General features: G+C 70.7%; 56 protein-coding genes, 1 tRNA gene and 2 rRNA genes (1 of these 59 only partly in view). 16 read left to right on the top strand and 43 right to left on the bottom strand.

Annotation, left to right across the window (positions count from 1 at the left end; all coding sequences use genetic code 11):
- Window positions 1-25: the beginning of a sigma-70 family RNA polymerase sigma factor gene (locus GT755_RS06025; RefSeq protein WP_161478748.1), read on the bottom strand. The gene continues 848 nt to the left of window position 1, outside the view; the window shows 25 of its 873 coding nt (coding positions 1-25); the start codon lies at window positions 23-25; its stop codon lies beyond the left edge, outside the window.
- 83 nt (window positions 26-108) lie between these two features.
- On the opposite strand from GT755_RS06025, the gene GT755_RS06020 reads away from it, so the two are divergent.
- From GT755_RS06020 to GT755_RS06010, 3 genes are all read left to right on the top strand, one after another.
- Window positions 109-558, top strand: a complete 450-nt coding sequence (locus GT755_RS06020; RefSeq protein ID WP_161478747.1) for a carboxymuconolactone decarboxylase family protein — start codon at window positions 109-111, stop codon at window positions 556-558.
- A 446-nt stretch (window positions 559-1,004) separates the two neighbouring features.
- Window positions 1,005-1,358, top strand: a complete 354-nt coding sequence (locus GT755_RS06015; protein ID WP_161478746.1) for a hypothetical protein — start codon at window positions 1,005-1,007, stop codon at window positions 1,356-1,358.
- 355 nt (window positions 1,359-1,713) lie between these two features.
- The gene (locus GT755_RS06010) at window positions 1,714-2,472 is read left to right on the top strand and encodes a neutral zinc metallopeptidase (protein ID WP_161478745.1); all 759 of its coding nucleotides are present in this window, start codon (window positions 1,714-1,716) and stop codon (window positions 2,470-2,472) included.
- A gap of 192 nt (window positions 2,473-2,664) precedes the next feature.
- Here the strand turns inward: GT755_RS06010 and GT755_RS06005 are convergent, their stop codons facing one another.
- Together GT755_RS06005 and GT755_RS06000 are read right to left on the bottom strand one after the other, a co-directional pair.
- Window positions 2,665-3,198, bottom strand: a complete 534-nt coding sequence (locus GT755_RS06005; protein ID WP_161478744.1) for a MerR family transcriptional regulator — start codon at window positions 3,196-3,198, stop codon at window positions 2,665-2,667.
- Window positions 3,199-3,208: 10 nt separating this feature from the next.
- The gene (locus GT755_RS06000) at window positions 3,209-4,069 is read right to left on the bottom strand and encodes an SDR family NAD(P)-dependent oxidoreductase (protein WP_161478743.1); all 861 of its coding nucleotides are present in this window, start codon (window positions 4,067-4,069) and stop codon (window positions 3,209-3,211) included.
- 255 nt (window positions 4,070-4,324) lie between these two features.
- Between GT755_RS06000 and GT755_RS05995 the strand changes: the two genes are divergently transcribed.
- From GT755_RS05995 to GT755_RS05975, 5 genes are all read left to right on the top strand, one after another.
- On the top strand, window positions 4,325-5,113 hold the full coding sequence (locus GT755_RS05995) for a hypothetical protein (protein WP_161478742.1): 789 nt from the start codon (window positions 4,325-4,327) through the stop codon (window positions 5,111-5,113).
- An 8-nt stretch (window positions 5,114-5,121) separates the two neighbouring features.
- Window positions 5,122-6,285, top strand: a complete 1,164-nt coding sequence (locus GT755_RS05990) for a sensor histidine kinase (RefSeq protein ID WP_161478741.1) — start codon at window positions 5,122-5,124, stop codon at window positions 6,283-6,285.
- Window positions 6,285-6,950 (top strand): LuxR C-terminal-related transcriptional regulator, encoded by a 666-nt coding sequence (locus GT755_RS05985; RefSeq protein WP_161478740.1) that lies wholly within the window; start codon window positions 6,285-6,287, stop codon window positions 6,948-6,950. Before GT755_RS05990 ends, GT755_RS05985 begins: the two co-directional genes overlap by 1 nt.
- 143 nt (window positions 6,951-7,093) lie before the next feature.
- Window positions 7,094-8,062 carry a DUF1996 domain-containing protein gene (locus GT755_RS05980; protein ID WP_161478739.1) on the top strand — a complete coding sequence of 323 codons (969 nt, stop codon included), beginning with the start codon at window positions 7,094-7,096 and terminating at the stop codon, window positions 8,060-8,062.
- Window positions 8,063-8,680: 618 nt separating this feature from the next.
- Window positions 8,681-8,884, top strand: coding sequence for a hypothetical protein (locus GT755_RS05975; RefSeq protein ID WP_161478738.1), 204 nt, complete (start codon window positions 8,681-8,683; stop codon window positions 8,882-8,884).
- Between the two features lie 449 nt (window positions 8,885-9,333).
- Here GT755_RS05975 and GT755_RS05970 read toward each other — a convergent pair whose 3' ends face one another.
- Entirely contained in the window at window positions 9,334-10,041 is a 708-nt protein-coding gene (locus GT755_RS05970) for a hypothetical protein (RefSeq protein WP_161478737.1), read from the bottom strand.
- A 331-nt stretch (window positions 10,042-10,372) separates the two neighbouring features.
- A tRNA-Ala gene (locus GT755_RS05965) sits at window positions 10,373-10,445 on the bottom strand.
- 379 nt (window positions 10,446-10,824) lie between these two features.
- Here GT755_RS05965 and GT755_RS05960 point away from each other — a divergent pair.
- Window positions 10,825-11,484, top strand: coding sequence for a slipin family protein (locus GT755_RS05960; protein ID WP_161478736.1), 660 nt, complete (start codon window positions 10,825-10,827; stop codon window positions 11,482-11,484).
- Here GT755_RS05960 and GT755_RS05955 read toward each other — a convergent pair.
- A complete protein-coding gene (locus tag GT755_RS05955) occupies window positions 11,470-11,928 on the bottom strand; it encodes a DnaJ family domain-containing protein (RefSeq protein ID WP_161478735.1) in 459 nt (152 codons plus the stop codon). The two genes, GT755_RS05960 and GT755_RS05955, sit on opposite strands and share 15 nt — an antisense overlap.
- Window positions 11,925-12,707, bottom strand: a complete 783-nt coding sequence (locus GT755_RS05950; protein WP_202609722.1) for a MarR family winged helix-turn-helix transcriptional regulator — start codon at window positions 12,705-12,707, stop codon at window positions 11,925-11,927. The genes GT755_RS05955 and GT755_RS05950 overlap by 4 nt, the downstream gene beginning before the upstream one ends.
- Window positions 12,708-12,769: 62 nt before the next feature.
- Between GT755_RS05950 and GT755_RS05945 the strand changes: the two genes are divergently transcribed.
- Genes GT755_RS05945 through GT755_RS05935 form a run of 3 tightly spaced genes read left to right on the top strand, consistent with a single transcriptional unit; the run spans window position 12,770 to window position 15,424 of the window.
- A complete protein-coding gene (locus GT755_RS05945) occupies window positions 12,770-13,381 on the top strand; it encodes a hemerythrin domain-containing protein (protein ID WP_161478733.1) in 612 nt (203 codons plus the stop codon).
- Complete coding sequence (gene sigJ / locus GT755_RS05940; protein WP_161478732.1) at window positions 13,378-14,241, top strand: RNA polymerase sigma factor SigJ; 864 nt, start codon at window positions 13,378-13,380, stop codon at window positions 14,239-14,241. The genes GT755_RS05945 and sigJ overlap by 4 nt, the downstream gene beginning before the upstream one ends.
- Window positions 14,242-14,263: 22 nt before the next feature.
- Window positions 14,264-15,424 carry an FAD-dependent oxidoreductase gene (locus GT755_RS05935; RefSeq protein WP_161478731.1) on the top strand — a complete coding sequence of 387 codons (1,161 nt, stop codon included), beginning with the start codon at window positions 14,264-14,266 and terminating at the stop codon, window positions 15,422-15,424.
- Window positions 15,425-15,540: 116 nt separating this feature from the next.
- On the opposite strand, the gene GT755_RS05930 is transcribed toward GT755_RS05935, so the two are convergent.
- The 11 genes from GT755_RS05930 to nadD all read right to left on the bottom strand — a co-directional run bounded on the left by GT755_RS05930 (window position 15,541) and on the right by nadD (window position 25,512).
- Window positions 15,541-16,263, bottom strand: a complete 723-nt coding sequence (locus tag GT755_RS05930; protein WP_161478730.1) for an alanyl-tRNA editing protein — start codon at window positions 16,261-16,263, stop codon at window positions 15,541-15,543.
- The gene (locus tag GT755_RS05925; RefSeq protein WP_161478729.1) at window positions 16,154-17,572 is read right to left on the bottom strand and encodes a CynX/NimT family MFS transporter; all 1,419 of its coding nucleotides are present in this window, start codon (window positions 17,570-17,572) and stop codon (window positions 16,154-16,156) included. The genes GT755_RS05930 and GT755_RS05925 overlap by 110 nt, the downstream gene beginning before the upstream one ends.
- 123 nt (window positions 17,573-17,695) lie before the next feature.
- Entirely contained in the window at window positions 17,696-18,268 is a 573-nt protein-coding gene (locus GT755_RS05920; protein ID WP_161478728.1) for an SRPBCC family protein, read from the bottom strand.
- A gap of 31 nt (window positions 18,269-18,299) precedes the next feature.
- Window positions 18,300-18,692: a hypothetical protein gene (locus GT755_RS05915; protein ID WP_161478727.1), complete on the bottom strand. Its 393-nt coding sequence runs from the start codon at window positions 18,690-18,692 to the stop codon at window positions 18,300-18,302.
- Window positions 18,689-19,039 carry a hypothetical protein gene (locus GT755_RS05910; protein ID WP_161478726.1) on the bottom strand — a complete coding sequence of 117 codons (351 nt, stop codon included), beginning with the start codon at window positions 19,037-19,039 and terminating at the stop codon, window positions 18,689-18,691. The genes GT755_RS05915 and GT755_RS05910 overlap by 4 nt, the downstream gene beginning before the upstream one ends.
- 71 nt (window positions 19,040-19,110) lie before the next feature.
- On the bottom strand, window positions 19,111-20,205 hold the full coding sequence (locus GT755_RS05905; protein ID WP_235966161.1) for a carboxylate-amine ligase: 1,095 nt from the start codon (window positions 20,203-20,205) through the stop codon (window positions 19,111-19,113).
- A 39-nt stretch (window positions 20,206-20,244) separates the two neighbouring features.
- On the bottom strand, window positions 20,245-22,029 hold the full coding sequence (locus GT755_RS05900; protein WP_161478724.1) for an ABC transporter ATP-binding protein: 1,785 nt from the start codon (window positions 22,027-22,029) through the stop codon (window positions 20,245-20,247).
- Window positions 22,026-23,741, bottom strand: a complete 1,716-nt coding sequence (locus GT755_RS05895; RefSeq protein WP_235966159.1) for an ABC transporter ATP-binding protein — start codon at window positions 23,739-23,741, stop codon at window positions 22,026-22,028. Before GT755_RS05895 ends, GT755_RS05900 begins: the two co-directional genes overlap by 4 nt.
- A 51-nt stretch (window positions 23,742-23,792) precedes the next feature.
- The gene (locus GT755_RS05890; RefSeq protein WP_161478722.1) at window positions 23,793-24,434 is read right to left on the bottom strand and encodes a histidine phosphatase family protein; all 642 of its coding nucleotides are present in this window, start codon (window positions 24,432-24,434) and stop codon (window positions 23,793-23,795) included.
- Window positions 24,431-24,832, bottom strand: a complete 402-nt coding sequence (gene rsfS / locus GT755_RS05885; protein WP_030454810.1) for a ribosome silencing factor — start codon at window positions 24,830-24,832, stop codon at window positions 24,431-24,433. The genes GT755_RS05890 and rsfS overlap by 4 nt, the downstream gene beginning before the upstream one ends.
- 80 nt (window positions 24,833-24,912) lie before the next feature.
- Entirely contained in the window at window positions 24,913-25,512 is a 600-nt protein-coding gene (nadD, locus tag GT755_RS05880) for a nicotinate-nucleotide adenylyltransferase (protein WP_161478721.1), read from the bottom strand.
- A 65-nt stretch (window positions 25,513-25,577) separates the two neighbouring features.
- Between nadD and GT755_RS05875 the strand changes: the two genes are divergently transcribed.
- Entirely contained in the window at window positions 25,578-26,597 is a 1,020-nt protein-coding gene (locus GT755_RS05875; RefSeq protein WP_161478720.1) for a M48 family metallopeptidase, read from the top strand.
- Here the strand turns inward: GT755_RS05875 and GT755_RS05870 are convergent.
- The 3 genes from GT755_RS05870 to GT755_RS05860 are packed head-to-tail and all read right to left on the bottom strand — an operon-like array spanning window position 26,594 to window position 29,350.
- Window positions 26,594-28,762 carry a serine/threonine protein kinase gene (locus GT755_RS05870; protein ID WP_161478719.1) on the bottom strand — a complete coding sequence of 723 codons (2,169 nt, stop codon included), beginning with the start codon at window positions 28,760-28,762 and terminating at the stop codon, window positions 26,594-26,596. The two genes, GT755_RS05875 and GT755_RS05870, sit on opposite strands and share 4 nt — an antisense overlap.
- A 52-nt stretch (window positions 28,763-28,814) precedes the next feature.
- Window positions 28,815-29,198: a DoxX family protein gene (locus GT755_RS05865; RefSeq protein WP_161478718.1), complete on the bottom strand. Its 384-nt coding sequence runs from the start codon at window positions 29,196-29,198 to the stop codon at window positions 28,815-28,817.
- On the bottom strand, window positions 29,195-29,350 hold the full coding sequence (locus GT755_RS05860; RefSeq protein ID WP_156045936.1) for a hypothetical protein: 156 nt from the start codon (window positions 29,348-29,350) through the stop codon (window positions 29,195-29,197). The genes GT755_RS05865 and GT755_RS05860 overlap by 4 nt, the downstream gene beginning before the upstream one ends.
- 86 nt (window positions 29,351-29,436) lie before the next feature.
- Between GT755_RS05860 and GT755_RS05855 the strand changes: the two genes are divergently transcribed.
- The gene (locus GT755_RS05855; protein WP_161478717.1) at window positions 29,437-30,081 is read left to right on the top strand and encodes a LuxR C-terminal-related transcriptional regulator; all 645 of its coding nucleotides are present in this window, start codon (window positions 29,437-29,439) and stop codon (window positions 30,079-30,081) included.
- 86 nt (window positions 30,082-30,167) lie between these two features.
- On the top strand, window positions 30,168-31,931 hold the full coding sequence (locus GT755_RS05850; protein WP_161478716.1) for a hypothetical protein: 1,764 nt from the start codon (window positions 30,168-30,170) through the stop codon (window positions 31,929-31,931).
- 16 nt (window positions 31,932-31,947) lie between these two features.
- On the opposite strand, the gene GT755_RS05845 is transcribed toward GT755_RS05850, so the two are convergent.
- The 20 genes from GT755_RS05845 to GT755_RS05750 all read right to left on the bottom strand — a co-directional run bounded on the left by GT755_RS05845 (window position 31,948) and on the right by GT755_RS05750 (window position 54,776).
- Window positions 31,948-33,198 carry a glutamate-5-semialdehyde dehydrogenase gene (locus tag GT755_RS05845; RefSeq protein WP_161478715.1) on the bottom strand — a complete coding sequence of 417 codons (1,251 nt, stop codon included), beginning with the start codon at window positions 33,196-33,198 and terminating at the stop codon, window positions 31,948-31,950.
- Between the two features lie 9 nt (window positions 33,199-33,207).
- The gene (gene proB, locus GT755_RS05840; protein ID WP_202609720.1) at window positions 33,208-34,317 is read right to left on the bottom strand and encodes a glutamate 5-kinase; all 1,110 of its coding nucleotides are present in this window, start codon (window positions 34,315-34,317) and stop codon (window positions 33,208-33,210) included.
- 13 nt (window positions 34,318-34,330) lie between these two features.
- Window positions 34,331-35,677 (bottom strand): GTPase ObgE, encoded by a 1,347-nt coding sequence (gene obgE / locus GT755_RS05835; RefSeq protein WP_161478714.1) that lies wholly within the window; start codon window positions 35,675-35,677, stop codon window positions 34,331-34,333.
- 77 nt (window positions 35,678-35,754) lie between these two features.
- The gene (gene rpmA / locus GT755_RS05830) at window positions 35,755-36,012 is read right to left on the bottom strand and encodes a 50S ribosomal protein L27 (protein WP_030454820.1); all 258 of its coding nucleotides are present in this window, start codon (window positions 36,010-36,012) and stop codon (window positions 35,755-35,757) included.
- 6 nt (window positions 36,013-36,018) lie between these two features.
- Complete coding sequence (gene rplU / locus GT755_RS05825) at window positions 36,019-36,333, bottom strand: 50S ribosomal protein L21 (protein WP_030454821.1); 315 nt, start codon at window positions 36,331-36,333, stop codon at window positions 36,019-36,021.
- A gap of 172 nt (window positions 36,334-36,505) precedes the next feature.
- Window positions 36,506-39,421: an Rne/Rng family ribonuclease gene (locus tag GT755_RS05820; protein ID WP_161478713.1), complete on the bottom strand. Its 2,916-nt coding sequence runs from the start codon at window positions 39,419-39,421 to the stop codon at window positions 36,506-36,508.
- Between the two features lie 106 nt (window positions 39,422-39,527).
- The gene (locus tag GT755_RS05815) at window positions 39,528-40,238 is read right to left on the bottom strand and encodes a TIGR03936 family radical SAM-associated protein (protein ID WP_328794198.1); all 711 of its coding nucleotides are present in this window, start codon (window positions 40,236-40,238) and stop codon (window positions 39,528-39,530) included.
- 120 nt (window positions 40,239-40,358) lie between these two features.
- Window positions 40,359-42,284 carry a TIGR03960 family B12-binding radical SAM protein gene (locus GT755_RS05810; RefSeq protein ID WP_161478711.1) on the bottom strand — a complete coding sequence of 642 codons (1,926 nt, stop codon included), beginning with the start codon at window positions 42,282-42,284 and terminating at the stop codon, window positions 40,359-40,361.
- Between the two features lie 19 nt (window positions 42,285-42,303).
- The gene (locus GT755_RS05805; RefSeq protein ID WP_161478710.1) at window positions 42,304-43,188 is read right to left on the bottom strand and encodes a phosphotransferase family protein; all 885 of its coding nucleotides are present in this window, start codon (window positions 43,186-43,188) and stop codon (window positions 42,304-42,306) included.
- Entirely contained in the window at window positions 43,185-44,600 is a 1,416-nt protein-coding gene (locus tag GT755_RS05800) for a tetratricopeptide repeat protein (protein ID WP_161478709.1), read from the bottom strand. Before GT755_RS05800 ends, GT755_RS05805 begins: the two co-directional genes overlap by 4 nt.
- 54 nt (window positions 44,601-44,654) lie before the next feature.
- Window positions 44,655-44,906, bottom strand: a complete 252-nt coding sequence (locus GT755_RS05795) for a hypothetical protein (RefSeq protein WP_062335186.1) — start codon at window positions 44,904-44,906, stop codon at window positions 44,655-44,657.
- A 108-nt stretch (window positions 44,907-45,014) separates the two neighbouring features.
- A complete protein-coding gene (gene rodA, locus GT755_RS05790; RefSeq protein ID WP_161478708.1) occupies window positions 45,015-46,178 on the bottom strand; it encodes a rod shape-determining protein RodA in 1,164 nt (387 codons plus the stop codon).
- Window positions 46,178-48,223, bottom strand: a complete 2,046-nt coding sequence (gene mrdA, locus GT755_RS05785) for a penicillin-binding protein 2 (protein WP_161478707.1) — start codon at window positions 48,221-48,223, stop codon at window positions 46,178-46,180. The genes rodA and mrdA overlap by 1 nt, the downstream gene beginning before the upstream one ends.
- The gene (gene mreD / locus GT755_RS05780; protein WP_161478706.1) at window positions 48,220-48,729 is read right to left on the bottom strand and encodes a rod shape-determining protein MreD; all 510 of its coding nucleotides are present in this window, start codon (window positions 48,727-48,729) and stop codon (window positions 48,220-48,222) included. Before mreD ends, mrdA begins: the two co-directional genes overlap by 4 nt.
- Before the next feature lie 5 nt (window positions 48,730-48,734).
- Window positions 48,735-49,904, bottom strand: coding sequence for a rod shape-determining protein MreC (gene mreC / locus GT755_RS05775; protein ID WP_161478705.1), 1,170 nt, complete (start codon window positions 49,902-49,904; stop codon window positions 48,735-48,737).
- A gap of 5 nt (window positions 49,905-49,909) precedes the next feature.
- Window positions 49,910-50,941 (bottom strand): rod shape-determining protein, encoded by a 1,032-nt coding sequence (locus GT755_RS05770; RefSeq protein ID WP_030454832.1) that lies wholly within the window; start codon window positions 50,939-50,941, stop codon window positions 49,910-49,912.
- A gap of 184 nt (window positions 50,942-51,125) precedes the next feature.
- A complete protein-coding gene (ndk, locus tag GT755_RS05765; protein WP_030454833.1) occupies window positions 51,126-51,536 on the bottom strand; it encodes a nucleoside-diphosphate kinase in 411 nt (136 codons plus the stop codon).
- Window positions 51,537-51,580: 44 nt separating this feature from the next.
- Window positions 51,581-53,113, bottom strand: coding sequence for a lysophospholipid acyltransferase family protein (locus GT755_RS05760; protein WP_161478704.1), 1,533 nt, complete (start codon window positions 53,111-53,113; stop codon window positions 51,581-51,583).
- Between the two features lie 11 nt (window positions 53,114-53,124).
- On the bottom strand, window positions 53,125-53,466 hold the full coding sequence (locus GT755_RS05755) for a DUF4233 domain-containing protein (protein WP_235966157.1): 342 nt from the start codon (window positions 53,464-53,466) through the stop codon (window positions 53,125-53,127).
- A complete protein-coding gene (locus tag GT755_RS05750) occupies window positions 53,466-54,776 on the bottom strand; it encodes a bifunctional folylpolyglutamate synthase/dihydrofolate synthase (protein WP_328794194.1) in 1,311 nt (436 codons plus the stop codon). Before GT755_RS05750 ends, GT755_RS05755 begins: the two co-directional genes overlap by 1 nt.
- Window positions 54,777-54,812: 36 nt before the next feature.
- Between GT755_RS05750 and GT755_RS05745 the strand changes: the two genes are divergently transcribed.
- On the top strand, window positions 54,813-55,943 hold the full coding sequence (locus GT755_RS05745; protein WP_161478702.1) for a folylpolyglutamate synthase/dihydrofolate synthase family protein: 1,131 nt from the start codon (window positions 54,813-54,815) through the stop codon (window positions 55,941-55,943).
- A gap of 92 nt (window positions 55,944-56,035) precedes the next feature.
- Here GT755_RS05745 and rrf read toward each other — a convergent pair.
- Both rrf and GT755_RS05735 read right to left on the bottom strand, forming a co-directional pair.
- Window positions 56,036-56,152, bottom strand: a 5S ribosomal RNA gene (gene rrf, locus GT755_RS05740).
- Between the two features lie 53 nt (window positions 56,153-56,205).
- Window positions 56,206-56,304: ribosomal RNA gene (locus tag GT755_RS05735) — 23S ribosomal RNA — on the bottom strand; the annotation flags it as partial.

Here is a 56,304-nt window from a genome sequence, read left to right as displayed (position 1 = left end):
AGTCCGTCGGGCTCGTTTCGGACATGTTGTTACCTTCCTCGGACCTGCTCCGTCATAGGTCATGACGTGCCCGAACGGGCAAAGGTAACCGAAATAGGAGCAGCACCGATGGAAGCACGCATGAAGAGCCGGCCGAACGCCGACGTGACGACGGCCGTCCAGCACCTCTACAAGGCGATCCACGCCGGTGGCGTCGAGCCGCGCCTGCTCGGACTGGTGCATCTGCGCGCGAGCCAGATCAACGGGTGCAGCCCGTGCGTCTTCGCCGGGGTCGTGTCAGCCAAGAAACACGGGGAGACCGACGAGCGGCTGCACAACGTCGCCGCCTGGCGCGAGACGCCGTTCTTCACCGAGGCGGAACGGGCGGCGCTCGCGCTGACGGAGGCCGCCACCCGGATCCAGGACGGCGCGCCAGGCGTGACCGACGAGATCTGGGACGCCGCCGCCGCCCACTTCGACGACACGCAGTTGTCCGCCCTCACGCTGGAGATCGCGCTGACCAACTTCTTCAACCGGATCAACCGCACCGTGCGGGAGCAGGCCGGCAAGAGCTGGTGAGCCAGGCCTTGGTGTCAGGGGAAGTCGATCTGGGTGTGGGCCAGGACGGGGTCCTGCTCGGCGATGCGAGGGCTCCGCACTCAGCCACTGTCGGGCCGGCGGATGACCGCAAAGGACGCCGCGGTAACCCAGCCAGTGGCAGATACGCCGTTACCCGCGTCGGCCCCTCGACCATCTCGAACGAGTAATACGCAGCTCCGTCCTTTTGTTCAGAGCTCTTGAGAAACCCACCAGCGCCCTGACCGAACGACTGAGCCACAGCGAGAATCAGCAGGTCACGGGCAGGGGACGGAGAGGCCACACGCAGACCTATATGACGAATGTAGGAAAAATATAGCCCTCAACGGCAGGCTCGGCCGAGATCCGCAGCAATTCCGAACCGGAAAGTCCGGAGCCGAATCTGACCCCGTCAGAAATCACGGCGAACAATTCACAAGGAGATCCCGTTGAGAGCGGTAACCTCTGCCCTGGCCGCCGTCAGCGCCATCGGCGTGCTGGCGCTCGCCGCGCCCGCGTCCGCCCATGTGACGGTCGCCACCGTCTACGACAACCGGAACATCAAGGCCGGATCGGCCTCGGTCAACTCCATCCACACGGTGTTCTACGCCTGCGACATGCTGGCCGACAACGTGGGTGTGTACGGCCGCATGAGGCTCTCCAACGGCCAGATCAAGGACGTCGCCGACGGAAACGGCAGTGCGGACGGGTGCGGCGTCGGGAACGCGCCCGCCGGCACGACGATCGTGGCGATCGAGGCCGTCTGGCGTGGGGGCAAGAGTTCCGGCTGGAAGAACACCTGACAGATAGCGGCCCCTCCCGCGGCTCAGACCCCGTGATCCGAACGAAGCGTGGCCTCGGCGGGGCGGAGCCCTCCGCAAGGAACGCAGCGACGCCGGGACGCGTAAGCGGCCAAGGGTAGTCCTGTCGTATCGGGGGATTTGAGGGCCGTCCCCCATGTGCACAAACGAGAACGGCCCGTGGACTGCGCCCCCGAAAGGGCAACGACCACGGGCCGTTCCGAGCGATAGGACCCAACAGTCGCTTACCCACGCCGCGTTCCGGACTTCGGCCGCCGTCGATATCCGCCCGGCGACCGTCCGATCCCATCTCCCACAATCTCGTGATCGGAACGTCTGATCGCTAAGATCCGCCGATATGACCTTGATCCTCAATGTCGCGATGGCCGTCTCGCTAATGGCGTCGGCGCCGACCGGTCCTGGGGCGCTCACCAAGAATCCGATCTACAAAGCCGGCGCACTGCCCGCGGTCACCTGCACCGAAGAAACACACTTCGCCGACTTCGGCACCGCGCAACGACAGGCCGAGAACGTCATGACCTGCCTGGAACAGGCCTGGCGGCCCTTACTCGCCAAGGCCAAGATCCCCTTCAAGCGCCCCACACTCGTGCTCAAGGACGGCGACCGAGTGAAGGCGTGCGGGGTTTCCGGCACGACATACGAGACGACGAGCGTGTACTGCCCGAAAAGCAAGACGATCTACGTCTGGTCCCCGGTGAGGTCACGGAAAGACGAACTCGACCGGCCCACTCTCCTGCTGAGCGTGGCGCGTGGCTACGCCTATCACATCCAGCAGCTCACCGGCATATTTCCCGCCGCACAGAAAGCATTCGACAAAGCGCCGAAGCGCGGCAAGAAAGACGTGAGCCTCCGGCTGGAGATGCAGACCACCTGCCTCACGGCCGCCTTCCTCGGCAGCGTCTGGGATTCCCTCGGGCACACCGCCGAAGACCACAACCCCGACTACGTGCGGTACGTGCTGGTCAACATGCACCACGCCCTGGGCTTTTACAACGGCAAGCCCGACAACGCCGAATACTGGGCCGAACGAGGGTTCAACACTCGCTCGCCCGGAGCCTGCAAGACGTTCTCGGCCCCGGCGAAGCGCGTCAGCTAGCCGCACCGCCACGGTCGAAGCCGACGAAACGCCGATCACATTCAGCCCCGGCGACCTCGTTCGCGCCACACTCGTCGAGACTGGACGCGATCACCGGAGTCGGCCTCTGCAGATCGTTTCCAACACGGGCTGGGCCCGTGAATCGGAGCGAGGCCGGACCATCGCCAGCAGCCCGGCAGGCGTCGGCGTCCCTCACTCTGCCGGCAGTGCCCGTCGCGGCGGCGTGCGGTCGGTAGCGGTGGTGGTGCCGAGGTCCTGGACGTCCGGCCCGGTCGAGCCCCCGTACGTGGCGATCTTGTATTCGACCGCCGTGAGGGAAAGGGTCAGCTCACGGATCCGGCGGCGGATGGTGTCGCGATGTTCGACCAGCACGTCGAGCCGCTGCGGCACCGTGTGCCCTCCGGCGTCGACGAGCGAGATGTAGTGCCGCAGGTCCCGCATCGGCATACCGGACAGGCGCATCCGGGTGAGGAACACCAGGCGCCGAACCGCCGCGGCGTCGTAGACGCGATGACCACTACCGTCACGGGCCACCTCGACCAGCCCGGCCCGCTCGTAATAGCGCAGCGTGTGGGGCGAGATGTCGAGGAGGTCGGCGACCTCGGCGATCGTCATCGCCTCGGGCAGGTCGCCCAGGTCGGCGAGCCGGTGAATCGCCTCGACCGACAGCGGACCGTCGTCTCCAAGCGCTTCGAGCGCCCTGGTCATCAGATCGTCGGTCGCCATGACCACGAGCCTAGATGGGCCGTACCGATGCGGAGACACCCTCGAAATCGGCGCTGCGGGCGGTCTCGGCCCACCGCTCGACCTCGTCCAGGCCGCGCCGGTAGGCACGCGAGACACGCTCGACCGCCTCGCGCCCGAGCGGCAGCCGCAGCGGCACCTCGTCGCTGTGCACGAGGGACACGATGATCTCGGCCGCCCGCGCCGGGTCGCCTTCCTGGCGGCCGTCGGCCCCGGCCATGTCCGCACGGACGTCGGCGAGCAGGTCACGATAGGTGGCGGACGGCTCGGCGAACTCAAGCACGTCGCCCCCGTTGAAGCCAGTCCTGAACCGGCTGGGCTCGACGACCATCACCCGGATCCCGAACGGCGCGACCTCCCCGGCCAGCGCCTCGGACCAGCCTTCAAGGGCGAACTTCGACGCGGAGTACGCCGACACGCCGGGAAACGACGTCCGCCCACCTTGGCTGCTCATCTGCACGATCGTCCCGCTGCCCCGCTCACGCATCGCGGGCAGCGCCGCCCGCACGAGCGCGGCGGGCCCGAACAGGTGCAGATCCATCAACTCGCGCAACTGCGCGTCGCTGACCTCCTCGACCGCTCCGACCACGGCGCGCCCCGCGTTGTTGACCAGCACATCGAGCTGACCGAAGCGGTCGAGGGTGTCGCACACGAGGCCCGCGGCAGCGGTGATGTCCCGGGCGTCGAACTTCGCGATCAGGCAGTTGCCCGGGTACTCGGCCGCCAGATCGGCCACACTCCCGGGCCGGCGCACCGCGGCCACCACATGGTCACCCGCCGCGAGCGCCGACTCCGCCAGCGCGCGTCCGAACCCACGGGACGCGCCAGTGATGATCCAGGTCTGTGTCGTCATGGCGGGGACGCTATGTCTTCGAGCGCGCTCGAACACAAGCCGACGTGACGGGTGGCAGAGGGATGCGGGCTGGGCCGAAAGTCCCAAAAGTCGGGAGCGGGTGGGCCCAGTTTCCGGGACGGGCGCGCTCACCTGCCGAATCGGGACGGATGTCGGCACACGATGACCAGATTGTGGCCGAAGATGTCATTACTCTGATTTGCGCAGCAAGGACATGGATGTGACTCCTGGTGATGTCGGGGCAGGAGGTCGGCGATGAGCGCCGGTCGACGGCCGATCAGCGGCCCTCCGCGCCGTCTCGGCCAGCGGACACGGTACGCCTTGCTCGTCACCGTGGTGATCTGTGTCGCCGTCGCCGTCCCGCCCTTGCTGATTCCCCGGCAGGACGACCAGGCCGAGGCGTCGGGCGCGCGGGAAAGCCCGGTGTCCAGCCGGATCCCGACCACCGCACCCCCTGCACCGACACCCAAGGCCGGCAAGAGCGCGGGCACCCCGCGTCCGACCCCGATGCGTCCGACCGCCACGCCCGGACGCCCGCGCGTACCCTCCTGCACCGCCCCCGGAAGCTCGGGGGTCGTGGAGGTCACGCCCGTCCCGGCCTGCTCGATCTACGCGTCGGCGCTCGGGACGGGCTGGCAGGCGTCCGGAAGCGGGACGAACGTCGACCCCGGCCGCCCGGTGCCCGACGGTGAAGAAGCGGCCATCAGGATCCAGCGCCGGGTGAAGACCCGCGATCAGCCCGCGACCGTGACACTGCTGGCGGGCTCGCCCGTGCTGATCGGCGCGAACACGCGGCTGCGCCTGCGTGTCTACGGCGGCCGGCAGTACGGCACCATCCTCCGGTTGTCCGCCTCACCCTCGGCCGGACGCGCGGGCGCCACGACCGTGACGCTCCACGCACCCCCGGAGCGCTGGACTTCCTTCGTGGTGCACGTGGGCACCCTGTCGCCCGGCCGCCTGCGCCGGATCGACCTCGCCATCGCCAGCGAGCAGCTCCCGCAGGCGTACGAGTTCTACCTCGACGACATCGCGCTGGGGAGGTGAGATGGGGCGTGGATCCGCTGGTCGCGCCGGCCGCCATCTGCCGTGCGGTGATGCTGGGAAGGGCCGCGGTCGTGCTCACCTCCGCGGGGGCCGGGCTGCTGCTGGTGGCCGACCTCTGGCGGGTGTTGTCGGTGATCGCCGTGACCGTGCTCGCCACGGTCGCCGAGGTGACGGTGCTCACCCGGCATCCGGCCGTGGTCCGTCGCGCGCTGCCCGTCATCGGCGTGGACTGGCTGGCGGCCACGGGCATCCTGCTGCTGAGCAAAGGCGGCATGGCGTACTTCTGCTTCGCGGCCGGGTCCGCGGCGCTGGCCGGGGCGCTGCTCGGCATGCGCGCCCTGGGAATCTGGGCCGTCCAGGCCGCCTTCGGGTTCGCCGCCGCGGCCTGGGCTCTGCGGGCGGCGCCGTACTCGCCGGACGTCGCCGCGTTCGTGATGGCGTTTCCGATGCTCAGCGTGCTCGCGGGCATGGGCGGGGCGGTGGCCGCCTCCGCGCTGGTGCGCTACGTCGATCTGACGGTGGAGGTGACGGCCTCCGCGCAGCGGTCCGCGGCGGCCGACGAACGGGCCCGTCTCGCCCGCGAACTGCACGACTCCGTCAGCAAGACCCTGCGCGGGGTGTCGTTCGCCGCGTTGGCGCTCCCGTCGTCCCTGCGCCGTCACCCCGCCCTGGCCGAACAGCTCGCCGAGACCGTCTCCCGGGGCGCCGAGGTGGCCGCGAGGGAGGCCAGGCAACTGCTGGAGGGACTGCGCGGGGACGTACCGGACCGATCCTTCGAGGACACCATCCACGAGGTCTCGCGATCCTGGCAGCACGACGCGGGCGTCGCCACGCGGGTGACGGTGGCGTGCGCCGAGCCCGGGGTCGCCGTCCGGTACGAGATCGTCCGCGTGCTCCAGGAGGCGCTGACCAACGTGCAGCGGCACGCTTTCGCCTCCCACGTCACCATCCGCCTGATCCAGTCCGGTGGCCTCCTGGAGCTGATCGTCGCCGACGACGGCATCGGCTTCGTCGTTCCCGAGGAGCTCGGACGGTTACAGTCGCAGGGACATTTCGGCCTTGTCGGCATGGCGGAACGGGCCCGGGCCGTCGGCGGCCACCTGCGGGTGAAGTCCTACCCCGGGGCGGGCACCGTGGTCACGGTCTGCGTGCCGCTCGATCCACTGGAGTGATGGACGTGATCGACGTACTGATCGTCGACGACAACCCGATCGTCCGCGCCGCCATGTCCGCGTTCCTGGACGCCGACGACCGGGTCCGGATGGTCGGCGAGGCGAGCAACGGGCACGAGGGGCTCGCGGCCGCACGCCGGCTGCGCCCCACGGTGACCTTGCTGGACCATCGCATGCCCATCGCCGACGGGCTCTCGGTCGTGAGCGAGATGGGCCTGTACACGAAGGTGCTGGCGCTGACCAGCGACTACACCGAAGACGTGATCGCCTCGATGCTGCGCGGCGGCGTGCGCGGCTATCTCGTGCACGGCCAGTTCGATCCGCCGGAACTGCTGCGCGCCGTGCTGGCCGTCGCCGAGGGCCGGGGCTGGCTCTCGCCGGTGGCCGCGTCGGTCGCGACCTCGCTGGTACGGGGGCAGGCCGAGCGGGACCAGGAGCAACGCGAACGGGCCGAGCGACGGCACACCGTGCAGACGAGGTTCGGGATCACCAGGCGCGAGCGCGAGGTGCTGAATCTCCTGGCCCAAGGGCTGAGCAACGCGTCCATCGCCATCCGTCTGGGCCTGACGGAGAAGACCGTGAAGAACCACCTCAACAGCGTCTTCGGCAAGCTCAACGTGAGCAGCAGGACCGAGGCCGTCCTGGTCTGGACCGGGAGCGCCTGACCCGGGAATTGGGCCATGACGCTCAGCCCGTACGGGACTTTCTGCCTAAATCCGCAGGCGGCCGGATGACTAGCGTTCGACCCGCCGCCGCGCGATTCGCATCCGCCGGCAGCGCCCAAGTGTTCCAGCGTGAAGGGAAATCGATGTCAGACCACACCCGGCGGCGCCGATGGAGCCGGGCAGCGGGGACGACTCTGCTCGCCGCGGGCCTGCTGCTGGCCGCGCGCCCGTTCCTGATTCCGGCCTCGGCCGCCACCGCGAGCCCGCACGCCTCGCACCAGTCGGCCCCGGCGGCGGTGGCTTCGCCGTTCCCCACCGCGAAGCCGCTCCCGGTCCCGACGTTCTCCGGGCCGCCGCCGTTCGCCCAGTACCGCGAGATCCACGCGAACTGCAAGGTCACCCACCACCTGTCCGACGACCCGATCGTCTATCCGGGCCTACCGGGCGCGGCCCACAACCACACCTTCGCGGGGAACCCGACCACGAACGCCAAGTCGACCAGGGCCTCCCTACTGGCAGGCGGCTCAAGCTGCCAGGACACCCTGGACAAGTCCGCCTACTGGATCCCCACGCTGTACCAGAACGGCAAGGTGGTGGACCCGACGATCGTGACGACGTACTACAAGTCGGGCGTCAAGGACTACCGCACGGTCCAGCCCTTCCCGGCCGGTTTCCGGCTGATCGTGGGCGACATGCGCACGGCTTCCGCCGCGGACTTCCAGGGCACGTGGACCTGCGGCGGCGGCACCTTCACCACCTTCCCGAAGTCCTGCCCGTCAGGCAGTTCGCTGATCGTCCGCCTGAAGGCCCCGAGCTGCTGGAACGGCCGCGACCTGGACTCGTCCGACCACAAGAGCCACATGGCCTACCCGGTGAAGGGTGTCTGCCCGGCGGCGTTCCCGGTTCCGTTGCCGATGCTGGAGATCAAGGTCCCCTACAAGCTTCCCGGCGGGAAGACCGACGGCCTCGCCTACTCCTCCGGCGCGAGCTACTCCTTCCACTACGACTTCATGGAGGCGTGGGCGGGTAACCGGCAGGCTGAGCTGGTGAAACACTGCATCAACGGCGGGCGGCAGTGCAACGGTTACGGAATCGACCAGCACAAGCCCTGACGAAAACCGCGGCGCTCCCGCGCTCGATTTCTTCGGAACGGCGTATCCCCTCGGGGGTACGCCGTTCGTGCGTAGGGGCCGAAAGCCCAGGTCTGCGTGAAGTGGCTCCCCGTTTTGGCTCCCCCGCGACCTCACGAATCGGCTTCGGAAGATTGAGGGCCCAAACATGCCAGCCGCCAAAGGCGACCAGGGGGAGGTCCACCCGCCACCTGTGAAAATAGCGGGAGCCCGAAAGGCGGATCAAATCGGCGCACCACCCGGTTTCTGGCCCGATTGAATCCATGATTCGAGCGAAGCGAGGCCATCCCAGGTAGCGCGAGAGGACCAAGCCCTCTCGTATCGGGGGGTTCGGGGTCGTCCCCGTATGCACGAACGAGAGAGGCCCGTGGCTGGTACCCCGAAGGGGCAACATCCACGGGCCGTGCTCCGGCTACACCCCGAAGAGATCACCCATCCCCTGCGCAAAGTCGGCAATCGATCACCCAGCGGATCTGAACCCTCCGGACCTGATTCATCGCGGCGACTGGTCGCGAGAACAGCGGCGGACCCGTAACGGGTAGCGGCTGCGCTACCGAGGGCCTCGTAATCGAGGTTCGGCAGGGGCAATACCATTCTGCAATGGCCAATGAACGTCTTTACGGCGGAGAGAGCTCCGCCTTCCTCACAGCGCTGGTGGCTCTGCAACGCGCCCAGGGCGTGCCGCTCGACCAGGCATACCAGTTCGCCGAAGCCACCTATCGGGAGACGACGTCCAGGAAAGGCAGGAACTCCTTCGGCAACGACGAGCTACTGGAATTCTTGAGGTTGTTCGAACAGCGCTGAGCCCCGCGAAGTCAGCAGCCGGACCGCCGTAGGGTGTGCAGGTCGCACGGGCAGATGTCCCAGGTCAGAGCTACTTGTGCGGAGATGCGCGGCCTCCCCACATGAGGGCCACACTCCTCCTGCGGGCCGCGCGACCTACCTCAGATGGGGGAATGTCGCGCGGGCGGACGCCGCATCAACCTGCTCACGAAGGGCCAGGAGGATAAGCGACGGCTACGCCGTAATGCCAGGCGCTCCCGCACTCGCCGGCCGCCGTATCGATCGGCCAGCCCTTTGGAGATCTCCAGACGGGCTGGCTCTCCGCCGGCGAACCGGCGGGCGATCTGCGCGGCGGCGATCTCTGGAAACATCGCGCCGGCGCCGACCGTCAGGGCCAGGCCGGCGGCGGATCGCAAGAACAAGCGGCGTGTGGTGGCATGCCAAGGCTCCGTTCTACCTGATGATTGAAGTCAGAGCAGTGCCGTAAAGGCGTCGGGGAAGTTCATGAAGAAAACGAAGGGGAGCAGCGAGACGATCGCGCTGGCCCACCAGTAGCTCCGGTGGGGCAGTCGCGTGATCCTGCGGATCACCTCGTTGATGACCGCCCAAATGACGAAGAACGGACTGACTCCCACGAGCGCAACCAGCGAGATGAGGATGCCGTCATTTTCCGTGGGTTCGCGTTCGGTGAGGCCGAGAGCGGCTAGCGGATATTGAGTGAGAAAATACGTGATGTATATCAGCGGAAATATGCCGACGCCGCCGAGCACCACGTGACGGAAACCGGGGCGAGCCACACTAACCTGGCGGCATTGGCCATGGCAGGCGCCCTTCACGACATTACGGATTGCAGAAAGGGTCTGCCGGGTGTGATCCTCACTGGTAGTGAGACCCGGCCGCGGCACATTAACTTGCCCGGCGCCCCAGATGTGGACGTATCCCACAATGGAGATGTTGTAGATCGCGCCCTGGAGTTGCTGCCATACCGACCAGAAATTGGGCTCGTTAGCTGGGTCCAGGGTCGTACCGCCGATGACGCCCTGCTGAATGACGTAGACCTCGGTATCTAGGTGAAGGCTCTCCTCCGTTGTGGCTTCCCCTGAGTGGGTGTAAGCGAGAGCCTTTGTTTGGTTGCGGCTGGGATGCCCGCCAAGGTCCGGCGGGGTGTACCCAGCCACATGTCGGCGGCCTGGCCGCCAGACCTGTCGACTGACGGGTTGGCGTGAAGGCAGCGTCCAAAGATCGAGCGAAGCGAGTGCTTTCCGAGCGAAGCGAGTGCTTTCCGAGCGAAGCGAGGCCTTTCCAAGGAGCGCGAGGGGCGGAGCCCTTCGCAAGGAAGCGATAGCGACCCCGGAGCGAAGCGACGCGAGGACGCGAAGCGGCCAGGGGGAGCGCGAGGGGGCGACAGCCCTCTCGTATCGGGGGTCCGGGGGTCGCCCCCCGGGGTAAACGAAGAAAGGCCCGTGAAAGCCGCCCCGAAGGGGCGTCGACCACGGGCCGTTCCGAGAGTGGAGCTATGGGGATTCGAACCCCAGACCCCTTCCATGCCATGGAAGTGCGCTACCAGCTGCGCTATAGCCCCGCCGCACTCGTTGGCGCCTGAGTGCTGTGCCAGCATAGCGGATTCCGGAACGAGGGGTGAACGCGAGCGCGTCCCCCGAAATCCCTTCGCATACCCGACATCCCACCCCCTACCGTTGATCGTGGTGCCGGCAGGTCAGGGGCGCCCCGGGTATCGCCGGGTCGCGTTCCCCGCATCGCGTCGCACCTCCTTCTCTGGCAGGTCGTCAAGGCCTTGGGTTCGATTCCCTATGACGACCTCCGGCGGGTCGTGTTCGATGCGGTCGCCTGGGCTCTGCGGGCTCCCGTCCTGGACGGGGACGCCCCCGCCCGTGGCTCCGTGACGCCCCGCCGGAGGCCGTCCTCACGAACAGACGTCTCGAAAAGGGGTGAGCGGACAGATGGCGAAGATCACGGTGATGGAGTGGCAGCGCGTGCTGGCCTTCCACGACGGGCGGTTCGAGCGGCTCCTGGGGCCGGGCCGTCACCGCTACAACCCCCGCCGGACGACCCACGTCACGGTCGACGTCAGGCCGCAGCTCCTGCAGGTCCCCGGTCAGGAGGTTCTGACGCGGGACGGCGTCTCGGTCCGGGTTTCGGCGACGGCGTCGTGGCTGGTGAGCGACCCGGTCGCGTTCACGAACGGGGTGGCGAAGCCGGTTCCGGTCCTTTACGCGGCGCTCCAGGAGGGCCTGCGGGCGAAAGTCGGCCAGGTGGAGCTGGAGTCGCTGATCAGCGACCGGGCGACGCTCGACGTCGAGGCGGTACGCGCGGAGGTCGCCCCCCTGGGCATCGAGGTCACCGACTTCCGGATGCGGGACCTGATGCTGCCGGGTGAGCTGCGGCGGGCGGCGATGGACGCGGTCGTGGCGCGGGAGCGCGGCAAGGCGGTGCTGGAGGAGGCCCGTGCGGAGGCGGCGGCGCTGCGTTCGCTGGCGAACACGGCCCGGCTGCTCGAAGAGCACCCGGCGCTGCTGCAGCTCCGGACGCTGCAGGTGGCGGCGGAGCGGTCGACGACGCTGGTCATCGACCCCCGCGTGCAGCGGTCAGCGGCCGAGTAGGCGGCGCCACCGGGAACGTGGCGGTGGCGGCGGCGCAGAAGGCGTCGCGGGCGGGTGGGCGGCCCGCCAGGCGGCGATCACTTCCCCCTCGTCGATGAGGGGGACGACGACGGGCGGTCCGGCCATGGGGTGGCGTACCGCGTCTCTGATGCGGTCGTTCATCTCGGCGACCAGGGTGCGGGCCTGGTCTTCGGACCGGGCCGCCACGGCGGCCTCCCTGACCTTCTCGGCCTCGCGGCGCAGGCCCAGGCCGCCGGGCAGCGGAAACTCCAGGCCTTCTTCGTCGAGCTTGCGTTTGATCCAGCCCATTTCGTCGTCGCGGCGGCGGGGCAGCGGTTTGCCCGTGCCGGGCAGGTCGTCGAACTCGCCGCGCTCGGTCGCCTCGCGGATCTGCCGGTCGATCCAGGTCTCGAAATTCATCCCGACGGGCTTGCGGTCGGTCACACCAGCCTCCGGAGCAGCTCCCTGAACTCCTCGCCCTCGGCGGGGCCCCCGAGGGCGGCGATCACCTCTCCTTGCAGCGTATCCGCCGAGGCCTGGGCCGTTTCGAGCCGCTCCATGCCGAGCGGGGTGAGTTCGAGGGCGTATCGCCGCCGGTCGAGCGGGTCCTGCCCGCGGGCCACGAGGCCGGCTTCGGCGAGTTCGTCGACGACCTGGGCGGCGGCGGCCTCGGTGTAGCCCATCGCCTCGGCCAGGCGCTGCTGCGGGCAGGGGCCGAGCCGCCCGATGGTCATGAGGGGGCCGACGAAGCGCATCTTCATCCCGGTGTGGGCGAGCAGGGCGTCGCCCCGGCGGCGCAGTTCGAAGTGGGCCCGGGAGATCAGGTGTTCGGTGCTGCCGGCGGAGCCGGCGAGCCGGCCGAGCAGTTCGGTGAAGCGCTCACGTTCGGCGGGGGTGAGGGCGGCGGTGAGTTCGCCGTCGCGGGCGGCCATGGTGGCGCGCAGCCCTTCGAGCGTCTCGCGGCCCTTGGGGGTGACCGAGATCACGTGGGAGCGCCGGTTGGCGGGGTTCACCGTCCGGACGACGAGGCCCTCCTCCGACAGCCGGTCGATCAGCTTCACCATGATCGTCCGGTTGATGCCGAGGCGTTCGGCCAGCTCCTGCTGCGACCCGGCGGCCTGGTCGGCGAGCGTGTCGAGGATCACGTGGTCGCGAGGGCCCGAGCCGTCGGACGCGAGGCGGGCGTACAGGCTCCGCAGCAGATAACCGATGTACTCCCGCACCTCGACAGCATAAGACACTTAAATCATTGACGGTTAAGCATGTTGATAATAAAGTCCGCGACATGAGCATCGACATGACGATGATGTACGCCTTCCACGCCGCTCTCAGACGCGAGCTCGACCGCGTCGCCCGCCTCACCGAGACCCCCGACGGCCTGCTCAAGGCCACCGTGACCTGGGAACTGTTCACCACCTACCTGCACATCCACCACACGTCCGAGGACGACGCCCTGTGGCCCGCCCTGCGCAAGGTGGTCCCCGAGACCGACCTGGCCCTCCTCGACGCCATGGAGGCCGAACACTCCGTCATCGACCCCGCCCTGGCCGCCGTCGAGTCGAGCGGCCCCGGCGACCTGGCCGAGAACGTGGCCGTCCTGCGCGACCGGCTCACCGCCCACCTGCGGCACGAGGAGCACGAGACCCTGCCGCTGATCGCCGCCACCCTCCCCGAGGAGGAGTGGGCCCGCTTCGGCGCGCTCCACCGCCGGCGGGTGGGCGACGACACCGCCCGGTACCTGCCCTGGCTGCTCGACTCCGCCGCCGACGACCTCGCCGACCGCGTCCTGAACTCCCTGCCCGGCCCGATCAGGACGGCCTACCGCGACGACTGGCTCCCGGGATACCGCACGATGCGTGTCACATCCGGTCCAGGTGATACGTCTACGGGGTCATGACTTTCACTGAGCACCGGAAGGTCCTGCTCGGGGTCGCCTATCGCATCCTGGGCAGCGTCACCGACGCCGAAGACGTCGTCCAGGAGGCCTGGCTGCGCTGGTCACAGGTCCCCGAGGGCCACGCCGACGACGAGCGCGCCTATCTCGTCCGGGTCACCACGAACCTGGCCGTCGACCGGCTCCGGCACGTCAAGACCCGCCGCGAGTCCTACGTCGGCCCGTGGCTGCCGGAGCTCGTCAGCACCCCCGACGTCGCCGACGAGGCCGAGCTGGCCGACACGGTCGAACTGGCGCTCCTGGTCGTCCTGGAGACGCTCTCGCCGCTGGAGAGGGCGGTCTTCGTCCTCAGGGAGGCCTTCGGCTACAGCCACGCCGAGATCGGCGCCGTCCTGGGCCGCGACGAGGCGGCGGTCCGGCAGCTCGCCAAACGTGCCCGCGAGCACGTCAGGGAGCGGCGGCCCCGCTACGACGTCGACCGGGGCGAGCGCCGCGAGATCACCGAGAGGTTCGTCAGCGCCGCCGTCGGGGGCGACCTCGACGGGCTGACCGCCCTGCTGGCCAGAGACGTCACGCTGGTCGGCGACGGCGGCGGCAAGGCCAAGGCGCCGCGGAACATCCTCGCCGGGGCCGCGAACGTGGCCAGGTTCCTGATCGCCATCGCCTCCGAGCGCGGCGTCAGCCGTTTCCTCGACGGCGTGGCCGCCGAGCTCAGCATCGAGATCGCCGACGTGAACGGGGGCCCGGCGGTCGTCGTCCACGCCGACGGGCGGACGGCGGCGGTCTTCTCCCTGCTCGTCGCCGACGGGATGGTCCAGACGGTCTACGTCATCGCCAACCCGGAGAAGATGTCACATCTGTGAGGTCGTGCCCGTCCACGGGTGCATGACGCAGATCACCATCATCGGCGGCGGACTCGCCGGGCTGACGGCCGCCATCGCCTGCGCGGAGGAGGGCGCGGACGTCCTCCTGCACGAGGCCCACCGGACCCTCGGCGGCCGGGCCCGCTCGACCGCCGCGCCCTACGTCGCCAACGACGGCACCCACGTCCTCTACTCCGACGGCGCGCCGTTCCGCTGGCTCGACCGGCGCGGCCTGGCCGGGCCCTGCCGATCGCTGGGCCTGAAGGAGTTCCGGGGATTCCGGGTCCGGTACGACTCCCGTCTGCTCGCCCGCCCGCCCCGCCCCCTGGTCAGGGCCCTCCTGAAACGGGGCCGGGAGGCTCCCGTACACGAGAGCTTCGAAAGCTGGGGCCACCGCCACCTGGGCGAGGAGGCGACGAGCGCCGTGGCCGGCCTGCTGGGCGTGGTCACCTACGAGGCCGACCCGGGCCGCCTGTCGGCGAAGTTCGTCTGGGACCGCTTCCGGCGCGTCTCGCGGCCCGGCTTTCCGGCCCCCCGCTACGTCGTCGGCGGCTGGGGCCGCATGATCGAGCGCATGGCCGCGCGGGCCCGCGACCTCGGCGTCGCGATCGAGACCGGTTCACGGGTCACCGAACTCCCCTCGGGCCCCGTCATCGTCGCCACCGGCCTGGACGCCGCCCGCACCCTCCTCGGCGACCCGGCCCTGACGTGGGAGAGCGGCCGGTCGGCCCTGCTCGACCTGGGCCTCAGGCGGGACCCCGCCGACGTCTTCCTGATCTCCGATCTCGACGAGGGCGGCTTCTTGGAACGGTACTCCTCCCCCGACCCCACTCTCGCGCCCGAGAACGAGAGCCTCGTTCAGCTCCAAGTGCCCCTGCGTCCGGGAGAGGGCAAGACGGCGGGCGTCGCCCGTCTGGAGCGGCTCGCCGACCTCGGTCTCCCCCGCTGGCGCGACCGCGTCACCTGGCGCAGGGACGCCCTCGCGACAGGCCGCACCGGCGCCCTTGACCTGCCGGGATTCACCTGGCGGGACCGTCCGGCCATCGACCGGGGAGAGGGCGTCCGGCTCGCCGGAGACAGCGTCGCGGCCCCCGGTCTGCTGGGCGAGGTGGCGGTCAACAGCGGCCTTGAAGCAGCCCGCCGGACGGTCGAGTCGATTGGCAAAACGCGCCAGATGACGTAAAGGATGGGGGCAGATTGGCCCGATCCACCTCCCATGGCCTAGGCTTAATGCGTGGTCGCCCGAGGCGAGGTCAGGTCGCCTCGGGCGGCCACCCTTATTTCCCGCCCGAAAACCCGCTAAGAGCGGGCGACCCGGGTCGTCATCGCCAGTTCGTCGCCGTCGAGGGCGAACTCCACCGCGACCGCGTTGAGCTCCCCGGTACTGGTCAGATGGGTGCCCCCGCAGGGGATCGAGGCCTCCGCCCCCGGCAGGAGGCAGCGCCACGTCCGGCGGGCGGTGAGGTCTTCGTCGGGGCAGTCGACCCAGACGGGCGCGTCGGCCGCGATCCACTCCTTGAGGCGCTCGCCCACCTGCTCGGTCAGCGCGGGGAGGTCCAGCCCGGCGGGGTCGAAGCCCTTGCGCCGCAGCGACTTGCCCAGCCGGTAGACGTCGCGGCTGCCGTGGTTGAGGATCCGCGACGACGTGATCGCGAGCTGGTCGAAGTCGGGGTGGCCGAGGCTGTCGGCGCGGGCCTCCTTGCGCCAGAGCGGCGCCAGCGCCTCGTTGAGCGCCAGCGCCGTCAGATGGCAGGCGGTGTGGCCGGCCGACAGGCCGTGCCGGCGGTCGGGGTCGACCCACAACTCGACCTGGCCCTCGATGGGCTCCTCCATGATGTGGACGACCAGCCAGTGCCACCCCTCGGCGCCCCGCTTCACGGGGATCTCGTCGCCGATGTAGAGGGTCTGGCCGTCAGTCGCACCGGTCTGGCAGTCGACCACCCGGGCCCCGGCGAGCAGACCGGTGTCGGCCGGCTGGTCGGGCCAGGCGTGGTCGAGTGGGTGGAAGGGGGTCCGGGCCACGATCACTCCGTGGCCGCCCCCCAGCGGCACCCGCGCGACCACTTCCGACGACCCGGTCAGCCCGCCCTTGGGATAGGTGACCTGGGTCGATGCGCGAAGGTCCATGACTGTCATTATCGGGCACGGCGTCCAGGACCCGGTCGCCGCCCACGTACCACCCGGTGACCGCCTGGGCGGCGACCACCACGAAGAGCAGGGCGAAGGGCAGCGTCCAGCCGCCGGACAGCTGGTAGAGCACGCCGACCACGAGCGGCCCGGCCCCGGCGAAGAGGTAGCCGGCGCTCTGCCCGAACGCCGACAACGCGGCGGTGGCCTCGGCGGTCCGGGTGCGCAGCCCCAGCAGCGCCAGGGCCAGCGGGAACGATCCCATGGCCAGCGACAGCACCAGCGTCCACACCACGATGGCCTGGCCGGTCAGCAGCCCGGCGAAGCCGATCACGTAGATCGCGACGAACCCGAGGATCAGCGGCCGCTGGTCGCGCATCCGGGTCGCCAGGGCGGGCACCACGAGCGAGACCGGGATGCCGACCGCCGCGAAGATCGCCATGACCGTTCCGGTCTGCTCGCCGGTGAACCCGTGGTCCAGCAGGAACTGCGGGAACCAGCCGAAGATGACGTACGCGATCAGGCTCTGCGACCCGAAGTAGCCGGCCATGGCCCAGGCGAGCCGGTTGCGGAGCAGGTCCCCCGGCCTGATCCCGGCGGCCGTCCCGCGCTCGGGCTCGGTGCGCAGCAGCGCGAGCCACGGGATGACCGCAACGGCCGCCAGCGCCGCCCACACCCCGAGGGCGACGTGCCAGTTCCCGTCGGCGGCCTTCTGGATCGGCACGGTCGCGGCGGACGAGATCATCGTGCCGAACGCGAGCCCGACCGAGTACAGCGTGGTCAGCGGCCCCGGCCGGGCCGGGAAGTGCCGCTTGATCAGCGTCGGGATCAGCACGTTGCCGATCGCGCCCCCCGCGAGCGCGACGGCACTGGCCAGCAGGAACACCGCGACGTCGTCGACCATCGACCGGATCAGCAGGCCCACGCCGGTGAGCACCAGCGCGGCCACCAGCAGCCGGTGCTCCCCGGCCCTTCGGGACAGGGCCGGGGTCACCGCGCCGAAGGCGGCGAAACACAGGACCGGCAGCGTGGTGAGCACCCCCGCGGTCACCGCCGACATGCCGAGAGAGTCTCTGATCTGGTCGAGCACGGGGCCGACGCTGCTGACCGCGGTACGCAGGTTCAGCGCGGCGAGCACGATCCCCACGGCCACCAGCCAGGCGATCGATCCGGTACGACTTCGGCGGGCGGCGATCGCTGCCATGCCTAACTCAATCCCCCACTCATCGAATCATCCTATGATTCGACAAAGTTTAGGACCCTTTTGTCCAGTTAGGCAAACTGGTTGTAATAAAAGTGGGCGGCCCCACAGGGCCGCCCACGGGGATCAGGCGATCGGCGGGGTCAGCGGCGGGCCCTCGTCGTACCGGGGATTGCCGTGGGCCCGGGGTGTCGCGCCGGGCGCGGGCAGGGACGTGTCGCCCGGCAGGGTGCCGCCGGGTTCGTGCCGGTCCCCGACGTCGCCGCGCCAGCCGCCGGTCTCGCCGCCGCGGGACTCGATGAACTCCTTGAACCGGTTGAGGTCGCCGTTGACCCTCAGGCGGACGATCTGCAGGGCGTCGCCCATGGTCTCGGTGAACCCCTCGGGGTCGTACTCCATCCGCAGGGTGACCCGGCAGGCCGCCGCCCCGAGAGTCTCGAAGGTCACCGTGCCGGACTGGCGCGGACGCTCCAGCGACCGCCACTCGATCCGGTGGTCGGGAGTCTGCTCGGTGATCTCGGCCTCGAACTCGCGCCGGACTCCGGCGATCTCGACGACCCAGTGCGTCCGCCGGTCGTCGAGCTGCTTGACCGACTCCACGCCTTCCATGAATTCGGGGAAGGACTCGAACTGGGTCCACTGGTTGTAGGCGGTCCGGACCGGCACATCCACGTCTACGGTGTTCTCGATCGTGCTCACTAGCCGTTCCTCCTGGATTGTCGGGGAACGGTCACACCTGCCCGAGTCTGCGCGTTCTGAACAACCAGACGAGACCGATCACGGGCAGCACCAGCGGGACGAACAGATAGCCGCTGCCGAAGCCCGACCACACGGTCGCGTGCGGGAACGCCTGGGAGTCGACGATCGACAGCGTCCCGACGACCAGCACCCCGGCCAGCTCGATCAGGCAGGCGGCCAGGGCCAGCCGCCCGTTCCCCCTGGCCAGCGCCACGGTGAGCACGATGTAGACGAGCGCCGCGAACGCCGACAACGAGTAGGCCAGCGGCGCCTCCGAGAACTTCGTGGCGATCTGCACCCCGGCCCGAGCCGAGGCCGCCAGCGCGAACACCCCATAGACCGCGACGAGCAGGCGGCCCGGACCGGTGTTCACCCGCGTGGTCACGGCATGTCCCACAGCTGCAGCAGCCGCCCGGTCATGACCCCGACCGTGAAGGCGGCCACGGCGATCACCGCGGGCCCCCACCGGGTGCGTTCGGCCTTCCCCCACCACACCGCCGCGGGCGGAATGACGATCGTGCCGATGAGGTAGCCGACGAAGGTGGCCTGCTCGGTCACCTGACCGGCCTTCGGGAAGGCGATCACGGCCTGCACGACGAGGGCGAGCTCGACCAGGACCAGCCCGGCCAGGACGACCGCCCCCATGGGCCGGTTCCGGATCGCCGTGACCAGGGAGACGACGGCCAGCAGCAGGGCCGCGCCGATCACCCATCCGGAATAGGCGGAGAACATGCCCAGCAGGGTACCGGTGGCCTGCGCCGGTCCGTGCGGCCGGCAGGATCGCCGGCCGCACCAGGACCTGGTCAGCCCTCGGCGGTCTCCCGCACCAGCAGATCGACCACGTCGGCGGCCTGCCCGTTCCTTCGGTACGCCGCCCGCTGCCGCGCCGCCGACCCGCCGAGCCGCACCGCCTCCAGGGCCAGCGCCGAGACCGTCTCCCAGTCGCCGAGCGCCTCCAGGGTCGGGCGCAGCTCCTCCAGCAGCGTCTCCACCAGCAGCCCCGCCGGGCTCGGTTTTCCGGTGAGCGGCGAGATGAGGTCACCGCCCAGCCCGGAGCGGGCCGCCCGCCAGGTCGCCGCCCGCAGGAGCGCGGGCCGCTGCTCGAACCGGGGCGGCGCCCCGGCCTCGACGGCGTCGGTCTCCCGCACGACCAGGGCCCGGAACAGCCCGGCCAGCAGGACCATGTCGTCGACCCGGGGAACCGAGTCGCAGACCCGCAGCTCCATCGTCGGCACGTGCGCCGACAACCGGATGTCGAAGTAGACCATGCCCGGGTCGTCGATGACCCCGGAGGTCACCAGGTCGGCGACGGCCTGGTCGTATTCGGCCGCCGACCGGAACGGCCCGAGCGGCCCGGCGGTCGGCCAGCGCTGCCAGGCCAGGGCCCGGCTGCTGGCGTAGCCGCTGTCGGTCTCGAACCAGTAGGGCGAACTCGCCGAGACGGCCAGGAGGACCGGCAGCCACGACTGCACCCGCTGCGCCACCAGCACGGCCAGGTCGCGGTCGGTGATCTCCACGTGGACCTGGCCGCCGCAGATGAACTGCTCGCGGGCGATGAACTGGTAGCTGTCGAGCAGATATTCGTAACGTTCGTCGGGGGTGAGCGCGAAACCGCCGGTGCCGTGCAGGGGCGCGGTGCCGGAACCGACGATGCCCAGGCCGTGGGGTTCGGCGCTGGCGATCAGGCGACGGCGCAGGTCGACCAGGTCGGCGCGGAGGGCGGCCAGGTCGGGGGTCGGGGTGCTGTTGGTCTCGACGACGGCCTGCTGGAGCTCGGCCGAGAAACTCGTGTCGGGGAGGCCGTCGAGGACGACATGGGCCTGTGGGGTCAGCCGGCGGCTGACGAGGTCGACGACGTGGAATTCCTCTTCCACGCCCAGCGCCACCAAGCGAGTCATAAGACGTGATCTACCCATCATCCGGTGAATGAGTACGAACTAGGTCAAGCTGTCGAGCCAGGCGCGATGCAGGCCCGCGAACCGTCCCGCGGCGGCGATCAGGTCGCCGGGCGGGCCGTCCTCGACCACCCGGCCGCCGTCGATCACGAGAACGCGGTCGGCGATCTCCACGGTCGACAGCCGGTGGGCGATGATCAGGGCGGTCCGGCCCGTCAGCACGGTCCGCAGAGCGCGCTGGACGAGCCGTTCGCTGGGAACGTCGAGGCTGGAGGTGGCCTCGTCGAGGATGAGCACGACCGGGTCGGCCAGGAACACCCGCGCGAACGCGACGAGCTGCCGCTGCCCGGCCGACATGCGGGCGCCCCGTTTCCCGGCTTCCCCGTCGAGCGAGGAGACGAACCTCCGCACGCCGACCGCCGCCGCGGCCGCCTCCACCTCGGCCTCGGACGCCGACGGCCGCCCGAAGCGGATGTTGTCGGCCACGCTGCCGCCGAACAGGTAGTTCTCCTGGGTGACCATGACGACCGCCCGGCGCAGCTCCTCCTCGGAGAGATCGCGCAGGTCGACGCCGTCGAGGGTGATCGCGCCGGTGACGGGGTCGTAGAACCGGGCGATCAGCTTGGCCAGCGTCGTCTTCCCGGCCCCAGTCGCCCCCACGACCGCGACCGTCTGACCGGCGGGGATGAGGAGGTCGAGCCGGTGCAGCACCGGGACGTCGGGGTGGTAGTGGAAACGCACCTCCCGGAACCTGACCTCGCCTCGGGGAGCCGGCAGCGGCACCGGCACCAGGGGTTCGGGCACGCCGGGACGCTCCTCCAGCACGCCCGACAACTTCTCCAGCGCCGCCCCCGCCGACTGGAGGGTGTTGTAGAACTGCGAGATCTCCTGCATCGGCTCGTAGAACTGGCGCAGGTACAGCAGGAACGCGGCCAGCACCCCGACGGTGACCTCGCCGTGCACGGCCAGCCAGCCGCCGTAGACCAGCACCGCCGCGATCGTCACGTTGCCGAGCAGCTTCACGCCCGGCTGGAACAGCGCGATCAGCCGCATGCCGGCCAGGTTGGCGGCCCGGTAGCGCTCGTCGAGCTCCTCGAAGATCTCCTGGTTCCGGTCTTCGCGGCGGAAGGTCTGGGCCGCCCGGATGCCGGTCATCGACTCCACGAAGTGGACGATCACCCCGGCGACCGCCTCGCGGCTGCGCCGGTAGGTGACCAGGGAGGCCCGCCGGAACCAGCGGGCCATCAGGAACAGCACCGGGAACGGCGCCAGCGCGACCAGTCCGAGCCGCACGTCGAGGACCAGCAGCATCACGGCCGTGCCGAACAGCGTCAGCACGGCCGTGATCAGCCCGTCGAAGCCGCCCGCGACCAGTTCGGCGATGGCCTCCACGTCGGAGGTCAGCCGCGAGATGACCCGCCCGGAGGTGTACTTCTCGTGGAAGGCCGGGGACAACCGCTGGAACTGCGCGAACACCCGCCGCCGCAGCTCCAGCAGCGTCTCCTGCCCGATCTGCCCGGAGAACCGGAGGAACGCCTGCCGGGTCAGCGCCTGGGTGAGCGCGCAGCCGAGGATGGCCGCCACGATCAGCAGCAGGGTGCGGGGGCCCTGTGGGATGCCGACGTCGATGCCGACCTTCACCAGGTAGGGGATCGACAACCCCGCCGCGTTCGCCACCACGATCAGCACGACGAGCAGCCCGATCGCCCGGCGGTGCGGGCGCAGCAGATCGCCGAGCAGCCGCCGCGACCGGGCCCGGAGCAGGACGTCGGCCGCCTCGTCGAGGTCGTCGCGGTTCTCCGCCGCGACGCCGCGCCAGTCGGTCAACTCAGCACCTCCTCCGCCGCCAGGAGCGCCCGGTACCCCGGCACCCGGGCCAGTAACTCCCGGTGAGTGCCGACGTGGCTGATCGTCCCGCCGTCGAGGAGGGCGACCCGGTCGGCGAGCAGCACCGTGGAGGCCCGGTGGGCGACCACGATCCCGGTCGCGTCGGCCAGCACGTGGCGCAGCGCGTCCTCGACCAGCGCCTCGGTCTCGACGTCGAGCGCCGACAGGGTGTCGTCGAGCACCAGGACCCGGGGCCGCCCCAGCACCGCGCGGGCCAGCGCGAGCCGCTGCCGCTGCCCGCCCGAGAGCGACATGCCCTGCTCGCCGATCCGGGTGTCGAGCCCCCACGGCAGGTCGTAGGCGAAGGTCGCCTGCGCCACCTCCAGCGCGGCCCGCACCTCGGCGTCGGTGGCGTCGCGGTGACCGAGCGTCACGTTCTCGCGCACGCTCATGGAGAAGAGCGTCGCCTCCTCGAACGCCGTCGCCACGATCGACCGCAGGCACGGCAGGGTCAGGTCGCGGACGTCGTGACCGTCGACGGTCACCCGGCCCGAGGTGACGTCCAAGAGCCGGGGCACCAGCGCGGTCAGCGTGGTCTTGCCCGAGCCGGTCGCCCCGACCACGGCGAGCGTCTCGCCGGGCCGGACCTCCAGCCAGACGTCGTCGAGCACGGGCCGGTCGGCCCCGGGGAAGCGGAAGCCGGCGCCTTCGAACCGCAGGTGCCCGCGCGGCCGGTCGAGCACGAGCGCCCCGCCGACGATGGCCGGCTCGGTGTCGAGCACCTCCAGCACCCGGTCGGCGGCGGTCATCGCCTCTTGGCCCATGGCCAGGATGAACCCGAGCGAGGACACCGGCCAGACCAGTTGCAGCACGAACGAGGTGAACGCCACCAGGGCGCCCAGCGTCAGCGCTCCCCCGCCGACGGCGGTCGCCCCGAGCAGCAGCACCAGCGCCAGGGTGACACTGGGCACGATCTCCAGGAAGGTGAAGAACCGGGACGAGAGCCGCACCTTGCCCAGCGCGGTCTCCTTGACGGTCACCGCGAGGTCGTCGTACCGGGAGAAGACGTGGGCCCCGCGGCCGAACGCCTTGATGGTGCGGATCCCGAGCGCCGACTCCTCGACGTGGGTGGCGAGGTCGCCCTGGCGGTCCTGGAGCGTGCGGGAGATCGTCCGGTAGCGCCGCTCGAACCGGTTGGACACCACGATGATCGGCACCGCCGCGAAGGCGACCAGCAGGCCGAGCGGCCAGTAGAGGTTGAGCAGGAGGACCGTCACCACGACGAGCTGGATGACGTTCATGACGAGGAACAGCGCGCCGAACCCGAAGAAACGGCGGATGGTGCCCAGATCGGTGGTGGCCCGGGAGAGGAGCTGTCCCGACTGCCACTCGTCGTGGAAGCTCATGGGCAGCCGCTGGAGGTGGGCGTAGAGGTCGTCGCGGAGGGCGGTCTCCACGCCGAACACCGCGACGCCCTGCGTCCAGCGGCGCAACCAGATCATGACCGCCTCGACCACGCCCAGCGCGAGGGCGAGCAGGCCGAGGGGGATCAGAGCGGCGAGGTCACCGCGGGCGATGGGCCCGTCGATGATCTCCTTGCCGACCATGGGGATCGCGAGCCCGGCGGCGATGCCGGCGACGGCGGCGATCCAGCTGACGATGACGACGGTTGCGAAGGGCCGGAGGTAGGACTTGAGTCGCCAGAGGGACAACAAGTGCATAGTCCCAAGGACTACAGGCTCAGCCCGTTTCCCGGGAGGCCACTATCGCGTGCCGTCGTCCTGGAACTCCGGTTTGTCGTCGCTGATCACGGGTTCGGGGAGGGTGCCGGCGTTGTGCTCGCCGAGCCGCCAGCCCTTGCGGCCCTGCTTGAGCAGCGACCACGAGCAGTTGCCGAGCCCGCCGAGCGTGTGCCACAACTCCCGCGGGAGCCCCAGCACGGCGAGCATGCCCAGGCGCAGCGCGGCGCCGTGGGAGACGACCACGAGCAGCCCGTCGTCGTCGATCTCCTCGGACCAGCGGAGGATCGCCGCCGACACCCGGGCGGCGACCTCGACCTCGGTCTCGCCGCCCGGAGGCTCGAAGACGGCGTATTCGGCCGGCCAGCGGGCCGCCAGGACGTCGCCCGTCAGGCCCTCCCACTCGCCTCCGCCGCGTTCGCGCAGCTCCTTGTCGACGGTGACCGGCAGGCCGGTCACCCGGCCGAGCGCCAGAGCGGTGTCGTGGGCGCGGCTCAAATCGCTCGACACGATCTTCGTGGGCCTGAGCGCGGCCAGCAGGGAGGCCGACCGGGCCGCCTGGGCGACCCCGGTCTCGTCGAGCGGGATGTCGGTGTGCCCCTGGAAGCGGTGTTCGACGTTCCAGCGGGTCTGGCCGTGCCGGAGGCAGACGATCCGCCGGCTCACCCCTCACCCCGCGCCCGCTGGGCGGCGGCCTGCGCGACGCTCTCTGGCAGCGCGATGGCCGGGCAGTCCTTCCAGAGGCGCTCCAGACCGTAGAAGTGGCGCTCCTCCTCGTGCTGCACGTGGACCACGATGTCGATGTAGTCGAGCAGCACCCAGCGGCCCTCCCGCTCGCCCTCACGGCGGACGGGCTTGGCCTCGGCGTCGACGCGCAGGCGCTCCTCGATCTCGTCGACGATGGCGCGGACCTGGCGGTCGTTGGAGGCGGAGCAGACGACGAATGCGTCGGTGATCACCAGCCGGTCGCTCACGTCGTAGGCGACGATGTCGTCGGCGAGCTTGTCGGCCGCGGCCTCGGCGGCGACCGAAACGAGCTGGATCGATCGTTCAGATGCGGTCACGATGTGGTCTGTTCCTCCATGACGGGGATGTGATCCCAGAGTGCCCACCCGTCGGGGGGCTCTTCAAGCCTATTGCCGCCCTATCGGTAAAGACCCCGCTTGCCGATGTACTGGACGATGCCGTCGGGGACCAGGTACCAGATGGGCTGCCCGGCGGCCACGCGCTCCCGGCACTCCGACGACGAGATCGACAGGGCCGGCACCTCGATCAGGCTGACCTTGCCCGTCGGCAGCCCCGGGTCGTGCAGGGTGTGGCCAGGCCGGGTGCAGCCGACGAAGTGGGCGATCGTGAACAGCTCCTCGGCGTCGCGCCAGCCGAGTATCTGGGCCAGCGCGTCGGCGCCGGTGATGAAGTAGAGCTCGGTCTCCGGCCCGTACGCCGCCGCGATGTCACGCAGCGTGTCGATCGTGTACGTCGGCCCCGGCCGGTCGACGTCGACCCGGCTGACCGAGAAGCGCGGGTTCGACGCGGTCGCGATCACCGTCATCAGGTAGCGGTCCTCGGCGGCCGAGACCGTGCGGTCGGCCTTCTGCCACGGCTGGCCCGTCGGGACGAAGACGACCTCGTCGAGGTCGAAGTGGTGGGCGACCTCGCTCGCGGCCACCAGGTGGCCGTGGTGGATGGGGTCGAAGGTGCCGCCCATGATGCCAAGCCGCCTGGTGACGGCCCCGTTTCTCATAGCACGGACGATAACGTCCGGCCTCTCACCGGGTTCATGCGCGGCGGCCGGAGCACCGACGTAGCATGCCGAGCATGACCACTCCCGATCGCACCCGCACGCCGCTGCCCGGCATCAGCTCCCGCGCCTACGAGCACCCCGCGGACCGGTCCGCCCTGGTGGCGATGCGCTCGCTGACCGGGTTCGACTCGGTGCTCAAGCGCACCTCCGGGCTCTTCTCCGAGCGGCGGCTGCGCCTGATGTTCCTCGCCTCGGCCGTCCGCACGTCGGAGACCCAGTTCCGGGGCCTGTACGACATGGGCCGCGACAGCGCCTACATCCTCGACCTGGCCCGGATCCCCGAGGTCTACGTCCAGCAGGATCCCAAGGTCTACGCGATGGCGATCGGCTTCGACGAGCCCTTCATCGTCGTCTCGACCGGCTGTCTCGACCTGCTCGACGAGGAGGAGCTGCGGTTCGTCATCGGTCACGAGACGGCCCACATCCTGTCGGGGCACGCGGTCTACGGCACGATGCTGCAGATCCTCACCCGGCTGGCCACCCGGGTCGCCTGGATCCCCCTCGGCTACATCGGCCTGCGCGTGATCGTCGCCGCCCTCGAAGAGTGGGCCCGCAAGGCCGAGATGTCCGCCGACCGCGGCGGCCTGCTCGCGGGCCAGGACCCCGAGGCCGCGCTGCGCGCCCTGATGAAGCTGGCCGGCGGCTCCCGCCTCCACGAGATGAACATCGAGGCCTTCCTCGACCAGGCCCGCGAGTACGACACCGCCGGCGACGTCCGCGACGGCCTGCTCAAGGTGCTCAACCTGCTGGGCACCACCCACCCGTTCGCGGTCACCCGGGTCGCCGAGCTCGACCGCTGGCGCCGTAGCGGCGACTACGACCGCATCCTCACCGGCGACTACCCCCGCCGCACCGACGACCACAACGCCAAGATCTCCGACGAGGTCAAGGCCGCCGCGGCGTCCTACCGTGAGTCGTGGTCGCAGTCGCAGGACCCGTTCATCGGCGTGCTCCGCGACGTCGCCGAGGGCGCGGTCAACGCCGGGGAGCGCATCTTCAACCGCTTCTCCCGCCGGGAGAACTAGAAGAGCGAGCCGACGATCCTGACGGCGGCGGCGCAGATCGCGACGAACCCGCCGAGCACCGCCAGCGCGCGCAGCCCCTCCCTGCGCAGCTCCGGCAGCTCGGCGCCGACCTTCTCGACCTCGCGGCCGATGATCGCGCCGCAGACCACGCTGAAGACGAGCCCCGCGACCGTGACGGGCACGGCCTGCTCCCACCAGACGGGGGCCACCCGCCCGCCCGCGGTCGCCCACATCGCCCCGAACGCCAGCGCCCCGGCGGGCAGCCCCGGCCAGGCGACCCCGGCGATCAGCGCACCGGAGAACGACACCGGGAACAACCCGATCCGCAGGGCCTTCTTCAGCCGTCCGGGCCGGCGCGTCCGCGTCAGCCAGTGCCCCACCCAGAGGGCGCGGGCCAGCACGACGAACACCCCGGTCACCGCGAACGTGGCGACCGGGTAGACCACACACGCGATCACACACGGCACCGCCACGGCGGCCAGCATCAGCAACGAGGTCCCGCCCGTGGGAACCGCCTCGGGCGGCGGCTTGACGCTCCGCCTCCGCGTCCGCGTCCGCACCGCCGCCTCTGCCCCGAGCCGCGACTCGGCCTCCTCCCTGGCGGCCTTGTCCTTGGTACGCCGCGCCTCGCCCGACGGCGCGGCCGGGTCGGCGGAGCCGGGGTCCCGGGTCCGGCGGCCACCATCAGCCGAACCGGTCCCGGCGGCGTCGCGGGCGCGGCGGCCCCCTTCAGCGGCACCGGCCGCGTCCCGGGTGCGGCGACCGCCCTCGGCGGAACCGGTGCCGGCGGAGTCCCGGGTCCGGCGGCCACCATCAGCCGAACCGGTGCCTGCGGCCTCCCGGGTGCGGGGCTCACCGTCGGCCGAGCCCGAACCGGCCGCGTCCCGGCTCCGACCGCTCGTGGCCGAACCCCCATCGGCGGCATCCCAAGTGCGACGCCCACCCTCAGCCGGACCCGCACCAGCGGCCTCCTGAGCCCGACGACCACCATCGACCGACCCCGCACCGGCCGCATCCCGGCCTCGACGACCACCGTCGACCGACCCCGCACCGGCGGCTTCCCGGCCTCGGCGACCACCGTCGACGGACCCGGGACCGGCCATGTCCCGTGCTCGACGACCGCCGTCGACCGGCCCCGCACCGGCCGCCTCGCGCCCGCGGCGCCCATCGGCCGGATTCGGGCCGCTGGAGTCCCCAGCGCGACGCCCGCCCTCGGCCGGGCCTGAACCGGCCGCGTCCCGGCGACGGCGGCCGCCGTCGGTGTCCCGGGCTCCGGAGTCGTCCACGGCGGCGGTTTCCCGGCCTCGGGCGCGCCGGGGCGTCTCGCCCTCGGTCTGGGCCTCCTTCTCGCGGGCGTCGTGTTCCTCCGCCGCGCGGGCCAGCCGGGTCATGCGGTCGGCGAGGATCGCGGCCGTCGGGCGTTTGGCCGGGTCGCGGTTGAGGGCGGCCCTGATCTGCGGGAGCAGGGCGGGCGGCACGTCCTTGAGGTCGGCCTTGCCGTGGAGGATGGCGTACATCTGGGACTCGGCGGAGCCGCCGCCGAAGGTGGGGCGGCCGGTGGCGGCGAAGGCCACCGTGGCGGCCCAGGCGTGGAGGTCGGCCGGTTCGCCGACCTGTTCCCCGGCGAAGAGTTCGGGCGCGGCGTAGCCGGGAGTGCCGAGGAAGGTCCCGGTCTGGGTCATCCGGGTCGCGTCGAGGACCTGGGCGATGCCGAAGTCGATCAGCACCGGGCCCTCATCGCCGATCAGCACGTTGGCCGGTTTCAGGTCGCGGTGGACGATCCCGGCGGCGTGGATGATCGCCAGCGCGGTGGCCAGGCCGCGCGCGAGGCGGATGACCTCCACCTCGGGCAGCGGCCCGTCACGTTTCACCGCGTTGAGCAGGGTGTCGCCCGCGATGTGCTCCATGACCAGATAGGGCCGGTCACCGGAGAGGTCGGCGTCGAGGACCCGCGCCACGTAGGGACTCTCCACCCGCCGCAGCGCGCGGACCTCGCGATCAAGCCGTAATCGGGCGTCGGCGTCGCCTTCGATGGCTTCGCGGAGCATCTTCAGGGCGACCTGCTCGCCCCGTTTGGTGGCGGCGAGATAGACCTCGCCCATGCCACCACGGCCCAGGCGCTCCAGGAGCGCGTATGGGCCGACCCGCCCCAGACGTCCACCCATAGGTGTGGTCACGATAGTGGAGCGCCACGACATTTCCCCGGAGGCACGCCGGTCATCGTCGGAAGACGTACCGATCCAGCGAGATCCGGCCGGGACCGGCCACGGCGAGCATGACCGCCACCGCCCCCAGGGCCGTGACGAGCTCGAACGAGCCGTCCTTGACGTGCACGAACAGGAACGCGCCCGACATCACCGCGAACAACATGGCCCCGGCGACGGCGGTCAGCAGCCCGAGCACGAGCATGACCCCGCCGCCGAGCTCGGCGACCGTGGCGAACCAGGCCGACGCGCGCGGGGCGGGCACGCCCGCCTGGGTCATCGCCTGGGTGGTGGCGTCGATGCCGCCGCGGGCCTTGGCCCAGCCGTGCTGGATGAACGTGGCTCCCAGCGCGACCCGGCCGAACAGCGCGGCGGCGTCGTACAGGGCGGGCCTCACCGGAGCAGGTGGTCGAGGCGGGCGCCGCGCTCGGCCGGACGGGGTGCGGAGAGCCGCCAGCGAACCAGCCCATACCGCTCCAGGGCGAGCAGCAGCCGGTCGGCGCCCGCGACGACGGCCACGATGAAGCTCAGCGTGACGAGAAGATCCATGCGTCCCATGATTCACCGGCGATCACGCAGAGTGACTGAAGTGGTCGCCAAGTCATCCTCAAGAGCCTTAAGCCACTCTTTGACCCATGAGCGAACCCGTTACCGTCGTCGCCGCCGGCGAGACCTACCTGTACACCGAGGGGGTCCGCTGGGCCCTGGCCGAGGCCCCTGGTATCAAGCTGCTGGCACTGGCCCACGACGGTCCGGACGCGCTGAAGGCCGCCGTCAAGCTCGGCCCCGACATCCTGCTGATCGACCTGACCCTCCTGCACGAGGTCGACTACATCGCCCGCCGCTGCCCCGACGTGAAGATCATCGTGGTCAGCCAGCACGCCGACGAGCTGAGCCTGATGGCCGCCATGCGGGCCGGCGCCCGCGGCTACGTCATGACCAGCGCCCACCCGGCCGAGCTGGCCGCCGCGATCCGCGCCGTCGGCGTCGGCCACCTGGTGTTCGCCCGTGAGGTGGCGGCGGGGCTGCGCGAGAAGCTGACCACGCGGTCGACCCGGACCGCCTTCCCCGAGCTGACCACGCGGGAGCACGAGGTGCTGGAGCACCTGGCCGACGGCCGGAGCAACGCCGAGATCGCCAAGGTGATGTGCCTGGCGCCGAAGACGGTCCGCAACCATGTGAGCAACGTGCTGACGAAGCTGGAGGCCGAGAGCCGCTTCGACGCCGCCATCCGGGCCCGCGACGCCGGCCTCGGCACCCGGGTGCTGCTGCGCGCTTAGGGCGGGTTTCCCGAAGCCGAAGTGTCACCCCTCAGTCAGCCCCCTCGTGATGGACCATGACGCGAGTCCATTCACGAAGGGGACAGATGCTCAAGAAGTCGAAGAAGAGATCCCCGTCGCCGTCACCGTCTCCTCGCGGGACCGTCGTCGACCCGACGGCCGAGGACTCCGACACGGAGTTCATCAACCTCGATGAGGATTCGGAGGAAGAGGGGGAGGTATCGAGCGACGGGGAACCGAGCGTGGTGTCCCCGAAGCCGCCGATCGATCCGACCGCTGAGCCGCTCGGCGACGAGGAGTCCTCCATCGACGGGGACGCCGTGACCGTCGAGGAGTCGATCGATGAAGACGACTCCGCGGACGACGACCCGGCGCCCACCTATGAGGAGCTCGACCAGAACATCCCCTTCTTCGACGTCGACCATCTCTGGAAGTTCGCCGGCCTGCACGGCGACCTCGTGAAGAGACTGCTGGCCGCCCACGACGACCCCTCCTCCCGCGACCACCAGGCCGCCCTCCGCCTGGTCGCCGCGGCGCGCGCGGTGGTGCCCGACCCGCCGCTGCAGCCGTTCAGGGACGGCCGGGAGGGCACCGAGTTCTGGCAGCTCGCCGGAAAGGCGCTGCGCGTCGGCGGGGCCGATCCCGTCGGCGTGCTGGCGGAGCTCGCCGCGGCCTGGGCCTACGTCCCGAAGACCCCGACGGAGCCGGCGCCCCATGCCGCGATCAGCCTGGCCGTGCGTCAGGTGAAAGGCGAGGAGTTCCGCGCGAAGCAGTTCGTCCCGATGGTGCAGGAGCTCGTGAAGAGGGGCCCCTTCTTCGGCCGGCCGCATGTCAAGGTGGCCAGGACGAAGCAGTCCGCGACGGAGACGGACTGGAAGAAGGTCAGGAGCATCGCCCGCGGGTGGGTGCGTGGCGTGATCACCGCGCGCACGAACGGCCTGAAGGGCTACGAGGAAACCCTCTCCACCATGGTCAAGAACAAGGACCTGAAGGAAGACCGCGCCCGCGACCGTCTGGCCGACATGATCTACTGCCTGGGCCGCACCCGCGTGTGCGTCGCCATCCTCCACCAAGGCAACGAGATCGCCCTCTTCGCCAACAACGGCGACAAGACGATGGCGGTGAGCCTGGAGAGGCTGCTGAAGGCCTCCCGGCTGACCGGACCGGCCCAGGGCGCGGCCGTCGACGACCTCCTGACGTTCATGTATCCGAACAAGAAGGCTTCACGGGAAGAATTCGCCCAGACTCGCCGACGACTCGTCAAGACCCTCGCCTACCTGGCCGAACTCGAGTCACGGCACGGCCGGATCCGCCCGGTCCCCGTCCCCACCGAGGTGGAGGGCATGCACGCGGAGATGCAGGCGGCCACCGTCGCCAGAACGATGCCGGGCGGCAAGCTCGGGATCTCGAAGTTGTGCTGCGTCAAATGCTGGCTGGCGCTCACCGCCGGTCTGCCCGGCCTCTTCGACCGCCCGCTGGCCACCCACAAGAACTCCTATCCGTGGCCCCCGCCGCAGTTCCTGGAGGAGCCCGAGGTCCTGGCCCGGCTCCTGGATCTCCACACCGACAAGCCCTACCTCGGCGTCGAGGACACCAAGCGGCTCCGGGAGGAGCTGGAGGAGAGGTCGCACTCGGCGGTCGTGAACGCCTTCGAGCTGTTCAGCAGCGTGACCAACGAGGACGTCGGCTACCTGTCGAGCGGCGACGAGGGCGCCGGCGAACCGGACGCCCACACCGCCGCCTACCAGCGCTACCTCAGCCGCGACGAACCGCTGAACAAGAACAAGCGCGACGCGACCACGGCGCAGACCACCGTGGTCCCGCAGACCAAGAAGCAGAAGAAGACGTGACCGCCGTCAGCGCGGGTCAGCCGCGTACGTGCCCCTCGCCGACGTACACGAACTTGGTGGAGGTCAGCTCGGGCAGGCCCATCGGCCCGCGCGCGTGCAGCTTCTGGGTGGAGATGCCGATCTCGGCGCCGAAGCCGAACTCGCCGCCGTCGGTGAACCGGGTCGAGGCGTTGACCGCCACGGCCGCCGAGTCGACCAGGGCGACGAACCGCTTGGCCGCCGTCTGCGAGTCGGTCACGATCGCGTCGGTGTGGGCGGAGCCGTAGCGGGTGATGTGGGCGACGGCCGCCTCCAGCGAGGGCACCACGGCGGCGGCGATGTCGTAGGAGAGGTACTCGCTGGAGTACTCCTCCTCGGTCACCGCGACCACGCCGTCGCCGCCCAGGGCCATGATCGCCGGGTCGCCGTGGACGGTCACGCCGGCCTCGGCCAGCGCCGCGACGGCCTTGGGCACGAACTCGGCGGCGATGGCCTCGTGGACGAGCAGCGTCTCGGCCGAGTTGCAGACCGACACCCGCTGGGCCTTGGAGTTCACCAGGATCTTCAGCGCGCGCTCCTGGTCGGCGGCGGCGTCGACGTACACGTGGCAGACCCCGACGCCCGTCTCGATGACCGGCACCGACGACTCCTCGACCACGCTGTTGATCAGGGACGCGCCCCCGCGCGGGATCAGCACGTCGACCAGCCCGCGCGCCCGCATGAGCTCCTTGACGGAGTCGCGTGTCAGGCCGGGCACGAGCTGCACCGCCCCGGAGGGCACGTCGGTGGCCTCCAGTGCCTCCTGCATGATCTTCACCAGCGCGGTGTTCGACGAGTAGGCGCTGGACGACCCGCGCAGCAGCACCCCGTTGCCGCTCTTCAGGCAGAGGGCGGCGGCGTCGACGGTCACGTTGGGCCGGCCCTCGTAGATGATCCCCACGACGCCCAGCGGCACCCGGATCTGCCGCAGCTCCAGGCCGTTGGGCAACGTGGAGCCCCGGATGACCTCGCCCACCGGGTCGGGCAACTCGGCGATCTCCCGGACGGCGTCGGCGATCTTCCCGATGCGCGGCACGTCGAGACGCAGCCGGTCGATCATCGCCTCGGACGTGCCGTCCTGCCGGGCCTTGGCGACGTCGGCGGCGTTGGCCTCGACGATCTCCTCCGCACGCGCGACCAGGGCGTCGGCGATGGCCCGCAACGCGGTGTCCTTGGCCGCGCGCGGCAACGGGGCAAGGAGCCGGGCGGCTTCCTTCGCCGCGTTCGCCACCTGCAGGAACTCGCTCATTGACCGCTCCTAGAGAATCACTATGTCGTCACGGTGGATCAGTTCACGCTCGTATTCCGGCCCGAGGGCGCTGGCCAGCTCCCGGGTCGACCGGCCGAGCAGGTCGGGGATCTCGCCGGAGTCGAAGTTGACCAGCCCGCGCCCGACGAGTTCCCCCGACGGCCCGCAGAGGTCGACCGGGTCGCCGGCGGAGAACTCGCCCTCGACCTTGAGAACACCGGCGGGCAGCAGGGACATCCGCCGCCCGGCCACCGCCTTCACCGCGCCCTCGTCGAGGTGCAGCCGCCCCCGGCCGGTGGTGGCGTGGGCGAGCCAGAGCAGGCGGGTGCCGGGGTGGCGGCCACCCGGGTGGAACACGGTGCCGACGTCGTCTCCGGCGAGCGCGTGGGCGGCGTGGGCGGCGGCGGTGAGCACGACGGGCACCCCGGCGCCGGTGGCGATCTTGGCGGCCTGGACCTTGGTGATCATGCCGCCGGTGCCCACCCGGCCCGAGGTGCCGAGTTCGACGCCTTCGAGGTCGTCGGGGCCGCGTACCTCGGTGATGCGGTTGGCTCCCCCCGGACGCCGCGGGTCGCCGTCGTAGAGGGCGTCGACGTCGGAGAGCAGGACCATCGCGTCGGCGTGGGTCAGGTGGGCGACCAGGGCGGCGAGGCGGTCGTTGTCGCCGAACCGGATCTCGTCGGTGGCCACGGTGTCGTTCTCGTTGACGACCGGGACGATGCCCAGCTCCAGCAGCCGCGCCAGGGTGCGCTGGGCGTTGCGGTGGTGGGAGCGCCGCATCATGTCGTCGGCGGTCAGCAGGACCTGGCCGACGCGCAGCCCGTAGCGGGCGAAGGAGCTGGTGTAACGTGCCACGAGCACGCCCTGGCCGACCGAGGCGGCGGCCTGCTGGGTGGCCAGGTCCTTCGGCCGGGCCTTCAGCCCGAGCGGACCGAGCCCGGCCGCGATGGCGCCGGAGGAGACGAGCACGATCTGGGTCCCGGCCGCGCGGCGGGCCGCCAGCACGTCGACCAGCGCGTCGACACGGTCGACGTCGATCATGCCCTGCGGGGTCGTCAGCGACGACGAGCCCACTTTGACGACGATCCGACCGGCCGTGCCGATGCGCTCCCGGACCATTTCGAGGTGCCCCCTAGTCGATGCGGTTGTCGGAGCCTCTGGGGCCGCCGACCCTGGCGCCCATGGTGGGCTGCCAGTCGAAGATGTAGCCGTTCTCCATCGAGCCGATCACGACCTCGGCGCCGGGCTCGGCCCCGGCGTTCACCAGGGCCTCCTCGACGCCCAGCCGTTCGAGACGGTCGGCCAGGTAGCCCACGGCCTCGTCGTTGGTGAAGTCGGTCTGCCGGATCCAGCGCTCGGGCTTCTCGCCGGTGACCTGGAAGGTGCGCTCGTTGACGCGGCGGACCGAGAACCCGGTCTCGCCGAACTGCTTAGGCCGGATGACCAGCCGCGTCGGCTCCTCGACGGGCTTGTCGGCGCGGTCGCGCTCGACCATCTCGGCCATCGCGAAGGCGAGCGGCTTGAGGCCCTCGTGGGTGGCGGCGGAGATCTCGAACACCTGCAGGCCGCGCTCCTCCAGGGAGGCCTTGACGAGGTCGGCCAGGTCACGCCCGTCGGGCACGTCGACCTTGTTCAGCACGACCATGCGGGGGCGGTCCTGCAGCGAACCGTAGGCCTCCAGCTCGGCCTCGATGACGTCGAAGTCGGTCAGGGGGTCGCGACCGGGCTCCAGGGTGGCGCAGTCGAGGACGTGCACGATCGTCGAGCAGCGCTCGACGTGGCGGAGGAACTCGTGGCCCAGGCCCTTGCCCTCCGACGCCCCCGGGATCAGTCCCGGCACGTCGGCCACGGTGAACACGACGTCTCCGGCCGTGACCACGCCGAGGTTGGGCACGAGCGTGGTGAACGGGTAGTTGGCGATCTTCGGCCGGGCCGCCGACAGCGCCGCGATCAGCGACGACTTCCCGGCGTTGGGGAACCCGACCAGCGCCACGTCGGCGACCGTCTTGAGTTCCAGGACGATGTCGCCCTCGTCGCCCGGCTCGCCCAGCAGCGCGAACCCGGGCGCCTTGCGCTTGGCGCTGGCCAGCGCGGCGTTGCCGAGCCCGCCGAACCCGCCCTGCGCGGCGACGTAGCGGGTGCCGACGCCGACCAGGTCGACCAGCACCTCACCGGTCTTGGCGTCCTTCACGACCGTCCCGTTGGGGACCTTCAGGACGACGTCCTCCCCGGTGGCGCCGTCGCGGTTGGCGCCCATGCCCTGCTTGCCGTTGGGCGCCTTGCGGTGCGGCCGGTGGTGGTATTCGAGCAGCGTGGAGGTGTTGGGGTCGACCTCCAGGACGACGTCGCCGCCCCGCCCGCCGTTTCCGCCGTCGGGGCCGCCGAGCGGCTTGAACTTCTCGCGGTGGACGGACGCGCAGCCGTTCCCGCCGTCTCCCGCCTTGATGTGCAGGAGGACGTGGTCCACGAAATCCGCCACAACGATCCTTTCGGTTCTAATGACAACGAGGCGGATCGGATAACCGACCCGCCTCGTCCTTACCGGTGTGCGCGGATCTACTCCGCGACCGGGATGATGCTGACCGCGCGGCGACCGCGCTTGCGGCCGAACTGCACGTGACCCGCCGACAGCGCGAACAGCGTGTCGTCGCCGCCACGGCCGACGTTGTCGCCCGGGTGGAAGTGCGTGCCACGCTGGCGGACGATGATCTCGCCGGCGTTCACGAGCTGGCCACCGAAGCGCTTGACACCGAGCCGCTGAGCGTTCGAGTCACGGCCGTTCCTGGTGGACGAGGCGCCCTTCTTGTGTGCCATGATTCACTACTTCCCGGAGTCGATGCCGGTGACCTTCACCTGGGTGTACCGCTGGCGGTGACCCTGGCGCTTCTTGTAACCGGTCTTGTTCTTGTACTTGAGGATGCGGATCTTGGGGCCCTTGACCTCGCCGAGAACCTCGGCGGTCACCGCAAAACGGGCCAGGGCGGCGGCGTCATGCGTGACATCGCCGTCGTTGACGACGAGGAGAGCCGGAAGCGTCAGCGAAGAACCAACCTCGCCCGCACCCGCGTCCACCTCGATGACGTCTCCGACGGAGACCTTCTGCTGCCTGCCGCCGCAACGAACGATCGCGTACACCGCGGAACCCTTCTTGTCTACTGGATGCTGCGCCCCGACATCCGATCGCTAACAGATGAACCGGCGAACCAGGAGGGGCGCGCGAAGCCAAGCGCGCCACCAGGGCGCGCCGGTTCTCTAGGGTACCGGGTTCCGGTCCCGAGGTCGAACCGAGCGGCCCGCCGGTGGTGAACTAATCCGCTGATCTTGACCGTCGGGACCTGCGCCGGGAGCGCGGCTGGTCGTCGACGGTGTCGGTCACCGTGTCGCGGGAGTCGTGGGCCGCGACGGCGTTGCCGCCGTTCTCGGCCTTCTCCAGCTTCTCGGCCACGGCCTTCTCGATCGCCATCTTGCCCTGCGTGCCACGCGGCTCGGGCTTCCCGTCGACCGGCTCGGTCGAGATGATCACCCCGCGCCCGTGGCAGCAGTCGCACTGCGTCGAGAACGCCTCCAGCAGCCCCTGGCCCACCCGCTTGCGGGTCATCTGCACGAGACCCAGCGAGGTGACCTCGGCCACCTGGTGCTTGGTGCGGTCGCGCGCCAGGCACTCGAGCAGGCGGCGCAGCACCAGATCGCGGTTGCTCTCCAGCACCATGTCGATGAAGTCGATCACGATGATGCCGCCGACGTCGCGCAGCCGGAGCTGGCGGACGATCTCCTCGGCGGCCTCCAGGTTGTTCCTGGTGACCGTCTCCTCCAGGTTGCCGCCCTGGCCGGTGAACTTGCCGGTGTTGACGTCGACGACGGTCATCGCCTCGGTCCGGTCGATCACCAGCGAGCCGCCCGAGGGCAGCCAGACCTTGCGCTCCATCGCCTTGGCGATCTGCTCGTCGACCCGGTAGGCGGCGAAGACGTCGACGTCCTCGTCCCACTTGGCGACGCGCTCGGCGAGGTGGGGGGCGACGTAGTCGACGTACTCCTCGACCGTCCGGGCGACCTCGTCACCCGAGACGACCAGGTTGGCGAAGTCCTCGTTGAAGACGTCGCGGACCACGCGGATCGTCATGTCGGGCTCGGCCGACAGCAGCTCCGGCGGGCTCGCCGACTTGGCCTTCTTCTGGATGCTCTCCCACTGGGCCGCCAGGCGGGCGACGTCGCGGGCCAGCTCCTCCTCCGAGGCCCCCTCGGCGGCGGTGCGCACGATCACGCCCGCGTTCTCGGGCATGACCTTGCGCAGGATCTGCTTGAGCCGGGTGCGCTCCTTGTCGGGGAGCTTGCGGGAGATGCCGGTCATCGAGCCGTCGGGCACGTAGACCAGGTATCGGCCGGGGAGGCTGATCTGGGAGGTGAGCCGGGCGCCCTTGTGGCCCATGGGGTCTTTGGTGACCTGCACCAGCACCGACTGGCCCGACTTCAGCGCGGCCTCGATGCGGCGCGGCTGACCTTCGAGCCCGGCGGTGTCGAAGTTGACCTCACCGGCGTAGAGCACCGCGTTGCGGCCCTTGCCGACGTCGACGAACGCCGCCTCCATCGAGGGCAGCACGTTCTGCACCTTGCCGAGGTAGACGTTGCCGACGTAGGACTGGCTCGCCTCGCGGTCGACGTAGTGCTCGACCAGCACGCCGTCTTCGAGCACCGCGATCTGGGTGCGGCCGCCGTGACGGCGCACGACCATGACGCGCTCGACCGACTCGCGGCGGGCCAGGAACTCCGACTCGGTGATGATCGGCGGACGGCGGCGGCCCAGCTCGCGCCCCTCGCGGCGGCGCTGCTTCTTGGCCTCCAGCCGCGTGGACCCGCGGAAGCCCTGCACCTCGTCGACCGACGACGTGGTGGTGCGGCCGGCCCGCGGCGCCCGGATGCGCACGACGGTGTTGGGCGGGTCGTCGGAGACGACCGCGTCGTCCTCGCCGCCCCGGCGGCGACGGCGGCGACGGCGGCGCGAACCGCCCTCGGAGCCCTCGTCGTCGGCGTCCTCGTCGGACTCCTCGGCGGCGGCCTGGGGCTCCTCCTCGGACTCCTGGGCCTCGCCGTTCTCATCGCGGACCCGCCCTCGGCCACGGCCGCCACGGCGGCGCCGGCGACGGCGCGAGCCGTCGCCTGACTCGTCGTCGCCCTCGTCGTCGGACTCCTCCTCGGCCTCCTCGGCGGCGACCGGCTCGGGTTCGGGCTGCGGCTGGGCCGGAGGCTGCGGGGCCGGCTGCTGCGGCCGGGCCGGGACCGCGGCGGCGGCGTCGGGCGCCTGGAACAGCGGCTGGAAGACGGCGGCCGGACGCTGGAAGGTGTACTGCTGCGGCTGCTGCTCGGCCGCGTGGAAGCCGAACGGGTCGGCCAGCCGCGACGGCTTGGCGCCCTCGTCGAGGTCTTCGAGGTCCTCACCGGCCGGCTCGTCGTCGAGCGGCTCCTCGGTGGGCAACGTGAACATCATCGCGGCCGCGACCTGGGCCTCCGCCGCGTTCAGCGCACTGGATCGTTCCGTGGCGCCTTCTTCGTCCCTCTTGCGGGTGCGGCGCCGTCTGGTCGGCTTCTCGTCCTCTTCGGAGACCGCCTCCGGCGTCTCCTCGGTCTTCTTTCTGGTACGGCTCCGCCGCACGGGCGTGGCCGTCTCGGCGTCGGGCGCGACCTCGGCCTGAGCCGCCTCGACGGCCGCCGTGACCTCGGGCGCGGCCGACTCCACGACGACCTCGGAGACCTGGCCGACAGCCGACGGCGCTTCCGCGGCCTGCCCGGCGGTCTCCGGAGCGGCGGCCTCCTTGGCCGCGCGGCTGCGCGTCGTGCGCTTACGGGCCGGGCGGCTCTCGCTCACCTCGGCCTCGGCGGGCGCGGCGGGCGTCTCGCCGGTCGCGGCCTCGTCGTCGGCGGAACGGGTCCGCCGACGGGTGCGCTTGGGCTTCTCGGCGGCTTCCGGAGCCGCAGGCGCGGCTTCCGTGGACGCGCCGTTGGAGGCCGACGCGGCGGCCGGAGGTGCCGGGTCGGTCGTCGAAACCCCCGAACCGATGGCGGTGGCCACGGACGCCTGGATGGCGGGCGCCGGGGGGATCTCGTCGGGTTCCGGCGGCGGACCCGCCGGCCGGCTGGCCGACCGTCTGCGGGCAGGCTTCGCCGTTGTCACCGAGGACGTCGTATCTGCAGTTGTCGTATCGCCGACAGTGGGCTCGTTGTCGAGCATGCGGGCGCTCTCCCGTCAGCCCCCGGGCGCGTTTCCGCGCCGCGCGGGGGCTCTTCTCGTCTCTCGTGGTCCGCCCGGCCACCTTCCGGGGCCATGGCGGCAAGTCCTATTGGTCTCCACCAACCCGGTCGGCTTCGAGCGGGTCGGCGGGCTCACCGGTCGACGCGTCCAGGGGCCCCTGCGCCAGCCTGGTCACCGAAGGCGGTGACGGCGGCGCGAAGTCGGCCACGAGACGCAGACCCATGAGCACGTCGTCGGGTCGGACGGCCGGAGTTTCGTGCCGAACAACCATGCGAAGTATGACACACGACTGATTCGGCCCTCCCTCCACGTGATCGTCCTGGTCAGCGGTCAGCGACACCACGGCCCCCCGGGCGTCGAAGTTCCGCATCCCCTTCTTGGTCAGGCGTTCGACCGCGACCTCTCCTGCGGTCATGAATTCCTTCACCGCACCCTCGGCCGCCGCCGGATCGGCTCCCGGCAGGCGCACCTCCCACAACGAGCCCTCCAGCCGGTCGGCCAGGCTGCCCGCGCGTGCCTCGACCACGTCGAGGACGTCGAGGCCCGGCGGCAGCGAGGCGTCGAGGGCGGCGCGCAACTCCTGCGGACGGCAGGGGCGGGTCACCGCGATCTCGAGGTATTCGGCCTCGCTGGCCACCCCGGTGGGGGCGGCACCCGCGTAGGAGATCCTCGGGTGAGGGCTGAACCCGGCGCTGAAGGCCACCGGGATGTCAGCCCGCCGGACCGCCCTTTCGACGGCACGGGAGATGTCGCGGTGACTCGTGAAGCGCAGCCGCCCTCGTTTCGCGTAGCGCACGCGCAGACGCTGCGCCACCGGCGCGGGCGGGGGCCCATCGGGTGCGGGTTTCAGAGGTCCGTGTTCCTTCCAGTCTCGTTTCGTGGGCCTGGGGGAAGCCGCTCCCCCGGGCCGTCTTCCTCAGGATACGACCGTCAGCGGGAGCAGTTTGCGGCCCGTCGGGCCGATCTGGATCTCCGTGCCCATGGTCGGGCAGACGCCGCAGTCGTAGCAGGGCGTCCAGCGGCAGTCTTCGACCTCGACGTCGTTGACGGCGTCCTGCCAGTCCTGCCAGAGCCACTCGCGGTCGAGGCCGGCGTCGAGGTGATCCCACGGGAGCACCTCGTGCTCCTCGCGCTCCCGGATGGTGTACCAGTCGACGTCGACCGGCTCCCCGTCGAGCGCCTCGGCGGCGCAGGCCATCCACCGGTCGTACGAGAAGTGCTCGCTCCAGCCGTCGAAACGGCCCCCGTCTTCCCAGACCGCTCGGATGATCTTGCCGACGCGGCGGTCGCCCCGGGACAGCAGGCCCTCCACGATCGACGGCTTGCCGTCGTGGTAGCGCATGCCGATCGCCTTGCCGTACTGCTTGTCGTTGCGCAGGGCGTTGCGGAGCTCCCGCAGCCGCCGGTCGACGGTCTCGTGGTCGGCCTGCGCCGCCCACTGGAACGGGGTGTGCGGCTTGGGCACGAACCCGCCGATCGACACCGTGCAGCGGACGTCGCGCGACCCGGTCGCCTCACGGCCGGCCTGGATGACCTTCCGCGCCAGATCGGCGATGCCGAGGACGTCGACGTCCTCCTCGGTCGGCAGGCCGCACATGAAGTAGAGCTTCACCTGCCGCCACCCCTGGCTGTAGGCCGTGGTGACGGTGCGGATCAGGTCTTCCTCGCTGACCATCTTGTTGATGACCTTGCGCATCCGCTCCGAGCCGCCCTCGGGGGCGAAGGTGAGCCCGGACCGGCGCCCGTTGCGGGAGAACTCGTTGGCCAGGTCGATGTTGAACGCGTCGACCCGGGTCGACGGCAGCGAGAGCGAGACGTTGCTGCCCTCGTAGCGGTCGGCCAGGCCCTTGGCGACGTCGCCGATCTCCGAGTGGTCGGCGCTCGACAACGACAGCAGCCCGACCTCGCTGAAGCCGGACTCCCTGATGCCGTTGTCGACCATCGCGCCGATCGTGGTGATCGACCGTTCGCGCACCGGACGGGTGATCATGCCCGCCTGGCAGAACCGACAGCCGCGGGTGCAGCCCCGGAAGATCTCCACGCTGAACCGCTCGTGGACCGTCTCGGCCAGCGGAACCAGCGGCTTCTTCGGGTAGGGCCACTCGTCGAGGTCCATCACGGTGTGCTTGAACACCCGCGAGGGAACCCCCGAACGGTTGGGCACGACCCGCTTGATCCGCCCGTCGGGCAGGTATTCGACGTCGTAGAACCTCGGGACGTAGACCCCGCCGGTCTCGGCCAGCCGCAGCAGCACGCCGTCGCGCCCGCCGGGCTCGCCCTCGGCCTTCCACTCGCGGATGACCTCGGAGATCGCGATGGCGATCTGCTCGCCGTCGCCGAGCACGGCGGCGTCGATGAAGTCGGCGATCGGCTCGGGGTTGAACGCCGCGTGGCCGCCGGCCAGCACGATCGGGTCGTCGGGACCCCGGTCGGCCGCGCTGAGCGGGATGCCCGCCAGGTCGAGCGCGGTCAGCATGTTGGTGTAGCCGAGCTCCGTCGAGAACGACAGGCCCAGCACGTCGAACGCGCGCACCGGCCGGTGGGCGTCGACGGTGAACTGCGGGACGCCTTCGGCCCGCATCAGCCGCTCCAGGTCGGGCCAGACCGCGTAGGTCCGCTCGGCCAGGGTCTCGGGGAGCTCGTTGAGGATCTCGTAGAGGATCTGGACGCCCTGGTTGGGCAGGCCGACCTCGTAGGCGTCGGGATACATCAGCGCCCAGCGAACCGTGGCCTCGTCCCAGTCCTTGACCGTCGAGTTGAGCTCACCCCCGACGTACTGGATCGGCTTCTGCACCTTGGGCAGCAGGGCTTCCAGGCGGGGAAACAGCGACTCGACAGACATGTGACCCAGGGTATAGGAGCTAGAAGGCGCGCCAGGTCCGGTTGTCGCCCGCCCGGAGCGAGGCCAGCCGGAACCGCAGCACTCCCAGGGCCTCGCGGTCGAGGTGGGCGTTCCTCAGCAGCGCCGTCAGGGTCTGGAGCTCCCGGGTGTCGCGCAGCACCGGATAACCGGCCCAGTGGCGGATGTCGTAGCCGTAGGCCTCGACGAATCCGTCGCGCTGCGCCTCGGTGAGACCGAACCTGACCCCGGCCATGGTCGGCGCCAGGTCGATCTCACGTGGCCCGGCGCTCACCGAGTCCCAGTCGCACAGCAGGTGGCCCCCAGGTGTACGGAGCAGGTTTCCCCGGTGCGCGTCACCGTGAACGAGTCCGTACGGCAGGGAGAACTCCAGCCGCTCGTAATAGGCGTCGGAGAGCGCCGAGCACCGTTCGGTCAGCCACTCGCGCTCTTCGGGATCGATCGCGCGGGCGTCCGCGATGGCCCGCCTGATGGTCCCGAACGGGTCGTAGGTCGGCAGGTCGAACGGCACCGGCGGCAGCGCGTGCAGCCGCCGGAGCAGCAGGCCGAGCGGGACGGGACCGGGGGGCGGGCCGTCCTGCTCCTCGTAGTGCCAGAAGGTCACCAGGTGGCCGTCGACCGCGATGGGCTGACGGACCTCGGCGGGCCGGGTGGCCGGGAAGCCCTGCGCGGACAACCACCGGGTGACCTTGATGGAGGTGACCAGGCGGTCGTACTTGCCGGGCGTGGTGGCGGTCGCCATGCGTACCACCAGACCCTCTTCCGGCAGGTGGTAGACGACGTTGGCGAAGCTGCGCAGGAGCCGGGCCCCGGCGGAGCTCAGACCGGCCTCGCGGCAGGCCTCGATCAGCGCTCCCGGGATTCCGGCGACGAGGGGGACGGTCACGGGGAGAGCCTCCGCTGGTCGGATGCGGCCACGGTGTGGGTGAGGCCGACGGAGCAGAACCCCTCGATCTGGCGGGCCATCCGGTCGGACACCAGCGACCGGCTGGCCGCGAGGGTGGCCCCCAGGCTGTCGATGCGCCGGTCGGGAGGCAGTTCGAGCAGTGGCGCCACGGCCTGCTCGGCGCCCTCCTGGTCGTCCTCCATGACGTAGGCGATGGCCAGATGGGCGCGGGCCATGGCCTCGCACCCGTAGGAGCGGTTCTCCCGCTCGTCGGTGGAGTAGAGGGCGATCGACTCGGCCGCCTCCTGGATCGCCCGGGAGGCGTCGCCCAGATGGAGATGGGTGACGGCGGCGTAGTAGTGCTGCTTGGCGGGCCGGAAGGCGAACTCCCCGGCGATCTCGTCGTGGAGCTCGTCGCGGCCGCCCCGGGCGCGCGCCTCCTCGGCCCGCAGCAGGGCCTCCCGCGCCTCTTCGGTACGGCCCAGCATCGCGGCCGACCGGGCCCGGAGCATGTAGAGCCGGGCCCCGCCCGACCCCGTGTTGAGATGGGTGAGCGCGTCTCCGGCGTACCGGAAGCTGTCCTCGTAACGCCGGTCCCACAGGGCCACCGACGCCTGCATCCCGCGTGACCACCCCATGAGGGAGGTGTTCCCCGCGATGCGGCCGTACGTCCACGCCGCGCGGGCGAGGGTGTCGGCGGGCAGCCGGCGGCCCATGTCCATGCTGGCGTTGGCCATCAGGCCGCAGAGCGCGCCGGTGAGGAAGTAGAGGTCCTGCGCCTGTCCGGGGTGGATGCGCCGGTCGAGGGCCTTGCGGGTCTGCTCCTGCAACACCCGCATCTCGATGAACAGCGGGAGCGGCGACTCCCAGACGTAGCGCCGGCCCACCCAGACCACCTGCGTGCGTAAACGTTCCAGCGCGCCCGCGCCGAGCTCGCTGTTCTCGACCTCCTCGGCGTGCTCGCTGGCCTCGCGCGCGGCGTCCTCGACCGGGTCGGCGGTGCCGGCCGCGGCGTGTGCCCGGCGGGCCTCCTCGGGTGTGTAGTCGCGGGCGAAGCCGAGCTGCACCGGGCCGGTCTCGAACAGCCGGCACAGCAGGTCGGTGTACTCACGGTCGGGCCGCGCCCCGGCCTCCCACTCCCGCCAGGAGCGTTCGGACAGGCCGCGCCGTTTGATGCCGGCCCGGTCGCACATGCCGTGGAACCGCTCGATCGCCTCTTCGACGGTCCAGCCGTTGGCCAGCCGCATGCACTTCAGGCGTGAGGTCTGCGGGGAACCGGCGTGGATCTCCTCCGCGATCTGGTGGATGATCGCGGTCGAGGGCGGTTCACCCAGCGCCGCGAGGGTGCGGTCGCGGATCGCCGAGGCGAACTGGATGGCGGAACGGTCGGCGCCGCGGGCGGAGTAGGTCATGCTCTCTCCAGGTGGGGACGGTGCCACGCTAGCGTCGCGATCGTCACGAAACGGTCACCGCGCAGCCTGCGAGCCGCTCTCACGGCCCGTCCGGAAAGGGCCCACCTCACCGCCGCTCCGGACCTGGGCCATGAACAACTGCCCGCAGAGGCTGCCCGGGGTGTCGGCGAACCACACCATCGGCGGGTTGCCGGCCGCCGCGGCGGCCCACCGGCCGTTGCCGTAAACGATCCGGTAATCGGGAAAGGCCTTGCGGAGCAGGTCCAACGCGCGCATTCGCTCACGCGCCTCGTCGTCCGGGGTCACGCTTCCTCCGTCTGCGGAGTCACCGCCTATTCAAGGTTCGTTCCCAGAGTGTTCGCCGAACCGTGGCGGCACCAGTGAGAGCCCGCCGCACCTTCATGCGGACCACTCTCAGGTACGCCGCCCGCTGTGGATGGCCTGGAGCATCCCCACGCTGATCATGTTGGCCAACGTGGCGGTTCCTCCGTAGGAGACGAACGGGAGCGGCAGTCCCGTGATCGGCATGATGCCGATCGTCATCCCGACGTTGATGAACGTCTGGAACGCGAACCAGCAGACGATCGCCGCCGCGACCAGCGCGCCGAACCGGTCGTCGCACTGCCGCGCGATCGTGATCCCCCGGACGAGCACCACGCCCAGCAGGACCACCACCGTGATCGCGCCGAGGAAGCCGAACTCCTCGCCCGCGACGGTGAAGATGAAGTCGGTGTGCTGCTCGGGCACGAACCGGCCGGTGGTCTGCCCGCCCTGGAAGAGCCCCTTGCCGTAGATCTCGCCCGAGCCGATCGCGATCAGCGACTGGGTGGCGTTGTAGCCGAAGCCGCGCGGGTCGCTGGCCGGGTTCATGAACGCGGTGAACCGGGCGACCTGGTAGGGCTGCAGCAGCCCCAGGAACCACACCAGTCCCGCCGCCACCACGGCGACGACCAGCACGAGGGCGATCCAGCGCTTGCGGATGCCCGAGAAGACCAGCACGCTGCCGGTGATCACCGCCAGCACCATCGTGGTGCCGAGGTCGGGCTGGAGCATGACCAGCCCCATCGTCAGCGCCGCCGCCGCCAGCGACAGCGCCACGTCGAGCGGCCGGGGCCGGTCGGTGCCCTCGGCGGGCTCCGACAACAACATCGCCAGTAGCAGGATCAGCGCGGGCTTGGCCAGCTCGGAGGGCTGCAGTCCGAAGCCGCCGCCGAGCATGATCCACGAGTGGGAGCCGTTGACGGTCGACCCGACCGGCGTGATCACCAGCGCCAGCAGGGCCAGCCCGGCCGCGTAGGCGACCGGCGCGTAGGCCCGCAGCCGCCGATGGTCGACCATCGAGACAAGACCGCACAACACGGCGCCGACACACAGGATGAGCAGGTGCTTCTTCAGCATGCCGGTCGGCTCGACCGCCGTCCAGGTGCGGGTGGACGACCACACCAGCAGGGTGCTGATCGTGCACAACGCGGCCACGGAGACGAACAGCAGGCCGTCCATCCGCCAGACGGCGGCGTCGGTCCCGATGGCCCGGCTGGCCAGCGACCGCTTGCGGATCCGGGTGATCGGCGCGGACATCAGCGCTTCACCGTCCCGTCGGGGCCGATGACCGGCAGGTGCTCGGCCGGGCGTCCGGCGGGCAGGGCCGCCGGCTGCTTGTTCAGGCCGTAGATGCCCTCGTAGATCTGCCGCACGGCCGGGGCGGCGGCCGAACCGCCCATGCCGCCCTGGGAGACCATGGCGACGACCACGAAACGGGGGTTCTTGGTGGGCGCGAACGAGGCGAACCAGGAGGTGTCCTGCTTGCCGTAGACCTCGGCCGTACCGGTCTTGCCGCCGATGCGGACCACGTCCATCGGGAAGCCGCCGAAGGCGCCCGCGGCCGTACCGTCGGAGGCGACCTCGCTGAGGGCGTTCCTGATGTAGTCGCGGGTCTTCTTGTCGATCGGCAGCTTGCCGATCACGGGCGAGTCGATGATCTTGGACGAGCTGCCGTCGGGACGCATCAGCGCCCAGCCGATGCGCGGGCTGCGCAGCTTGCCGTCGCCGACCAGCGCGGCGTAGGCGTTGGCGAGCTGCAGCGGCGTGACCAGCACGTCGCCCTGGCCGATCGAGAAGTTGGCGGCGTCACCGGGACGCCACTGGAAACCCTCCAGGCAGTTCTCGTAGGCGAGTTGCTTGAGGAAGGCGGCGCGGCCGGCGTCCTTGACCTCGGGGTAGCCGGTCTTGGCCCGGTTGCAGTTGGTCTTGCGGGTGGCCGCCCACAACTCCTTCTTCCAGAAGCGGTCGGGGATCCGGCCCGGCGACTCGCCGACGAGGTCGACGCCGGTGAGCTTGCCGAAGCCGTAGGCGCGCGCCATCGCGGCCATCGGGTCCTTGGCGGTCGCCTTGGGCTGCATGCCGCCGTCGCGCTGCCACATCTCGTAGGCCGCGCGGTAGAAGATCGTGTCGCACGACTTCACCAGGGCGGTGTGCAGGTTCATGGGACCGAGGCCGATGCCCCGGAAGTTGTTGAACGCCCGCGCGCCGACCATGTAGGAGCCGGGGCAGTCGTAGGTGCCGTTGAGCGGGTAGCCGTCGGCGACCATCGCCGACACCGAGCTGACCTTGAACGTCGAACCCGGCGCGAAGGTGCCCTTGATCGCCCGGGAGACCAGCGGCTTGCCCGCCTTCTCCGACAGCAGCGTCTGGTATTCCTTCTCGGAGATGCCGCCCGTCCAGACCCGGGGGTCGTAGCTGGGCATGCTGGCCATCGCGATCACCCGGCTGTTGCGCGCGTCGAGCACGACCCCGGCGGCGCCGTCGGCCTGGGGCGCCTTCTTCATCGCGTCGGCCAGCGCCTTCTCGACGATCGACTGGACACGCGCGTCGATGCTGGTGATCAGGGTGTCGCCGGCCACCGGCGCGACCTGCTGCTCGACGCCGATCGCCTTGCCCATCCGGTCGACCTGGACCCGGCGCAGGCCGGGGGTGCCGCGCAGCTGGTGGTCGTAGACGGCCTCGAGACCGTCGCGCCCCACGAGGTCGACACCCGAGAAGCTCGTTTTGAGGCCCTGGCGCTTCTCCAGCTCCTCCTGGGTGACCGGCTGAAGGTAACCGAGCACCTGGGAGGCGTCGGACCCGCCCGGGTAGTCGCGCAGCGCCTGGACCTCCGCGGTCACTCCGGGGAACTCCTCCTGGCGTTCCAGGATGGTCAGCGCCTCGCGCTGGGTCACCCGGTCGTCGACCGGGATCGGCTGGTAGGGCGAGCCCGTCCAGCACGGACGGCTGACGCCCGGCCCGCACGACCGCAGCCGCTCCCGCAGCTTGGTCACCGGAGTGCCGAGCACGGCGGAGAGCTTCTCCAGCACGTCCTGCCCGCCGCGCGGCATGCGCTCCAACTGGGTGCGGTCGACCGACACCACGAGCCGGGTCAGGTTCCGCACCAGCGGCCGCCCGGTCGAGTCGAGGATCTGGCCGCGCAGCGCGGGCACCATGACCGCGCGGGTGCGCGTCTCGGTCGCCTTCGCCACGTATTGCTGCCCCCGCACGACCTGCACCTGGTAGAGGCGCACGCCGAGGACGACGAGCAGGGCCAGCACCGCCACGTGGAGCACCACGAAACGGGTCCGCATCCGGGTCATGAGCGCCTCCACCCCGGCACCGCCGCCGCCGTCGCCTTCTCGGGCCGGGGCCCGCACACCTTCAGCACCGCCCACACCACGACGGGCGCGGCCAGCAGGTTGACCAGCGCCGCCATGGGCCACACCGCCTCGAACGTCCGCATATCGATTCCCGGATCACCCAGCAGACCGCTCACCGCCAGCGCGAACGCCGGCGCCCCCACCGCGCACGCCGCGACGGTGAGCAGCGGCCACCGTTCGCCCCACCGCCCCGCCGTGAAGCCGACCAGGCACAGGACCAGCGCGTGCTGGCCCAGGGCGTGGTCGGCGGGCGGCAGCAGGTCGGCGCCCAGGCCGGCGAAGAACCCGATGGTCGCCCCGGCGACCGGCCCCCGGATCGCGCTCAGCGCGATCACCACGAGCAGCACGAAGTCGGGCATGGCCGACAGCGGCAGCCGGTTGACCACCGTCACCTGCAGCACGAGGGCGGTGAGCACGAGCAGCGTGGTGAGCAGGATCCGGGGCATTCAGATCACGCCGCCTCGTCGTCCGATATGGACGTCTCGCCGTCGCGCCCGCCGGGCGTCCGCGTGTCACCCGGAGCGGTGTCGTCAGGAGCGGTGTTGTCAGGAGCGGTGTTCTCAGGAGCGGCGTCGCCATCCTGGGTGTTCTCCGGCGCCGTGTTCCCCGGGTCAGCGGGGGCCTGGTTCGCCGGGCCGGTCTCCGGGGTGACAACGCCGGGCCGCGCGACCTGCGGCGGCGCCTGCTGGCCGGGCAGCGCCGTGGTCGCGGGTTTCGGTTTGGGCTTCGGCTTGGCCGCGGGTTTGGGCGCCGGCGGCAGGAGCGCGTCACGCGGATCGCGCTTCGGCCCCTCGACCACCACGCCGACGACGTCGACCGAGCTGAGGTCGGCGAACGGCCTCGCGTAGGCGGTGCGGGTGAGCTCACCCGGCGTCGCCTCGACCTTCTCGATCACGCCGATCGGCACCCCGGCCACATAGGGCACGCCCTGCTGCGAGCCGAAGCTCACCAGCCGGGTGCCGACCGTGATCGGCAGGGTCGAGTCGAGCAGCCGGAACATGATCCGCCGCCCCGAGTTGCCGTTGGCGCCCAGGCCGCTGATCACCCCCAGCTCGCCGCTGTTCTCGATCCGGGCCCCGGTCGAGGAGGCCGGGTCGCACAGCAGCACGACGGTCGCGGTCGACGTGGTCGCCCGGACCACCCGCCCGACGAGCCCTTGACCGTTGAGCACGGTCATGTCGGGCTTGATCCCGTCGGCGGTGCCGGCGTCGATCTCCACGGCGTCTTCGAAGCCGGGCGACGCGCGGCGCGCCACGACCTGTGCCGGCACGACCTTGTAACCGCCCAGGCCGGACAGCCCGAGCATGGCCTGCAGTTCGGCCGAGCGGCGCTTGTCGATCCGCTGGGAGGACAGTTCGCCCTCCAGCTCGGCGTTCTGCGCCTTCAGGCTGGTGATCTGCTCCCGCGACCCCTGCGCGCCGGCGAGCGCGCCGACGAAGCCGCCGATCGGCTCGGTGATCGTGGAGACCCCACGCTCGACCGTGCCGAACGCCGAGGTGACGATCGTGCGCAGAGGCCCGAACACGGGCGTGTTCTCGCTCCGGTGGTCCACCGTGATCAGGACCAGGGCCACGGCCAGCAGCAGGCCGAGGAACAGACGGGAGCGGCGGCTGTCTTTCATCGTTCTCAGTTCCTCGCCTCGGGCACGAGCACCTGCTGCAGGGCGTCGAAGTCCTCCACGCACCGGCCGGAGCCGAGCGCGACCGAGTCGAGCGCGTTGTCTACCAGGTGGACGGGCATGCCGGTTTCCTCACGCAGCAGGGCGTCCATGCCCTTGAGCAGGCCGCCGCCGCCGGTCAGGGCGAGGCCGCGGTCCATGAGGTCGCCGGACAGTTCGGGCGGGCACTTGTCGAGGGTCGACTTCACCGCGTCGACGATGGAGCTGACCTGCTCGGCGATCGCCTCGCGGATCTCCCTCGCCGACACGACCACGGTCTTCGGCAGGCCGCTGACCAGGTCACGGCCGCGGATCTCGGCCTGTGGCTCCTCGGCCGACGCGCACGCCGAACCGATGGCGATCTTCACTTCCTCGGCGGTGCGCTCGCCCAGCATGAGCGAGTGCTCCTTCTTGGCGTACGTGATGATCGCCTGGTCGAGCTCGTCGCCGCCGACCCTGATCGACTGGCTGGTGACGATGCCGCCCATCGAGATGATCGCCACCTCGGTGGTGCCGCCGCCGATGTCGACGACCATGTTGCCGGTCGGCTCGTGGACGGGCAGGCCCGCCCCGATGGCCGCCGCCATGGGTTCCTCGACGATGTAGACGCGCCGGGCGCCGGCCTGGTAGCCGGCCTCCTTGACGGCGCGCTGCTCGACGCCGGTGATGCCGCTCGGCACCGCGACGATGATGCGTGGCTTGGCGAAGTGCCGCCGTTTGTGCACGCGCTGGATGAAGTATCGGAGCATGCGCTCCGTCACGTCGAAGTCGGCGATGACGCCGTCTTTGAGTGGTCGCACCGCGACGATGTTGCCTGGCGTACGGCCGATCATCCGTTTCGCCTCGATGCCGACCGCGACAATGCGGCCGGTCGAGGTGTTGATCGCCACGACGGACGGCTCGTTGAGCACGATGCCGCGCCCCCGCACGTAGACCAGGGTGTTGGCGGTGCCGAGATCGACCGCCATGTCGCGGCCCAGGAAAGCAAAGTGGCTGCCCATAGGGAAGGAGGCCTTCCTTCAGGTGGTTAGCGGGAGTAACGCATCGCACTCGAATCGTAACGGGTCGTACCCAACGCCGAGCACACCGACCCCACCCCATTTGCATAAATCCGCTGGTCACGGGCTTTCAGGCGGCGAAAACGCAAGAAAGCCCCGGCGTGGCCGGGGCTTTCAGGAGGGTTCCTCAGAACCGGTCGGGGAAGAAAATCTTGATCTCCCGCGCGGCGGACTCGGGGGAGTCGGAGCCGTGGACCACGTTCTCGCCGATCTCCAGGGCGTGGTCGCCGCGGATGGTGCCGGGGGCCGACTTCACCGGGTCGGTGAGCCCGGCCAGGCCTCGGAAGGCCTCGATGGCGCGCGGGCCCTCGACGACCAGGGCGACCAGCGGAGCGGAGGTGATGAAGTCGACCAGCTCGCCGAAGAACGGCCGCTCGGAGTGCTCCGCGTAGTGGGTCTTCGCGGTTTCGGCGTCGAGCTGACGCAGCTCCATGGCCGCGATGGTCAGGCCCTTGCGCTCGATGCGGGCGATGACGTCGCCGATGAGGCCGCGGCGGACACCGTCCGGCTTGATGAGGACGAGCGTGCGCTCGGACACGGGATCACTCCTTTGTGAAGGCTTCGTGGGAATCCGAGGGAAGCTTACCGGTCGGATTCGTCACCCTCGGCAATCACTTCGGGCGACGGCGTCGGCGCGGGAACGACCACCTTGGGCTCCTCGGCGGCGGCCACCCGGTTGGCCCGGCGGGCCGACAACGCCGACAGCCCGAGCACGAGCACCACGCCGAACCCGCCGACCAGCGCCCACACGTGAAGGGCCTCGACGAACCCGTCGACCATGCCCTGGTAGGTCGCCATCCCCGATGGGGCGGCCGACCGCAACCAGGTCACCTGAATGCCCGTACCGAGCAGGAACCCGGCCAGCATGGCCGGAAAGAGCAGCGCGAGCCCGAACAGGGCCGCCACGGGCCCGGCCAGCCGCAGCGCGCTCACCAGCGCCACCGCCGCACCGGCGGCCATCAGGGTGAACGGCACCGCCAGCAGCAGCCCGTCGGCCGCGGGCACCAGCACCCGGATCGCGCACAGGCCCACGACCAGCACGACCAGCCCCGCCCCCACGAGCTTGGTGCTCTTCTCCTCGGGCGCCCGCCCGGCGACCCAGACCGCCCCGAGCGTGCCGATCACCGACACCACGAGCGGCCAGCCCATCGCGTCGAGCCCCGGCCCCCCGAGCCACGGCATCTCGACATAGGTCACCTGCGCCGCCGTCGGCAGCACGACCAGACCCACGGCCACACACGTGAACCCGAGAGTGCGCGCCCCCGCCGTGGACGCCGAGACCGCCAGCCCGAGCATCGCCACGAGCGCCAGACCGGCCACCGCGACGACCAGGCCCGAGGGCCAGTCGAAGGTGGTGCCGACCGCGAGCACCGCGATCCCGGCCGAGGGGACCGCCGCCATCAGCAACCGGGAACGTTCCGCCGACCCCGGCGGCGTGGAGATCAGCAGCCGGTCGGTCGCCGCCGCCGTGGTCTCCCACGCCAGCCGCCAGAGCACCAGATAGACCGCGGCCAGGCTGAGCGCCAATCCCGTCAGCAGCGGGAACGGCTGGAGCGTCACGGCCCACGACCGCACGTTGTCGATCGGCCAGAGCGCCAGCGCCTGGGCGGTGACCAGCGAGACCGCCAGCATCCCGGCCCACAGGGCGAGCAGCCCGCGCCGGGCCCGCCGTTCCCCGGCCGCGACCAGCGTCGCCGGGATCAGCAGCCCGGCCCCGACGCCGTGCACCACCCGCAGCACGCCCACGAGGGCCGGCCCGTCGGCGTAGCCCCCACCGGCGTCGGCGGCGGCCAGCATCGCCAGCCCCAGGACGAGGACCGGCGCCGCCTTGAACCGCCGAACGGCGACCGCCGCCAGCGGCACCGTCAGGAGCATCACCGGCAGCGCCAGGCCATGGGCCCGCATCATGTCGATCTGGGAGACGCCCGGCGGCAGCAGCGCCGCCACCTGAGAGATCGTGTTGGGAATCGACACGATGGCCAGCGGCAGGGCCACGGCGATCAGCATCGCGACGACGGCGTCGGTGACGACCGGCCGCCGGGCCAGACGCACGACGTCTACCGCGAGCGCCCGGACCCGCTGGGGCAGGGCTGGCTGAAATGGGGGGACGGCCATGGCGACCGACTTTAGCGCTTCGTCGCCCCTTCGACACGGCGAGCGACGATAATCGCGGTCACCCACAGCGCCGTGAAGATCACCCCGAGGAAGAACATGGTCGTCACCATGAATCCCGAGGCGATCGCGAGCACCTGGACGACGCTGCCCAGGACGTACCCGGCCGGTTTCCTGAGCAGCCCGGCGGCGACGACGCACAGGACGGCGAGCCCGCAGCCCACCCCGACGGCGATCGGCGGATCGACCTTGCCGACCACGATCGCGACGGGGGTCATCAGCGCGACGACGATCGCCTCCATGCCGAGCACCGAGGCGCCCAGCCGCCGCATTCCCGGCGTCACATCGAAGTTCATCATCCGGCCTTCAGCAGAATTCGGGCATCACCGGCGGTTACCACCGAGCCGGTGATGAGCACACCGGAACCATACTCGTCACCCTCGTCGGCCAGCCCGACGGCCACGTCGATGGCGTCGTCGAGCCGCGCCGACGCGTGCACGCGGTCGGGCCCGAACACGCCCCTGGCGCGGTCAGCCAGGTCGTCGACCTCCATGGAACGCGGCGAGGAGTTCCGGGTGACCACGACCTCCTCGACGATCGGCTCCAGGAGTTCCAGCATCGTCTCGACGTCCTTGTCGGCCATGACGGCCAGCACCGCGATCAACCGGGTGAACCCGAACGACTCCCCGATCGCGTCGATGGTCGCCTCCATGCCCCCGGGGTTGTGCGAGGCGTCGACGAGCACCGTGGGCCCGCGCCGCACGACCTCCAGCCGCCCCGGGCTGGTCACCTGGCCGAACGCCTGCCTGACGAGCTCCTCGCCGAGCGGCTCGGCCGCCGTGGAGAGCGCCTCGACGGCCGCCAGCGCGGTCGCGGCGTTCCCGGCCTGGTGGGCGCCGTAGAGCGGCAGCAGCACCTCTTCATAGGTGGCGTTCAGCCCGCGCAGGTGCAGCAGCTGCCCGCCCATCGCGAGCTCGCGCCCGAGCACCCCGAACTCGAGGCCCTCCCGCGCGACCGTGGCCCCGACCTCGGCGGCCCGTCGCACGATCACCTCGGCCGCCGCAAGCTGCTGCTGGGCGAGGATCACGGTCGACCCGGGCTTGATGATGCCGGCCTTCTCCCCCGCGATCGTCTCGACGTCGGGCCCCAGGTATTCGGTGTGATCCAGCGAGACCGGCGTGATCACCGCGACCGTGCCGTCGGCGACGTTCGTGGCGTCCCAGGTGCCGCCCATGCCCGTCTCGACCACCGCGACGTCGACGGGCGCGTCGGCGAAGGCCGCGAAGGCCATCGCGGTGAGCACCTCGAAGAAGCTCAGCCGCCCGAACTTCTCGTCGACGATGCCGAAGTAGGGCTCCAGCTCCTCGTAGACCTCGACGAACCGCTCCTCGGAGATCGGCTCGCCGTCGATCGAGATCCGGTCGCGCATGCTGGCGAACTCGGGCGAGGTGTAGCGCCCCACCCGCAGGTTCCGCTCCCTGAGCAGCGCCTCCACCATCCGCGCCGTGCTCGACTTCCCGTTGGTGCCGGCGATGTGAATGATCGGGTACGCCGCCTGCGGGTTCCCCAGCAGATCGACGAGTGCCGCCATCCGGTCGAGGGTCGGATCGATGTCCCATTCGACACCGCGGGCACGAATCGCGGCCTCAACAGCGTGGATCGTCACCCGCTCAGCTTAGGGCCGTTCCCTAAGCTGTCGGGAATGAGCTCCGACGAGGCCTTCTTCAAGGAATGGACCACCCGCGCCCCCGGCTCCCGCCGGGACCTGGGCCGTGCCCGGCGCCTGGCCGGGGCCGTGGGCGCGGTGGCCGCCGTACCGGTGCTGACCGTCGTCGGCAGCAAGGGCAAGGGCACCACGGCAACGTACGCGTCGGCCTACCTGGCCTCGACCGGCGCCCGTGTGGTCACGGTGACCAGCCCCGGACTCCGCAGCAACTGCGACCGCATCCGCGTCGACGGCGTCTCGATCTCCGCCGACCACCTGGCCGCGTTGGGCAGCCGCCTGACCTCCGTCCCGCTGCCGCCCTCCGGCGGCTATCTCTCCCCGGCGGGCCTGTTCACCCTCGCCGGCGTCCTGCACGCCCAGGACGTCGAGGCCGACTACCTCGTTCTCGAAGCGGGCATGGGCGGCGCCTCCGACGAGGTGAGCCTGTTCCCCGCCGAGGTGGTGGCCGTCACCGAGATCTTCGCCGAGCACATCGGCATCCTCGGGGAGACCGTGGCGGAGATCGCCCGGGAGAAGGCCGGCGTCATCACGCCGGAGACGAAATGGGCCGTGACCCTCCCCCAGTCCCCCGACGTCCGGGCCCAGCTGAAGGCCCGCGCCGGAGACCGCCTCCGCGAGATCACCCCCGAGGCGACGCCCTGGACCAGAAACGCCCTCCTGGGCCGATCCGCCGCCGCCCACCTGACCGACGCACAGCCGACCCCTGTGTCGGTACGCCTCCCGGCCCGCTTCTCCCACCACGACATCGGCGGAACACGCCTGATCATCGACTCCCCCATCACCGGCGCCGGCGTGCGGATGTCGATCGACCGGGCCCTGACCGAATGGGGAGGCGTCGACCGCGTCCTGCTGTGCCTTCCGGACCACAAGGACCTGGACGGCGCCATCGAGGCCCTCAAGGACCTCCCCGTGACCTTCGTACGGCTCCCCGACACCCACCTGAACTTCACCCGGCCCCTGCCGCCCGACTGGGACGTCACCACGATCGACGACGTCGACGCACGCTACGTCGAGGCCCTCGGAGGCAGGGTCCTGGCCCTGGGGACGGTCTATTTCACCGGCCACCTGCTGGACAACCTCGACATCCCCACGGACCGCCTGTTCTGAAAACGCAGAAAGCCCGGCCGAATGGCCGGGCCCCTGCCCCGTGAAACGTCGAAGGCCCCGATCAAATGATCGGGGCCTCCGGTATAAAAATTGTCCGGCGGTGTCCTACTCTCCCACACCGTCCCCGGTGCAGTACCATCGGCGCTGGAGGGCTTAACTTCCGGGTTCGGAATGTAACCGGGTGTTTCCCCTCCGCCATAACCGCCGTAACTCTAGCGAACCTGCTTATGGTTCGAGAGTTGCATAGTCGACGCGAACATTTATGGTCAAGTCCTCGGCCTATTAGTACCGGTCAGCTCCACACATTACTGTGCTTCCACTCCCGGCCTATCAACCCGGTCGTCTACCGGGGGCCTTACCC

It is taken from the genome of Herbidospora solisilvae (assembly GCF_009901565.1).
Lineage (GTDB): Bacteria > Actinomycetota > Actinomycetes > Streptosporangiales > Streptosporangiaceae > Herbidospora > Herbidospora solisilvae.
Note: the sequence above shows the minus strand (reverse complement) of the source record. Positions and strands in the feature narration are given on the sequence as shown.

Excerpts from the sequence above, each read along its gene's own strand:
- mreC (WP_161478705.1), bottom strand. The coding sequence starts at position 49,904 with ATGAAAGACAGCCGCCGCTCCCGTCTGTTCCTCGGCCTGCTGCTGGCC.
- rpmA (WP_030454820.1), bottom strand. The coding sequence starts at position 36,012 with ATGGCACACAAGAAGGGCGCCTCGTCCACCAGGAACGGCCGTGACTCG.
- GT755_RS05820 (WP_161478713.1), bottom strand. The coding sequence starts at position 39,421 with ATGCTCGACAACGAGCCCACTGTCGGCGATACGACAACTGCAGATACG.
- GT755_RS05770 (WP_030454832.1), bottom strand. The coding sequence starts at position 50,941 with ATGGGCAGCCACTTTGCTTTCCTGGGCCGCGACATGGCGGTCGATCTC.
- nadD (WP_161478721.1), bottom strand. The coding sequence starts at position 25,512 with ATGAGAAACGGGGCCGTCACCAGGCGGCTTGGCATCATGGGCGGCACC.
- GT755_RS06005 (WP_161478744.1), bottom strand. The coding sequence starts at position 3,198 with ATGGCGACCGACGATCTGATGACCAGGGCGCTCGAAGCGCTTGGAGAC.
- GT755_RS05855 (WP_161478717.1), top strand. The coding sequence starts at position 29,437 with ATGAGCGAACCCGTTACCGTCGTCGCCGCCGGCGAGACCTACCTGTAC.
- proB (WP_202609720.1), bottom strand. The coding sequence starts at position 34,317 with ATGGTCCGGGAGCGCATCGGCACGGCCGGTCGGATCGTCGTCAAAGTG.
- sigJ (WP_161478732.1), top strand. The coding sequence starts at position 13,378 with ATGACTTTCACTGAGCACCGGAAGGTCCTGCTCGGGGTCGCCTATCGC.
- GT755_RS05960 (WP_161478736.1), top strand. The coding sequence starts at position 10,825 with ATGGCGAAGATCACGGTGATGGAGTGGCAGCGCGTGCTGGCCTTCCAC.
- GT755_RS05870 (WP_161478719.1), bottom strand. The coding sequence starts at position 28,762 with ATGGGTGGACGTCTGGGGCGGGTCGGCCCATACGCGCTCCTGGAGCGC.
- mreD (WP_161478706.1), bottom strand. The coding sequence starts at position 48,729 with ATGCCCCGGATCCTGCTCACCACGCTGCTCGTGCTCACCGCCCTCGTG.
- rodA (WP_161478708.1), bottom strand. The coding sequence starts at position 46,178 with ATGTCCGCGCCGATCACCCGGATCCGCAAGCGGTCGCTGGCCAGCCGG.
- GT755_RS05755 (WP_235966157.1), bottom strand. The coding sequence starts at position 53,466 with ATGAACTTCGATGTGACGCCGGGAATGCGGCGGCTGGGCGCCTCGGTG.
- GT755_RS05910 (WP_161478726.1), bottom strand. The coding sequence starts at position 19,039 with ATGTTCTCCGCCTATTCCGGATGGGTGATCGGCGCGGCCCTGCTGCTG.
- GT755_RS05935 (WP_161478731.1), top strand. The coding sequence starts at position 14,264 with ATGACGCAGATCACCATCATCGGCGGCGGACTCGCCGGGCTGACGGCC.
- GT755_RS05810 (WP_161478711.1), bottom strand. The coding sequence starts at position 42,284 with ATGTCTGTCGAGTCGCTGTTTCCCCGCCTGGAAGCCCTGCTGCCCAAG.
- GT755_RS05995 (WP_161478742.1), top strand. The coding sequence starts at position 4,325 with ATGAGCGCCGGTCGACGGCCGATCAGCGGCCCTCCGCGCCGTCTCGGC.
- GT755_RS05945 (WP_161478733.1), top strand. The coding sequence starts at position 12,770 with ATGAGCATCGACATGACGATGATGTACGCCTTCCACGCCGCTCTCAGA.
- GT755_RS06010 (WP_161478745.1), top strand. The coding sequence starts at position 1,714 with ATGACCTTGATCCTCAATGTCGCGATGGCCGTCTCGCTAATGGCGTCG.
- GT755_RS05975 (WP_161478738.1), top strand. The coding sequence starts at position 8,681 with ATGGCCAATGAACGTCTTTACGGCGGAGAGAGCTCCGCCTTCCTCACA.
- GT755_RS05800 (WP_161478709.1), bottom strand. The coding sequence starts at position 44,600 with ATGACCTACTCCGCCCGCGGCGCCGACCGTTCCGCCATCCAGTTCGCC.
- GT755_RS05980 (WP_161478739.1), top strand. The coding sequence starts at position 7,094 with ATGTCAGACCACACCCGGCGGCGCCGATGGAGCCGGGCAGCGGGGACG.
- GT755_RS06000 (WP_161478743.1), bottom strand. The coding sequence starts at position 4,069 with ATGACGACACAGACCTGGATCATCACTGGCGCGTCCCGTGGGTTCGGA.
- GT755_RS05850 (WP_161478716.1), top strand. The coding sequence starts at position 30,168 with ATGCTCAAGAAGTCGAAGAAGAGATCCCCGTCGCCGTCACCGTCTCCT.
- GT755_RS05760 (WP_161478704.1), bottom strand. The coding sequence starts at position 53,113 with ATGGCCGTCCCCCCATTTCAGCCAGCCCTGCCCCAGCGGGTCCGGGCG.
- GT755_RS05925 (WP_161478729.1), bottom strand. The coding sequence starts at position 17,572 with ATGGCAGCGATCGCCGCCCGCCGAAGTCGTACCGGATCGATCGCCTGG.
- GT755_RS05745 (WP_161478702.1), top strand. The coding sequence starts at position 54,813 with ATGAGCTCCGACGAGGCCTTCTTCAAGGAATGGACCACCCGCGCCCCC.
- GT755_RS05875 (WP_161478720.1), top strand. The coding sequence starts at position 25,578 with ATGCCGAGCATGACCACTCCCGATCGCACCCGCACGCCGCTGCCCGGC.
- GT755_RS05860 (WP_156045936.1), bottom strand. The coding sequence starts at position 29,350 with ATGGATCTTCTCGTCACGCTGAGCTTCATCGTGGCCGTCGTCGCGGGC.
- mrdA (WP_161478707.1), bottom strand. The coding sequence starts at position 48,223 with ATGACCCGGATGCGGACCCGTTTCGTGGTGCTCCACGTGGCGGTGCTG.
- GT755_RS05905 (WP_235966161.1), bottom strand. The coding sequence starts at position 20,205 with ATGACTCGCTTGGTGGCGCTGGGCGTGGAAGAGGAATTCCACGTCGTC.
- GT755_RS06020 (WP_161478747.1), top strand. The coding sequence starts at position 109 with ATGGAAGCACGCATGAAGAGCCGGCCGAACGCCGACGTGACGACGGCC.
- GT755_RS05985 (WP_161478740.1), top strand. The coding sequence starts at position 6,285 with ATGGACGTGATCGACGTACTGATCGTCGACGACAACCCGATCGTCCGC.
- GT755_RS05845 (WP_161478715.1), bottom strand. The coding sequence starts at position 33,198 with ATGAGCGAGTTCCTGCAGGTGGCGAACGCGGCGAAGGAAGCCGCCCGG.